At 59.3% G+C, this 56,025-nt stretch carries 55 protein-coding genes (2 of these 55 only partly in view); 30 read left to right on the top strand and 25 right to left on the bottom strand.

Features of this window, described 5'->3' with window-relative positions; translation table 11 throughout:
* Both BSF40_RS13460 and BSF40_RS13455 read right to left on the bottom strand, forming a co-directional pair.
* Positions 1-1,112: the 5' portion of a transporter associated domain-containing protein gene (locus tag BSF40_RS13460; RefSeq protein WP_095965482.1), read on the bottom strand. The gene continues 121 nt to the left of window position 1, outside the view; only the first 1,112 of its 1,233 coding nucleotides appear in the window; the start codon lies at positions 1,110-1,112; its stop codon lies off the left edge, out of view.
* A 12-nt stretch (positions 1,113-1,124) separates the two neighbouring features.
* Positions 1,125-1,937 carry an inner membrane protein YpjD gene (locus BSF40_RS13455; RefSeq protein ID WP_007972717.1) on the bottom strand — a complete coding sequence of 271 codons (813 nt, stop codon included), beginning with the start codon at positions 1,935-1,937 and terminating at the stop codon, positions 1,125-1,127.
* Positions 1,938-2,147: 210 nt separating this feature from the next.
* Here BSF40_RS13455 and ffh point away from each other — a divergent pair, with 210 nt between their 5' ends.
* From ffh to BSF40_RS13400, 11 genes are all read left to right on the top strand, one after another.
* Complete coding sequence (ffh, locus tag BSF40_RS13450; RefSeq protein ID WP_015096705.1) at positions 2,148-3,524, top strand: signal recognition particle protein; 1,377 nt, start codon at positions 2,148-2,150, stop codon at positions 3,522-3,524.
* Between the two features lie 408 nt (positions 3,525-3,932).
* Positions 3,933-4,184 (top strand): 30S ribosomal protein S16, encoded by a 252-nt coding sequence (gene rpsP / locus BSF40_RS13445; protein WP_007972721.1) that lies wholly within the window; start codon positions 3,933-3,935, stop codon positions 4,182-4,184.
* A gap of 5 nt (positions 4,185-4,189) precedes the next feature.
* Complete coding sequence (rimM, locus tag BSF40_RS13440; RefSeq protein WP_008053499.1) at positions 4,190-4,726, top strand: ribosome maturation factor RimM; 537 nt, start codon at positions 4,190-4,192, stop codon at positions 4,724-4,726.
* A 2-nt stretch (positions 4,727-4,728) separates the two neighbouring features.
* Positions 4,729-5,481, top strand: coding sequence for a tRNA (guanosine(37)-N1)-methyltransferase TrmD (gene trmD, locus BSF40_RS13435; RefSeq protein WP_007897583.1), 753 nt, complete (start codon positions 4,729-4,731; stop codon positions 5,479-5,481).
* Between the two features lie 45 nt (positions 5,482-5,526).
* Complete coding sequence (gene rplS / locus BSF40_RS13430) at positions 5,527-5,877, top strand: 50S ribosomal protein L19 (protein WP_003175895.1); 351 nt, start codon at positions 5,527-5,529, stop codon at positions 5,875-5,877.
* 99 nt (positions 5,878-5,976) lie between these two features.
* Positions 5,977-6,873, top strand: a complete 897-nt coding sequence (gene xerD / locus BSF40_RS13425) for a site-specific tyrosine recombinase XerD (RefSeq protein ID WP_095965481.1) — start codon at positions 5,977-5,979, stop codon at positions 6,871-6,873.
* A 175-nt stretch (positions 6,874-7,048) separates the two neighbouring features.
* Positions 7,049-7,780, top strand: a complete 732-nt coding sequence (gene dsbC / locus BSF40_RS13420; protein WP_015096703.1) for a bifunctional protein-disulfide isomerase/oxidoreductase DsbC — start codon at positions 7,049-7,051, stop codon at positions 7,778-7,780.
* A gap of 133 nt (positions 7,781-7,913) precedes the next feature.
* Positions 7,914-9,218, top strand: coding sequence for a homoserine dehydrogenase (locus BSF40_RS13415; RefSeq protein ID WP_008053502.1), 1,305 nt, complete (start codon positions 7,914-7,916; stop codon positions 9,216-9,218).
* Positions 9,219-9,323: 105 nt separating this feature from the next.
* Positions 9,324-10,733 carry a threonine synthase gene (gene thrC, locus BSF40_RS13410; protein WP_095965480.1) on the top strand — a complete coding sequence of 470 codons (1,410 nt, stop codon included), beginning with the start codon at positions 9,324-9,326 and terminating at the stop codon, positions 10,731-10,733.
* A 119-nt stretch (positions 10,734-10,852) separates the two neighbouring features.
* Complete coding sequence (locus BSF40_RS13405; protein WP_095965479.1) at positions 10,853-12,208, top strand: transporter substrate-binding domain-containing protein; 1,356 nt, start codon at positions 10,853-10,855, stop codon at positions 12,206-12,208.
* A gap of 161 nt (positions 12,209-12,369) precedes the next feature.
* The gene (locus tag BSF40_RS13400) at positions 12,370-12,657 is read left to right on the top strand and encodes a DUF3509 domain-containing protein (RefSeq protein WP_095965478.1); all 288 of its coding nucleotides are present in this window, start codon (positions 12,370-12,372) and stop codon (positions 12,655-12,657) included.
* 170 nt (positions 12,658-12,827) lie between these two features.
* Here the strand turns inward: BSF40_RS13400 and BSF40_RS13395 are convergent, their stop codons facing one another.
* On the bottom strand, positions 12,828-13,796 hold the full coding sequence (locus tag BSF40_RS13395; protein WP_095965477.1) for a TIGR02285 family protein: 969 nt from the start codon (positions 13,794-13,796) through the stop codon (positions 12,828-12,830).
* Complete coding sequence (locus BSF40_RS13390; protein ID WP_095965476.1) at positions 13,750-14,949, bottom strand: CaiB/BaiF CoA-transferase family protein; 1,200 nt, start codon at positions 14,947-14,949, stop codon at positions 13,750-13,752. The genes BSF40_RS13395 and BSF40_RS13390 overlap by 47 nt, the downstream gene beginning before the upstream one ends.
* Positions 14,950-15,096: 147 nt before the next feature.
* Between BSF40_RS13390 and BSF40_RS13385 the strand changes: the two genes are divergently transcribed.
* From BSF40_RS13385 to BSF40_RS13375, 3 genes are all read left to right on the top strand, one after another.
* The gene (locus tag BSF40_RS13385) at positions 15,097-15,639 is read left to right on the top strand and encodes a YaeQ family protein (RefSeq protein ID WP_095965475.1); all 543 of its coding nucleotides are present in this window, start codon (positions 15,097-15,099) and stop codon (positions 15,637-15,639) included.
* A 66-nt stretch (positions 15,640-15,705) separates the two neighbouring features.
* A complete protein-coding gene (gene recJ, locus BSF40_RS13380; protein ID WP_095965474.1) occupies positions 15,706-17,415 on the top strand; it encodes a single-stranded-DNA-specific exonuclease RecJ in 1,710 nt (569 codons plus the stop codon).
* Between the two features lie 276 nt (positions 17,416-17,691).
* Positions 17,692-18,798: an NADH:flavin oxidoreductase/NADH oxidase gene (locus BSF40_RS13375; RefSeq protein WP_095965473.1), complete on the top strand. Its 1,107-nt coding sequence runs from the start codon at positions 17,692-17,694 to the stop codon at positions 18,796-18,798.
* 67 nt (positions 18,799-18,865) lie between these two features.
* On the opposite strand, the gene glpD is transcribed toward BSF40_RS13375, so the two are convergent.
* The 4 genes from glpD to BSF40_RS13355 all read right to left on the bottom strand — a co-directional run bounded on the left by glpD (position 18,866) and on the right by BSF40_RS13355 (position 23,979).
* Entirely contained in the window at positions 18,866-20,404 is a 1,539-nt protein-coding gene (gene glpD / locus BSF40_RS13370) for a glycerol-3-phosphate dehydrogenase (RefSeq protein ID WP_095965604.1), read from the bottom strand.
* 293 nt (positions 20,405-20,697) lie between these two features.
* Positions 20,698-21,453 (bottom strand): DeoR/GlpR family transcriptional regulator, encoded by a 756-nt coding sequence (locus BSF40_RS13365; RefSeq protein ID WP_007971301.1) that lies wholly within the window; start codon positions 21,451-21,453, stop codon positions 20,698-20,700.
* A 95-nt stretch (positions 21,454-21,548) separates the two neighbouring features.
* The gene (gene glpK, locus BSF40_RS13360; protein ID WP_095965472.1) at positions 21,549-23,054 is read right to left on the bottom strand and encodes a glycerol kinase GlpK; all 1,506 of its coding nucleotides are present in this window, start codon (positions 23,052-23,054) and stop codon (positions 21,549-21,551) included.
* 73 nt (positions 23,055-23,127) lie between these two features.
* Positions 23,128-23,979: an MIP/aquaporin family protein gene (locus BSF40_RS13355; protein WP_095965471.1), complete on the bottom strand. Its 852-nt coding sequence runs from the start codon at positions 23,977-23,979 to the stop codon at positions 23,128-23,130.
* Between the two features lie 348 nt (positions 23,980-24,327).
* Here BSF40_RS13355 and ybaK point away from each other — a divergent pair, with 348 nt between their 5' ends.
* Both ybaK and BSF40_RS13345 read left to right on the top strand, forming a co-directional pair.
* Positions 24,328-24,798, top strand: coding sequence for a Cys-tRNA(Pro) deacylase (gene ybaK, locus BSF40_RS13350; RefSeq protein ID WP_007971306.1), 471 nt, complete (start codon positions 24,328-24,330; stop codon positions 24,796-24,798).
* A gap of 94 nt (positions 24,799-24,892) precedes the next feature.
* Positions 24,893-25,675, top strand: a complete 783-nt coding sequence (locus BSF40_RS13345) for a PhzF family phenazine biosynthesis protein (RefSeq protein ID WP_095965470.1) — start codon at positions 24,893-24,895, stop codon at positions 25,673-25,675.
* Between the two features lie 116 nt (positions 25,676-25,791).
* On the opposite strand, the gene BSF40_RS13340 is transcribed toward BSF40_RS13345, so the two are convergent.
* Together BSF40_RS13340 and argF are read right to left on the bottom strand one after the other, a co-directional pair.
* The gene (locus BSF40_RS13340) at positions 25,792-26,901 is read right to left on the bottom strand and encodes an ABC transporter ATP-binding protein (RefSeq protein WP_095965469.1); all 1,110 of its coding nucleotides are present in this window, start codon (positions 26,899-26,901) and stop codon (positions 25,792-25,794) included.
* Positions 26,898-27,818, bottom strand: coding sequence for an ornithine carbamoyltransferase (gene argF, locus BSF40_RS13335; RefSeq protein ID WP_033047492.1), 921 nt, complete (start codon positions 27,816-27,818; stop codon positions 26,898-26,900). The genes BSF40_RS13340 and argF overlap by 4 nt, the downstream gene beginning before the upstream one ends.
* 564 nt (positions 27,819-28,382) lie before the next feature.
* Between argF and BSF40_RS13330 the strand changes: the two genes are divergently transcribed.
* Both BSF40_RS13330 and grxD read left to right on the top strand, forming a co-directional pair.
* Positions 28,383-30,491, top strand: coding sequence for a molybdopterin oxidoreductase family protein (locus BSF40_RS13330; RefSeq protein WP_095965468.1), 2,109 nt, complete (start codon positions 28,383-28,385; stop codon positions 30,489-30,491).
* 97 nt (positions 30,492-30,588) lie between these two features.
* Complete coding sequence (grxD, locus tag BSF40_RS13325) at positions 30,589-30,930, top strand: Grx4 family monothiol glutaredoxin (protein WP_007971318.1); 342 nt, start codon at positions 30,589-30,591, stop codon at positions 30,928-30,930.
* 188 nt (positions 30,931-31,118) lie between these two features.
* Here the strand turns inward: grxD and bfr are convergent, their stop codons facing one another.
* Positions 31,119-31,595 (bottom strand): bacterioferritin, encoded by a 477-nt coding sequence (bfr, locus tag BSF40_RS13320; protein ID WP_007985870.1) that lies wholly within the window; start codon positions 31,593-31,595, stop codon positions 31,119-31,121.
* Positions 31,596-31,793: 198 nt separating this feature from the next.
* Positions 31,794-32,012 (bottom strand): bacterioferritin-associated ferredoxin, encoded by a 219-nt coding sequence (locus tag BSF40_RS13315; protein ID WP_007985869.1) that lies wholly within the window; start codon positions 32,010-32,012, stop codon positions 31,794-31,796.
* A gap of 312 nt (positions 32,013-32,324) precedes the next feature.
* Between BSF40_RS13315 and BSF40_RS13310 the strand changes: the two genes are divergently transcribed.
* Positions 32,325-32,927, top strand: a complete 603-nt coding sequence (locus tag BSF40_RS13310) for a peroxiredoxin (RefSeq protein WP_007971324.1) — start codon at positions 32,325-32,327, stop codon at positions 32,925-32,927.
* A 188-nt stretch (positions 32,928-33,115) separates the two neighbouring features.
* Here BSF40_RS13310 and rnt read toward each other — a convergent pair whose 3' ends face one another.
* Together rnt and pyrC are read right to left on the bottom strand one after the other, a co-directional pair.
* Positions 33,116-33,793 carry a ribonuclease T gene (gene rnt / locus BSF40_RS13300; RefSeq protein WP_007972317.1) on the bottom strand — a complete coding sequence of 226 codons (678 nt, stop codon included), beginning with the start codon at positions 33,791-33,793 and terminating at the stop codon, positions 33,116-33,118.
* A complete protein-coding gene (pyrC, locus tag BSF40_RS13295; RefSeq protein WP_015096688.1) occupies positions 33,790-34,836 on the bottom strand; it encodes a dihydroorotase in 1,047 nt (348 codons plus the stop codon). The genes rnt and pyrC overlap by 4 nt, the downstream gene beginning before the upstream one ends.
* A gap of 159 nt (positions 34,837-34,995) precedes the next feature.
* On the opposite strand from pyrC, the gene BSF40_RS13290 reads away from it, so the two are divergent.
* Together BSF40_RS13290 and BSF40_RS13285 are read left to right on the top strand one after the other, a co-directional pair.
* Entirely contained in the window at positions 34,996-35,901 is a 906-nt protein-coding gene (locus BSF40_RS13290) for an OmpA family protein (protein WP_095965466.1), read from the top strand.
* A gap of 129 nt (positions 35,902-36,030) precedes the next feature.
* A complete protein-coding gene (locus BSF40_RS13285) occupies positions 36,031-37,248 on the top strand; it encodes an argininosuccinate synthase (protein WP_007972320.1) in 1,218 nt (405 codons plus the stop codon).
* Positions 37,249-37,397: 149 nt separating this feature from the next.
* On the opposite strand, the gene BSF40_RS13280 is transcribed toward BSF40_RS13285, so the two are convergent.
* Positions 37,398-38,108, bottom strand: coding sequence for a hypothetical protein (locus BSF40_RS13280; RefSeq protein ID WP_095965465.1), 711 nt, complete (start codon positions 38,106-38,108; stop codon positions 37,398-37,400).
* A 473-nt stretch (positions 38,109-38,581) separates the two neighbouring features.
* Between BSF40_RS13280 and BSF40_RS13275 the strand changes: the two genes are divergently transcribed.
* Positions 38,582-39,208: a response regulator transcription factor gene (locus BSF40_RS13275; RefSeq protein WP_007972324.1), complete on the top strand. Its 627-nt coding sequence runs from the start codon at positions 38,582-38,584 to the stop codon at positions 39,206-39,208.
* An 81-nt stretch (positions 39,209-39,289) separates the two neighbouring features.
* Here BSF40_RS13275 and BSF40_RS13270 read toward each other — a convergent pair whose 3' ends face one another.
* The 8 genes from BSF40_RS13270 to metG all read right to left on the bottom strand — a co-directional run bounded on the left by BSF40_RS13270 (position 39,290) and on the right by metG (position 46,258).
* On the bottom strand, positions 39,290-39,469 hold the full coding sequence (locus BSF40_RS13270) for a PA3496 family putative envelope integrity protein (protein WP_007972325.1): 180 nt from the start codon (positions 39,467-39,469) through the stop codon (positions 39,290-39,292).
* A gap of 106 nt (positions 39,470-39,575) precedes the next feature.
* The gene (gene nth / locus BSF40_RS13265) at positions 39,576-40,214 is read right to left on the bottom strand and encodes an endonuclease III (RefSeq protein WP_007972326.1); all 639 of its coding nucleotides are present in this window, start codon (positions 40,212-40,214) and stop codon (positions 39,576-39,578) included.
* 25 nt (positions 40,215-40,239) lie between these two features.
* Entirely contained in the window at positions 40,240-40,824 is a 585-nt protein-coding gene (locus BSF40_RS13260) for an Rnf-Nqr domain containing protein (protein ID WP_095965464.1), read from the bottom strand.
* On the bottom strand, positions 40,817-41,428 hold the full coding sequence (locus BSF40_RS13255; protein WP_095965463.1) for an RnfABCDGE type electron transport complex subunit G: 612 nt from the start codon (positions 41,426-41,428) through the stop codon (positions 40,817-40,819). The genes BSF40_RS13260 and BSF40_RS13255 overlap by 8 nt, the downstream gene beginning before the upstream one ends.
* Complete coding sequence (locus tag BSF40_RS13250) at positions 41,425-42,411, bottom strand: RnfABCDGE type electron transport complex subunit D (RefSeq protein ID WP_095965462.1); 987 nt, start codon at positions 42,409-42,411, stop codon at positions 41,425-41,427. The genes BSF40_RS13255 and BSF40_RS13250 overlap by 4 nt, the downstream gene beginning before the upstream one ends.
* The gene (gene rsxB, locus BSF40_RS13245) at positions 42,398-43,411 is read right to left on the bottom strand and encodes an electron transport complex subunit RsxB (protein WP_095965461.1); all 1,014 of its coding nucleotides are present in this window, start codon (positions 43,409-43,411) and stop codon (positions 42,398-42,400) included. Before rsxB ends, BSF40_RS13250 begins: the two co-directional genes overlap by 14 nt.
* On the bottom strand, positions 43,408-43,977 hold the full coding sequence (locus tag BSF40_RS13240) for an electron transport complex protein RnfA (RefSeq protein WP_095965460.1): 570 nt from the start codon (positions 43,975-43,977) through the stop codon (positions 43,408-43,410). The genes rsxB and BSF40_RS13240 overlap by 4 nt, the downstream gene beginning before the upstream one ends.
* A gap of 229 nt (positions 43,978-44,206) precedes the next feature.
* Complete coding sequence (gene metG / locus BSF40_RS13235; RefSeq protein WP_095965459.1) at positions 44,207-46,258, bottom strand: methionine--tRNA ligase; 2,052 nt, start codon at positions 46,256-46,258, stop codon at positions 44,207-44,209.
* A 222-nt stretch (positions 46,259-46,480) separates the two neighbouring features.
* On the opposite strand from metG, the gene apbC reads away from it, so the two are divergent.
* Positions 46,481-47,575: an iron-sulfur cluster carrier protein ApbC gene (gene apbC, locus BSF40_RS13230; protein ID WP_015096679.1), complete on the top strand. Its 1,095-nt coding sequence runs from the start codon at positions 46,481-46,483 to the stop codon at positions 47,573-47,575.
* 125 nt (positions 47,576-47,700) lie between these two features.
* Here the strand turns inward: apbC and BSF40_RS13225 are convergent, their stop codons facing one another.
* Complete coding sequence (locus BSF40_RS13225) at positions 47,701-48,459, bottom strand: SDR family oxidoreductase (RefSeq protein ID WP_095965458.1); 759 nt, start codon at positions 48,457-48,459, stop codon at positions 47,701-47,703.
* Positions 48,460-48,625: 166 nt separating this feature from the next.
* Here BSF40_RS13225 and BSF40_RS13220 point away from each other — a divergent pair, with 166 nt between their 5' ends.
* The 4 genes from BSF40_RS13220 to groL all read left to right on the top strand — a co-directional run bounded on the left by BSF40_RS13220 (position 48,626) and on the right by groL (position 52,138).
* Positions 48,626-49,357 (top strand): HugZ family protein, encoded by a 732-nt coding sequence (locus BSF40_RS13220; RefSeq protein ID WP_095965457.1) that lies wholly within the window; start codon positions 48,626-48,628, stop codon positions 49,355-49,357.
* A 66-nt stretch (positions 49,358-49,423) separates the two neighbouring features.
* On the top strand, positions 49,424-49,900 hold the full coding sequence (locus BSF40_RS13215; RefSeq protein ID WP_015096676.1) for an FxsA family protein: 477 nt from the start codon (positions 49,424-49,426) through the stop codon (positions 49,898-49,900).
* Positions 49,901-50,148: 248 nt separating this feature from the next.
* On the top strand, positions 50,149-50,442 hold the full coding sequence (locus BSF40_RS13210) for a co-chaperone GroES (protein ID WP_007978564.1): 294 nt from the start codon (positions 50,149-50,151) through the stop codon (positions 50,440-50,442).
* Between the two features lie 49 nt (positions 50,443-50,491).
* A complete protein-coding gene (gene groL / locus BSF40_RS13205) occupies positions 50,492-52,138 on the top strand; it encodes a chaperonin GroEL (RefSeq protein WP_015096675.1) in 1,647 nt (548 codons plus the stop codon).
* A 193-nt stretch (positions 52,139-52,331) separates the two neighbouring features.
* On the opposite strand, the gene BSF40_RS13200 is transcribed toward groL, so the two are convergent.
* A complete protein-coding gene (locus tag BSF40_RS13200; protein WP_095965456.1) occupies positions 52,332-53,075 on the bottom strand; it encodes a phosphatase PAP2 family protein in 744 nt (247 codons plus the stop codon).
* Positions 53,076-53,292: 217 nt separating this feature from the next.
* Between BSF40_RS13200 and colR the strand changes: the two genes are divergently transcribed.
* The 3 genes from colR to BSF40_RS13185 all read left to right on the top strand — a co-directional run.
* Entirely contained in the window at positions 53,293-53,976 is a 684-nt protein-coding gene (gene colR, locus BSF40_RS13195; protein ID WP_007985839.1) for a two-component system response regulator ColR, read from the top strand.
* Entirely contained in the window at positions 53,966-55,240 is a 1,275-nt protein-coding gene (locus BSF40_RS13190; protein ID WP_015096673.1) for a HAMP domain-containing sensor histidine kinase, read from the top strand. The genes colR and BSF40_RS13190 overlap by 11 nt, the downstream gene beginning before the upstream one ends.
* A 153-nt stretch (positions 55,241-55,393) precedes the next feature.
* On the top strand, positions 55,394-56,025 hold the 5' portion of the coding sequence (locus tag BSF40_RS13185; RefSeq protein WP_095965455.1) for a class I SAM-dependent methyltransferase. Its footprint extends 37 nt past the window's final position; 632 of the gene's 669 nt are visible here — the first part of the coding sequence; the start codon lies at positions 55,394-55,396; its stop codon lies beyond the right edge, outside the window.

The raw sequence follows: 56,025 nt of genomic DNA, 5'->3' as shown, positions 1-56,025 counted from the left end.
ATAGTCTCCAGGGCCTCGGTCACCAGGCCGTTCAGGGTTTTCGGGCCATCGCTGGGCAGGTGCCAGCCGAGGCTCTTGTTCAGCTCGCGAATGGACGCGGCTCCGTCGATCACCAGGCGTCCGTCGGCTTGCGGATGAATGTGCGGGTTGTCCAGGCTGTGTTGGCTTTCGAACTCGCCGACGATCTCTTCGAGAATGTCTTCCAGGGTGACGATGCCCAGCACTTCGCCGTATTCATCGACCACCATGCCCAGGCGTCGCTGCTGTTTGTGGAAGTTGAGCAGTTGCAGTTGCAGCGGGGTGCTTTCCGGCACGAAGTACGGCTCGTGACTGGCTGCCAGCAAGGCTTCCCTGGTCAGGCTCGCATCGGGCAGCAAGTGCAGGATGTGCCGGGTGTTGAGGACGGCTTCGACCTGGTTGATATCACTGTGGAACACCGGCAGGCGCGTGCGCTTGTTGTGGCGCAATTGTTCGATGATTTCCTCGATGGAGTCATCGAGATTGATGCCGTCCACGTCGCTGCGCGGTACCAGGATGTCATTGACGGTGATGTTGTCCAGCGCGTGGATGCCAGGCAGCGGGTGAGGGCGGCTTACGGTTTCGGAGGGTGCATGCCGCTCCGTCAGCGTTTCGTCCTCACTTTGTTGCACCACTTTGGCTTTACGGACGAATGGGCGCGTCAGCAAGCGGCTGATGCTGGTGAGCAGCCATGCCGCGGGATAGATGATTTTCAACGGTAGCCGCAGCAGGTTGTTGCCTTGGGCCAGGATCGCATCCGGATAGCGAGCGGCGAGGGTGCGTGGCAAGTAGTCGGAAAACACCAGCAACATGGCGCCCGCCCCGAGGCAGGCGACCCACGGGCCGTTCTCGGCCCAGGTGAAAATGGCCAGCAAGGTGCTGATGACCACCACGAGTGCACGGCACAGTGTGTTGCAAAAAATCAGGCTGGCCAGGGGGAAGCTGAGTTTCGCCACCGGTTTGTCGCTGGAACGCGTTGCGGTGCGCTGGGCCAGCAAGTGCTGGTGCGCCGCTTCGATGGCGGTAAACAGCCCCGACCATAAAACCAGCAGGGTCACTACCGCGAGCATCGGCCCTATGGGCAAGTCGTCCATTAATGCCGCCCGTCAGATATGCAGGATGTATTCACGAACCAGCTTGCTGCCGAAATACGCCAGCATCAGCAGGCAAAAACCGGCCAGGGTCCAGCGAATGGCTTTGTGCCCGCGCCAGCCGAGGCGATTGCGCCCCCACAGCAGCACGCTGAAAACGACCCAGGCCAGGCAGGCCAGCAGGGTCTTGTGCACCAGATGCTGGGCGAACAGGTTCTCGACGAACAGCCAGCCGGAAATCAGCGACAGCGACAACAGCGTCCAGCCGGCCCAGAGAAAACCGAACAGCAGGCTTTCCATGGTTTGCAGCGGCGGGAAGTTCTTGATCAGCCCGGAGGGGTGCTTGTGCTTGAGCTGGTGGTCCTGGACCAGCAGCAGCAAGGACTGGAACACCGCGATGGTGAACATGCCATAGGCCAGAATCGAAAGCAGGATGTGGGCGAGGATGCCCGGCTCCTCATCGATGACCTGTACCGTGCCGGCGGGGGCAAAGTGCGCCAGCATCACGGTCAGGGCCCCAAGCGGGAACAGCAGGACCAGCAGGTTCTCTACCGGAATCCGCGAGCAGGCCAGCAGGGTCAGTGCGATGACTGCTACGGCAATCAGGCTGGCGGCACTGAAGAAGTCCAGGGCCAGGCCGGTCGGGGTCAGCAGGTGGGTGAGCAGGCTGACGCTGTGGGCCAGGACGGCGAGCACGCCGAGCATGACCAGCAGGCGTTTGTTGACCTTGGCGCCGGACGCCAGGCGAGTGCCCTGGTAAATGGTCGCAGCGGCATACAAGCAGGCGGCGGCGAGGGTCGTTAGCAAGCTGGGTGACAAGGGGAGCATAAATCCTGTTAGGCAAGCCCGAAAGTCGCTGAGTTTGGCATAGAACCCCTGCCACACGAAAGACCGCGCAACCCGACGGCGAGGTGTCCGCCGGCCACAGTCTTCGCTATAATCCGCGACCTGCCCACGCCGCAGGCTCGCCGAGCACACGTTTAGTCCGGTCCGGGCCGCCATTATCCCGGTCTACACAGGGCCTGAAAGGATCGCGCAATGTTTGAAAACTTAACCGACCGTCTCTCGCAGACGCTGCGCCATGTCACCGGCAAGGCCAAGCTGACTGAAGACAACATCAAAGACACCCTGCGTGAAGTGCGCATGGCGTTGCTCGAAGCCGACGTCGCCCTGCCGGTGGTCAAGGACTTCGTCAATTCGGTCAAGGAACGCGCCGTAGGCACCGAGGTGTCGCGCAGCCTGACGCCGGGCCAGGCCTTCGTGAAGATCGTCCAGGCCGAACTCGAAAGCCTGATGGGCGCGGCCAACGAAGACCTGAACCTGAGCGCAGTGCCGCCAGCGGTCATCCTCATGGCCGGTTTGCAGGGCGCCGGTAAGACCACCACCGCCGGCAAGCTCGCGCGCTTCCTTAAAGAGCGCAAGAAGAAGTCGGTCATGGTCGTGTCCGCCGACGTTTACCGTCCGGCGGCGATCAAGCAGCTGGAAACCCTGGCCAACGACATCGGCGTGACCTTCTTCCCGTCGGACCTGAGCCAGAAGCCGGTCGACATCGCCAATGCGGCTATTAAGGAAGCAAAACTCAAATTCATCGACGTGGTCATCGTCGATACCGCCGGTCGTCTGCACATCGATGAAGAGATGATGGGCGAGATCAAGGCGCTGCATGCCGCGATCAACCCGATCGAAACCCTGTTCGTGGTCGATGCCATGACCGGCCAGGACGCCGCCAACACGGCCAAGGCCTTCGGCGATGCATTGCCGCTGACCGGCGTGATCCTGACCAAGGTCGACGGCGACGCCCGTGGCGGTGCCGCGCTGTCGGTGCGCGCCATCACCGGCAAGCCGATCAAGTTCATCGGTATGGGCGAGAAGAGCGAGGCGCTCGATCCGTTCCACCCTGAGCGTATCGCCTCGCGCATCCTCGGCATGGGCGACGTGCTCAGCCTGATCGAGCAGGCGGAAGCGACCCTCGACAAGGACAAGGCCGACAAGCTTGCTAAAAAGCTGAAGAAGGGCAAGGGCTTCGACCTCGAAGACTTCCGCGATCAGCTGCAACAGATGAAGAACATGGGCGGCCTCGGCGGGCTCATGGACAAGCTGCCGAACATGGGCGGCGTGAATCTGGCGCAAATGGGCAACGCCCAGGGTGCGGCAGAGAAGCAATTCAAGCAGATGGAAGCCATCATCAACTCCATGACCCCGGCCGAGCGCCGCGATCCCGAGATGATCAGCGGTTCGCGCAAGCGCCGGATCGCCATGGGTTCCGGCACCCAGGTTCAGGACATCGGGCGCTTGATCAAGCAGCACAAGCAGATGCAGAAGATGATGAAGAAGTTCTCCGCGAAAGGCGGAATGGCCAAGATGATGCGCGGCATGGGCGGTATGTTGCCCGGCGGCGGCATGCCAAAAATATAGTGTCCTTTCACGCCAATACTGCTCACTTTTGGCGGCGTCTGGTGCCCTCATGCGGCGTTGCCGCTCCTCGCCATAGCGGGCTATGACTCGTCGCGGCGCCTTGCCTGAGGGCACCAGTCACTCGCCAAAATGTGAGCGTATTGGCGAGAAAGGACACACGAATTCGCGCCGGTCGTCGCACCGGCGCTAACCCACACGGACGTGGGATACACAGCAAACCCGCACTTGGCGGGAGCTGACCGGCCGTTTTCAACGACGGCTCTATAGCAAATCTGCATGGCGGCCGATAGACCGCCGGAAAAAGTCATTTGCAAAAGTCCGGATATTCCTTAGAATATGCGGCCTTTCGGGCACCCATGCCCGCTGTGCCTTTAGATTTGCAGCACCGACTACAGGAACGATGTTCACATGCTAACAATCCGTCTTGCCCTTGGCGGCTCCAAAAAGCGCCCGTTTTACCACTTGACCGTAACCGACAGCCGCAACCCGCGCGACGGTTCGCACAAGGAACAGGTTGGCTACTTCAACCCTGTTGCCCGTGGTCAGGAAGTTCGTCTGTCCGTGAACCAAGAGCGCGTAGCCTACTGGCTGAGCGTTGGTGCACAACCTTCTGAGCGCGTTGCTCAGTTGTTGAAGGAATCTGCTAAGGCTGCGGCCTGAGCAATATGAACGCGACGCCAGCCATTGCTGATGATTTGATCGTTATCGGCAAGATTTATTCTGTTCACGGCGTTCGCGGCGAAGTGAAGGTGTACTCCTTTACTGATCCGATTAAGAACCTGCTGGATTACAAAACCTGGACGCTCAAGCGTGACGGCAATGTAAAGCAAGTAGAGCTGGTCAGCGGACGCGGGAATGACAAGTTCCTGGTCGCAAAGCTCAAGGGTCTCGATGATCGCGAAGAAGCTCGTCTTCTGGCCGGTTATGAGATCTGCGTGCCGCGCAACCTGTTCCCTGAACTCACCGACGGCGAGTACTACTGGTACCAGCTGGAAGGTCTCAAGGTCATCGACACCCTCGGACAATTGTTCGGGAAGATCGATCACCTGCTGGAGACCGGCTCGAACGATGTCATGGTGGTCAAGCCTTGCGCTGGCAGCCTGGATGATCGCGAACGCCTGTTGCCCTATACCGAGCAATGCGTGTTGGCCGTCGACCTGGCCGCAGGCGAGATGAAGGTGGATTGGGACGCGGATTTCTAAGCGTGGCTAACTTGCGCGTAGAAGTGATCAGTCTGTTTCCCGAGATGTTCTCTGCCATCAGCGAGTACGGCATCACCAGTCGTGCGGTGAAACAGGGGCTCTTGCAGCTCACCTGTTGGAATCCGCGAGACTACACGACGGATCGACATCACACTGTGGACGATCGCCCGTTTGGCGGTGGTCCGGGCATGGTGATGAAGATCAAGCCCCTGGAAGATGCTCTGGTTCAGGCCAAGGCAGCAGCCGGGGAGGCGGCGAAGGTAATTTACCTGTCGCCCCAAGGCCGCCAGCTGACTCAGTCGGCGGTACGCGAGTTGGCGAATCTGGATGCATTGATCCTGATTGCCGGCCGCTATGAAGGCATTGACGAGCGTTTTATTGATGCTCATGTCGATGAAGAGTGGTCGATTGGCGACTATGTACTGTCTGGCGGCGAGCTGCCGGCGATGGTCCTGATCGATGCGGTTACACGACTGCTGCCTGGAGCTTTAGGGCATGCGGACTCCGCCGAGGAAGATTCCTTTACGGATGGTTTGCTGGATTGCCCGCACTACACCCGACCGGAGGTGTATGCGGATCAGCGTGTTCCCGACGTATTGCTAAGTGGCAATCACGCGCACATCCGGCGTTGGCGTTTACAGCAGTCCCTTGGTCGGACCTTTGAACGACGCGCCGATCTTCTGGAAAGCCGCTCGCTTTCTGGAGAAGAGAAGAAGCTGCTCGAGGAATACATCCGCGAGCGGGACGATAGTTAACAACGTATCGATGGTAGATCCGACGATTTACCTTAGGAGCACAGCATGACTAACAAAATCATCCTTGCACTCGAAGCAGAGCAGATGACCAAAGAGATCCCTACCTTTGCCCCGGGCGACACCATTGTCGTTCAGGTGAAAGTGAAGGAAGGCGACCGTTCGCGTCTGCAAGCGTTCGAAGGTGTTGTTATCGCCAAGCGTAACCGCGGCGTAAACAGTGCATTCACCGTTCGTAAAATCTCCAACGGTGTTGGCGTAGAGCGTACTTTCCAGACCTACTCCCCGCAAATCGACAGCATGGCTGTCAAGCGTCGCGGTGACGTACGTAAAGCCAAGCTGTACTACCTGCGCGACCTGTCGGGTAAAGCAGCTCGCATCAAGGAAAAACTGGCTTAAGTCCAGCTTCCGATGCAAAAAAAAGCAGCCTGCGGGCTGCTTTTTTGTTGCCTGCGATTTATCTTCGTTGACCGTGTTGCCGGTCTTGCCTGAGCCTTTATGCCCGCCATTGATCATCCCCTGATAGACCAGTTCCTCGACGCCCTCTGGCTGGAGAAAGGCCTTTCCGACAACACCCGCGATGCCTATCGCAGTGACCTGGCTCTGTTCAATGGCTGGCTGCAGGAAAAAGGCCTGGAGCCGATCAACGCCGGACGCGAATTGATCCTCGATCACCTGGCCTGGCGCCTGGAGCAAAACTATAAGCCCCGTTCAACGGCAAGGTTTCTCTCTGGCGTGCGTGGCTTCTATCGCTATCTGCTGCGGGAAAAGCTGATTGCCGTCGATCCGACCCTGCGCATCGATATGCCGCAACTGGGTAGGCCATTGCCCAAATCCTTGTCGGAAGCCGACGTAGACGCGCTGTTGGCTGCACCGGACCTCAGCGAAGCCATCGGTCAGCGTGACCGGGCGATGCTCGAAGTGCTTTATGCCTGTGGTCTGCGGGTGACAGAGCTGATCAGTCTGACCCTGGAGCAGGTCAACCTGCGCCAGGGGGTGCTGCGCGTGATGGGCAAGGGCAGCAAGGAGCGGTTGGTGCCGATGGGCGAGGAGGCGATTGTCTGGGTCGAGCGTTACATGCGTGATGCCCGCAGCGAACTGCTTGGCGGACGTCCCAGCGATGTGTTGTTTCCCAGCCAGCGTGGCGAGCAGATGACGCGCCAGACCTTCTGGCACCGGATCAAGCATCAGGCCAAGGTCGCCGGGATTGGCAAGTCGCTGTCGCCGCACACCTTGCGCCATGCCTTCGCCACACATCTGCTCAACCATGGCGCCGATTTACGGGTGGTGCAGATGCTCCTTGGCCACAGCGATCTGTCGACCACCCAGATTTACACACACGTTGCCCGCGCCCGCTTGCAAGACCTTCACGCCAAGCATCATCCCCGAGGCTGAACACAGTCCTGTGCAGGAGCTTCATGCGTCGTGGTCAAAATGTCTTGCGTCAGGCGCATTCGGTCATGCGAACCTTATGTGATAGGCTTGACCGGTTTGCACGATGGGCGGTTATGACCCGGTGTTTCGGCACGGGCGTTCTGATCGTCCCATATGTTCGCCTTCAGGAGTTCTCATGCGTCTGACCCAGATTTTCGCCGCCGCAGCCATTGCGTTGGTCAGCACCTTTGCCGTCGCCGATGACGCGGCCGACAAAGCCATTCGTAAAAGCCTGGAAAACCTCCAGCTCGAAGTGCCGGTAGAGACTATCACCGCCAGCCCGATGCCCGGCCTGTACGAAGTCAAGCTCAAGGGCAGCCGTGTGCTGTACGCCAGCGCCGACGGCCAGTACGTGGTGCAGGGCTACCTGTTCGATCTCAAGGACGGCAAGCCGGTCAACCTGACCGAGAAGACCGAGCGCCTGGGCATCTCCAAGCTGATCAACGATATTCCGGTTGCAGAAACCGTGGTGTACCCGGCCATTGGCGAAACCAAGTCGCACATCACCGTATTCACCGATACCACCTGCCCGTACTGCCACAAACTCCACGCCGAAGTGCCGGAGCTGAACAAGCGCGGCATCGAAGTGCGTTATGTCGCATTCCCTCGCCAGGGCCTGGGCTCGCCGGGTGATGAGCAACTGCAAGCCGTGTGGTGCTCGAAAGACAAGAAAGCGGCCATGGACAAAATGGTCGACGGCAAGGAAATCAAGGCCGCCAAGTGCGATAACCCGGTTTCCAAACAGTACGCACTCGGCCAGTCGATCGGCGTGAACGGCACACCGGCCATCGTTTTGGCCGACGGGCAGGTCATTCCGGGCTACCAGCCTGCGCCACAAGTCGCCAAACTGGCGCTGGGCGCGAAGTAAATTCGCATCGTCACGGGCAGCCATTGACGATCATGGTCCGGCAGCGACATCGCCGGGCCATTAATAGAGAGCCGCGAGCATGCGGCTGTTTTCACGGCCGGCCTTGAGTCGGCCGTTTTATGGGGAGTTCACAGTGAAACCGGTCAAAGTAGGCATCTGTGGGTTAGGGACCGTCGGTGGCGGTACCTTCAACGTACTTCAGCGCAACGCCGAGGAAATTGCTCGTCGTGCCGGGCGTGGGATCGAAGTGGCACAAATTGCCATTCGCACGCCAAAGCCTCAGTTCCAAACGACCGGTATTGCGATTACCAACGATGTCTTCGAAGTGGCCACGAACCCTGAGATCGACATCGTTATAGAGCTGATGGGCGGCTACACCGTTGCCCGCGAGCTGGTACTCAAGGCCATCGAGAATGGCAAGCATGTGGTCACCGCGAACAAGGCGCTTATTGCTGTTCACGGTAATGAAATTTTCGCCAAGGCACGCGAGAAAGGCGTGATCGTTGCGTTCGAAGCGGCGGTGGCTGGTGGCATCCCGGTGATCAAGGCAATCCGCGAAGGTTTGTCCGCCAACCGTATCAACTGGGTGGCCGGCATCATCAACGGCACCGGCAACTTCATCCTGACGGAAATGCGCGAGAAGGGTCGTACCTTCGAGGACGTATTGGCCGAAGCCCAGGCTCTGGGTTACGCCGAAGCCGATCCGACCTTCGACGTTGAAGGGATCGACGCTGCTCACAAGCTGACGATCCTCGCCTCCATCGCGTTCGGCATCCCGCTGCAATTCGACAAGGCTTACACCGAAGGGATCACCAAGCTGACCACCGCTGACGTGAACTACGCCGAAGCGCTGGGTTACCGCATCAAGCACCTGGGCGTGGCGCGCAGCACTGCGGCCGGTATCGAACTGCGCGTGCACCCGACGCTGATCCCGGCCGATCGCCTGATCGCCAACGTCAACGGCGTGATGAACGCGGTGATGGTCAATGGCGATGCTGCCGGTTCGACCCTGTTCTACGGCGCTGGCGCCGGTATGGAGCCGACCGCGTCGTCGGTGATCGCCGACCTGGTGGACGTGGTTCGCGCCATGACGTCCGATCCGGAAAACCGTGTACCGCACCTGGCGTTCCAGCCGGATTCGCTGTCGGCTCACCCGATCCTGCCGATCGAAGCCTGTGAAAGCGCCTATTACCTGCGCATTCAGGCCAAGGATCATCCGGGCGTATTGGCTCAGGTCGCGAGCATTCTGTCGGAGCGCGGCATCAACATCGAGTCGATCATGCAGAAGGAAGCCGAGGAGCACGACGGCCTGGTGCCGATGATCCTGCTGACCCACCGCGTGCTGGAACAGCACATCAACGACGCCATCGCTGCTTTGGAAGCCTTGGCGGGTGTGGTCGGTCCGGTTGTTCGGATCCGTGTCGAACATTTGAATTAACACAGCGGCAAGCGTCAGGCTGCAAGCGGCAAGTCAAAAGCATTCCGGCTTTTACTTGTAGCTTGTAGCTTGTAGCTTGCAGCTCCAAACCGAAGGTTTGCCCCTATGCGCTACATCAGTACCCGCGGCCAGGCACCGGCCCTGAATTTCGAAGACGTCCTGCTGGCAGGCCTTGCCACCGACGGCGGTCTGTACGTCCCGGAAAACCTGCCACGTTTCACCCAGGAGGAAATCGCTTCCTGGGCCGGTCTGCCATATCACGAGCTGGCCTTCCGCGTCATGCGCCCGTTTGTCACCGGCAGCATTCCGGACGCCGATTTCAAAAAGATCCTTGAAGAAACCTACGGCGTATTCGCCCACAGCGCCGTCGCGCCACTGCGTCAGCTGAACGGTAACGAATGGGTGCTGGAACTGTTCCACGGCCCGACCCTGGCGTTCAAGGACTTCGCCCTGCAACTGCTGGGTCGTTTGCTTGACTACGTGCTGGAAAAGCGCGGCGAGCGCGTGGTGATCGTCGGCGCTACCTCCGGTGACACCGGTTCGGCCGCCATCGAAGGCTGCAAGCACTGCGAAAACGTCGACATCTTCATCCTGCACCCGCACAACCGCGTGTCCGAGGTGCAACGTCGGCAGATGACCACCATCTTCGGTGAGAACATCCACAACATTGCCATCGAAGGCAACTTCGATGACTGCCAGGAAATGGTCAAGGCCAGCTTTGCCGACCAGGGCTTCCTCAAGGGCACTCGCCTGGTCGCCGTGAACTCGATCAACTGGGCGCGGATCATGGCCCAGATCGTTTACTACTTCCACGCAGCCCTGCAGTTGGGCGGCCCGGCGCGTTCGGTGGCGTTCTCGGTGCCGACCGGCAACTTCGGCGACATCTTCGCCGGTTACCTGGCACGCAACATGGGCCTGCCGATCAACCAGTTGATCGTCGCCACCAACCGCAACGACATCCTGCACCGCTTCATGAGCGGCAACCAGTACGTCAAGGAAACCCTGCACGCCACGCTGTCGCCGTCCATGGACATCATGGTGTCGTCGAACTTCGAACGCCTGCTGTTCGATCTGCATGGCCGCAACGGTGCGGCCATCGCCGGACTGATGGATACATTCAAACAGGGCGGTGGTTTCAGCGTCGAGCAAGAGCGCTGGACCGAAGCCCGCAAGTTGTTCGACTCGTTGGCCGTGGATGACGCGCAAACCTGCGAAACGATCGCCGAAGTCTACGAGCAGACCGGTGAAGTGCTCGACCCGCACACTGCCATCGGGGTGAAAGCTGCACGCGAATGTCGTCGTAGCCTGGACATTCCAATGGTGATCCTGGGTACCGCCCACCCGGTCAAATTCCCGGACGCCGTGGAAAAAGCCGGTGTAGGAAAAGCTCTCGAACTGCCTGTACATCTTTCTGATTTGTTTGAGCGAGACGAACGTTGCACCGTATTGCCAAATGACCTGAAGGCCGTGCAGGCCTTTGTCAGCCAGCATGGCAACCGTGGCAAGCCGCTGTAACCGGTCAGTGCTGTAACATTTTGAAGCCCGTCTCCTGACGGGCTTTTTCATTTCTGCATGCACACTTGTCGTGTTCTCGCCGCGAAGGGACAGGCGAGTGGATCACCAAGGACATGGGAATGCGGTTTACAAGTGTGTTCAAGTCAGTCGCGCGCTGGCTGGTTTTATTCGGCATCGTGGGCGTCGCCGAATGGGGAGGGGCAAGCCCTGCATCGATTCAGGAGCGTGGGAAGACGGTTGCACGTTCAGCGGTCGTGCTGGATGACCAGGAGCTGCAGTGGATAGCCAGCCATCCACGGGTCGTGGTCACGGCACTGGAATACCCGTTGTACCTCTTCAAGGATGAGCAGGGTCAATGGACGGGCATGAACAGTGACATGCTCAAGCGCATCAGTGACATGACGGGGTTGCAGTTTGTTTACGAAGAGTCTTTTTCCGTTGATCAGATGCTGGCTCGTCTGGAAAGCGGCGCGGCGGATTTGAGCACCATGCTGTCAATGAATGACGAACGCCGGACGTTTCTCGATTTCAGCCATGCTTACGGTGGTGCAGGATGGGTCTTTGTCGGATTGGCCGGGGCACCGCCGGTGCAGTCGCTGGAGGATCTGGCGAAGCGGGTGCTGGTGCTGCCGACCCGGCATGCACTGGAAGCGATGATCCGTCGCGATTTTCCGTCCATCGAATTGCGTTCGGTCAAGACCTACGCCGAAGCCCGTGCCTGGGTTGAAAGCGGAGAAGCCTATGCCACCATCGAGAGCGAAATCGGCGCCCAGCTTTTTCCGTCGGGCCGACTGCAGATCGGATCTGTGGTGCCGTACAAATGGGATGCGGATTATCTGGCCGTGCGCAAGGGGCAGCCGCAGTTGCTGAGCATCCTCAACAAGGCGCTTGAGGCCTTTCCTGCTCAGGAGCTGCACGATCTTCGCCGCAAGTGGTTCGGTGGCGCTACCACGGCACAGGCGCCTGGCCTCTGGCAGCGGCTTGACCAGTGGGTCTGCTGGGGCATGTTTGTGCTCAGCCTGTTCGGCCTGTTGTCCCTGCTCTGGAACCGGCGGTTGGCGGTGGTCGTCAGGCAGCGGGTCGAGGCCCAAAGGAACCTGCACGATCAGCTCACATTCCAGCATGCCCTGATGGATGCCATGCCTGACCCGATGTTTGTCCGTGACCTGCAAGGGCGTTTGATCATGTGCAACAAAAGTTATGAGGACGCCTTGTCGACACGTTTTGACCGGATGCAGGGACGGCAGTTGATCGAGGTCGATGTCATGCCCAGACAAACCGCGGAACTGCTGCATGCCGAGTTCATGGCGCAGTTGAGTACGCGCAGGGCACGTTTCTTCGAGCGTCAATTGCTGTTCAAGGAGGGGGTCAGGGACATCTACCAGTGGACAGTGCCGTTTTACACGGCGGATGGCCAGATGAAAGGCTTGTTGGGAGGCTGGGCCGACATCGCCCGGCGCACCCGACAAACGTGATGGCCGGGTTTTTTCTCTGTCATGTTCGCCGTGCATGCTCTCTTGACTGCACGGCAGGTTCGCCTGCGGTCAGTCTCCAGAACTTTCTTCTCGGGCAAGTGGTCATCTGTTGCAGGCATGCCCCAGGCACGTTGTTTTCGGACTATTGAGTGGTGATCGGGATGGAAAGTATCAGTCTGTTGCTCGGTGAAGCGTTGAGCCCGTATCAGGTCACATTGACCCCGTCAGGCATTCGTGGCGAATGTCGGGTGACCCTGAAAAATGCTATCGGCGCGACCGTGGTCGAGCGCGAGTTCAATCAGGCCCAGTTGAATGACAAGCGCCTGCTGACGGATGTGGTCGACGGTTTGCATCGCGACGTACTGATCGCTGAAGGACGCCTTGAGCCTTGTGTCATCGCGGCATTGCGTAATGCTGCCCGGGACAGGCTTCTGGCCAGCCGCAATTGAACGGATTTTTGTGGGAACCTTCCCGCGCCCAGGTCAGTCAGACTTCGTAACAGCAGGATCAAGCATTGTGCTCCGGTGCTTGTCGCTTGCTGCTACTGGTCTCCAAGCAGGCCACGTTTAACCCCGAGTCGTTTCCCCACTTCTCGGGGTTTCTTTTTGCCCGGGATTGATCATGGTTGCGTCAGATTGTCGAAAAACGCCTTGCTGTCCTTCAGGTACTCGCTGCGACTTTGCGGATCCAGCCAGGCGGCATAAGCCTCGTCCAGGCGCTCGCGGGGCATGGTGCGCAGCACCTGATTGATTTCGGCAATGGCCTGTCGGCCCTTTGGCGTGTCGGTGCAACCGATGTAGCCGGACAGGTATTTGCCCGTGCCACGGATTGGATAGAACTGTAATTCATCCTCGGCGATGCCTTGCAGCGAAGCCTGGTAGCGGATCTCCGGGCGATACCCCAACAGCAGGCGCAAACGCCCAAGGCGCTGCATTTGCAGGAGGCTGCCCAAGGCGTCGTTACCGTAATGAGGTGCCAGCATGTCGGCGGGTGCTTGCTTGAGCAGCCCGTCGAGGTATTCGCCGTAATTGCGCTCGGCGATGATTCCCAGTTTTTCGTTGCCGCTGGCGAGCAACTTTGCGAGGTCCACTTCGCCATCCTCGATAAAGGGGGCCAGTACCTTCTGGTCAACGCGCCGCACGGCCAGGCCATTGCTCATGGCACGGAAGACCGGGATGGAAAAGGCGATCCACTGTTCCCGTTCCTTGCTCCAGTTCAGCGCCGCGTCGCAGACGAGGGAAGGTTCGTGAAGCATTTGCAGTCCGCGCGCGCGATTGACCCTCATCACGCGGTGCTGGTACTGCGGCATGCCGGCAATCAACAGGGGAAGCAGTTGATCGATGACGCCCTGGCCCTTTTTCGGTCCGTCGAAGATCGTCAGCGGCGGCAGGTCGCGTTTGAGCCAGATCAGGGTTTCCCTGGATTGCGCCAGGGCTGACGGGACCGGTTCAATGAGCAGGAGCAGGGACGCCAGCACGCAAAGCAAGCAGCCAGCGCGCGACGGGCAGAACCGAATGACCCATGCAGGCAGGTGCCTCAGTTCAGATGGCTCCGTCTTTGCGCAACTGTGCAATCTGCGTCGCGTCATAGCCAAGTTCCTGGAGTACCTGTGCGTTGTGCTCACCCAGTTGTGGCCCGACCCATTCACATTCACCGGGTGTCTCTGAGAGTTTCGGCACGATTCCCGGCATCTTGAAGTCTTTACCGTCCGGCAGTTTGGCCTGCAGGAACATTTCACGGGCCAGGTACTGAGGATCATTGAACATGTCTTCGGCGCTGAAGATCCGGCTGGCCGGCACGTCGGCCTGATTGAGCAGCGTCAGCACCCTGTCCAGCGGCAGTGAATTGACCCAGCGATCGATGACGCCATAGAGCTCGTCGCGCCGCGCATCGCGGCCATCGTTGCTGCCAAGCAGAGGGTCGTTGGCGAGGTCTTCCCGGCCAATGATCAGCATGAAGCGTTTGAAAATGGCGTCGCCATTGGCGCCGATCTGCACGTGCTTGCCGTCGGCGCTGGTGTGGATCGAGGACGGGGTGATGCCCGGCATGATATTGCCCGTGCGTTCGCGGATGAAGCCGAACACGTCGAATTCCGGGACCATGCTTTCCATCATGGCGAAAATGGCTTCATACAGCGCCACGTCCACCACTTGCCCCTGGCCGCCATTGACCTCGCGATGACGCAGGGCCATCAGCGCGCCGATCACGCCCCAGAGCGCGGCAATCGAGTCACCGATGGAAATGCCGGTGCGCACCGGTGGCCGGTCTTCGAAGCCGGTGATGTAGCGCAAACCGCCCATGGACTCACCGACCGCACCAAAGCCGGGCTGGTCTTTCATCGGGCCGGTCTGGCCGAAACCCGACAGCCGCACCATGACCAGTTTCGGGTTCAAGGCGTGCAGGACGTCCCAGCCCAGGCCGAGTTTTTCCAGGACGCCGGGACGAAAGTTCTCGATCAGAATGTCGGCTTCACCGAGCAACTGTTTCAGGATCGCCTGACCGTCGGGGTGCTTGAGATTGAGGGTCAGGGACTTTTTGTTGCGCGCCTGGACGAACCACCACAACGAAGTGCCTTCATACAACTTGCGCCATTTGCGCAATGGATCACCGCCGTCCGGGGATTCGATCTTGATCACATCGGCACCGAACTCAGCGCAAATGCGCGAAGCAAACGGGCCGGCGATCAAGGTACCCAATTCGATGACTTTCAGACCGGAAAGCGGTTTGGCGGTGAACGGCATGCGGGATCCTGCTGGGCAAGGGATGGGCGAGTACAGTGTTTTAACATAGCCGACTGTCAGGCGCTTCAGGTTGATCACCTTCGATTCGTGGATTGCCCGCCGCATCGGTTAGACTTGCCGCCTTTCCTCGTATCAAGAAGCCCGTTCATGGCCCAGCCGTCCACGACCTACAAGTTTGAACTGAACCTCACCGACCTCGACCGCAGCGTCTATGAGAGCGTGAAGCAGACCATCGCCCGTCACCCTTCGGAAACCGAGGAGCGCATGACCGTGCGCCTGCTGGCCTACGCCCTCTGGTACAACGAACAGCTGTCGTTCGGCCGTGGTCTGTCGGAAGTGGATGAACCGGCCTTGTGGGAAAAAAGCCTGGATGACCGCGTCCTGCACTGGATCGAAGTCGGCCAGCCGGATGCCGAGCGCCTGACCTGGTGCTCGCGCCGCACCGAGCGCACCAGCCTGCTGGCCTACGGCAGCCTGCGTGTGTGGGAAGGCAAAGTGGTGCCCGCGGTGAAAAACCTGAAAAACGTCAACATCGCTGCCGTGCCTCAGGAAGTCCTGGAGACCCTGGCCAAAGACATGCCACGCGTCATCAAGTGGGACGTGATGATCAGCGAAGGGACGATCTTCGTCACCGACGACCGTGGTCAGCACGAAGTTCAGTTGCAGTGGCTGACCGGTGAGCGCGGCTGATTTTTCGCCGCTTCAGCGCGTCACCCGGTTTTATCCTACGTATTGAAGAGAAGCATCTTTCACCCCATGCGCATCGAACCTCGCCTGCTGCCCGACACCCTGCCATTCCTCGGTGATATTCCGCCACTGCTGACCCGCCTGTATGCGGCGCGGGGCGTGCAATCGGAGGCGGAACTGGACAAGAGCCTGGCGCGGCTGATTCCGTTCCAGCAGCTCAAGGGCATTGATGCCGCCGTGGACTTGTTGGTGACGGCGCTCGAACAGCGCCAGCGCATTCTGATCGTCGGTGACTTCGATGCCGACGGCGCAACGGCCAGCACCGTGGGCACGCTGGGTCTGCGTTTGCTGGGGGCGGCGCATGTCGATTATCTGGTGCCGAACCGTTTCGACTACGGCTACGGCCTGACCCCGGAGATCGTCGCAGTCGCGCTGGAGCGCCAGCCGCATTTGCTGATTACCGTGGATAACGGCATCTCCAGCGTCGAAGGCGTGGCTGCAGCGAAAAAGGCCGGGCTCAAGGTGCTCGTCACCGACCACCACTTGCCCGGTGAGGAGCTGCCGTTGGCCGATGCCATCGTCAATCCGAACCAGCCAGCTTGCGAGTTTCCGAGCAAGGCCCTGGCCGGTGTCGGGGTGATTTTCTATGTGTTGATGGCCCTGCGTGCGCGTTTGCGCGAGCTCGGCTGGTACACCAGCAAGCCGCAGCCGAATATCGGCGAACTGCTCGATCTGGTGGCCTTGGGCAGCGTGGCCGACGTGGTGCCGCTGGATGCCAACAACCGGATTCTGGTGCATCAGGGCCTCGAGCGGATTCGCGCCGGTCGTGCCCGGCCCGGGATCAAGGCGATTCTCGAGGTGGCCAAGCGTGACCATGCGCGCATCACCTCCACCGACCTGGGTTTCATCGTTGGCCCACGCCTGAACGCCGCAGGGCGCCTGGATGACATGAGCCTGGGCATCGAATGCCTGTTGACTGAAGACGCAGCTCTGGCCCGTGAGATGGCGGCTCAGCTGGACGGCATGAACCAGGATCGCAAATCCATCGAGCAGGGCATGCAGCGTGAAGCGCTGGCCCAGCTCAAGGATCTGCCGGTGGAGTCGATGCCGTTCGGCTTGTGCCTGTTCGATCCCGAATGGCATCAGGGCGTCATCGGTATCCTCGCATCACGGATGAAAGAGCGTTATTTCCGCCCGACCATCGCCTTTGCCGATGCCGGTGACGGCCTGCTCAAGGGGTCTGGGCGTTCGGTCCAGGGCTTTCACATCCGCGACGCCTTGAGCGTGGTGGCGGCGCAGCATCCGAATCTGATCACCAAGTATGGTGGCCACGCAATGGCGGCCGGCCTGACGCTGCCGGAAGCAAATTTCCCCTTGTTCGCCGAGGCCTTTGACGCTGAAGTGCGCCGGCAACTGCGCGAAGAAGACCTGACTGGCCGCTTGTTGTCGGACGGTACCCTGGCAGTGGAGGAGTTTCACCTGGAACTGGCCCGCGCCCTGCGGCATGCTGGCCCTTGGGGGCAGCACTTCCCGGAACCGTTGTTTCATGGGGTGTTCCAGTTGGTCGAGCAGCGCGTGGTGGGCGAACGGCACCTCAAAGTGGTGCTGAGAAGTGAATGTGGTTCGGTGAAGCTCGACGGCATTGCCTTCGGGATCGACCGCGACATCTGGCCGAATCCGACCATCAAGTGGGTGGAACTGGCCTACAAGCTCGACCTCAACGAGTTTCGTGGCAACGAGACGGTTCAATTGATGATTGCCCATATCGAACCGCGTTGACCCCCTGTAGGAGCGTGCTTGCTCGCGATGGACGTGAACGATGACGCTGGGAACCTGATAACCCGCGGTGTCCTGTCGTCCATCGCGAGCGAGCTCGCTCCTACAAGGGGGCGACATCCGTCGATGTCGACTAGGCTCTAATCACTGCTTGATTTTGGTCTTGTGACGTTTTGTCGAATTTTTTGCCCGCGGGGGCGGGTGTTGTACCTCTTTCCTGTCACTCGTCGACTATTCAAACAGAACCTGGAGCCTGCCCACTGATTCGAGAGGTGCCCCATGAGTCTGCTGCTTGAACCCTTTACCCTTCGCCAATTGACCCTACCCAATCGCATCGCGGTATCGCCGATGTGCCAGTATTCCAGCGCCGACGGCCTGGCCAATGACTGGCACCTGGTCCACCTCGGCAGCCGCGCTGTCGGCGGGGCAGGGCTGGTGTTTACCGAAGCCACGGCGGTCACCGCCGACGGGCGTATCACCGCTCAAGACCTCGGTCTGTGGAATGACGAGCAGATCGAACCCCTGCAACGCATCACCCGCTTCATCAGCGCCCAGGGCGCCGTTGCCGGCATTCAGCTGGCCCATGCCGGGCGCAAGGCCAGTACCTACCGGCCATGGCTTGGCAAACACGGCAGCGTCAAACCCGACGATGGCGGCTGGGTGCCGGTCGGACCTTCGCCCATTGCGTTCGACCCACAGCACACGCAACCCAGACAACTGGATGACGGCGAGATCGCCAAGGTGATCCAGGCGTTTGTCGATGCGGCAAAGCGCTCTCTGATTGCCGGTTTCAAGGTGGTCGAAGTCCACGCGGCCCATGGTTACCTGCTGCACCAGTTCCTGTCGCCGTTGAGCAACCAGCGTCGCGATCAATATGGCGGTTCGTTCGAAAATCGCATTCGGCTGGTGCTGCAGGTCACCGAAGCGGTGCGCGCGGTGTGGCCTGAAGAGTTGCCGGTGTTTGTCCGGGTCTCGGCCACCGACTGGGTGGAAGACGGCTGGAACCCTGATGAAACCGTGGAGTTGGCGCGCCGCCTGAAAGACCTGGGCGTGGACCTGATCGATGTCTCGTCGGGCGGGACCGCGGCGAATGCGGAGATTCCCACAGGGCCGGGTTATCAGACCCGCTTCGCCGAGCGTGTGCGCAAGGAGTCGGGCATGGCCACCGGCACGGTTGGCATGATCACCGAGCCGGCCCAGGCCGAGCACATCCTGCGCACCTGTCAGGCCGATATCATCTTCCTGGCCCGTGAGTTGTTGCGCGATCCGTACTGGGCGCTGCATGCAGATGACGATCTGGGCGGGCACAAGGCCGTGTGGCCGGCGCAGTATCAGCGGGCGACCCATCGTGAGCAGCCCATTCACGAATCGGATTTGCGCGACTGAAATCCATCGATACGAAAAAGCCCCTGAGTCGTGAGATTCAGGGGCTTTTGTTTGTTACGTGTCTCGATCAGGCCGCTTCGATCTTGCTGCGGTTCTGTTCGACCTTGTTCAGGTAGTCCTTGAGCTTTTCCTGTTCGGCCACCGTCGTGAACAAACCGAGCTTGCTACGACGCCAGAGGATATCGTGGGCGCTGGTTGCCCATTCTTCGCTGCACAAATAGTCGACTTCACGGGTGTAGAGACCGCCGCCGATGTGTTCACCCAGATCGCTGAGGTCCTGCACGCCTTCGAGCATGCGCCAGGTACGGCTGCCGTAGGTGGTGGCCCAGCGGCGAGCGATCTCGCTCGGTACCCAGTCGAATCTGTCGCGGATACGCGAGGTCAAGGCTTGCGGGGTGGTCATGTCTTCACCGCCCGGCAGCGTGGCGCTGGCGGTCCAGCTTGGCTTGATGTGCTTGAAGTACGGTGCCAGTTGCGCCAGCGCCGACTCGGCCAGTTTGCGATAAGTGGTGAGTTTGCCGCCGAATACGGACAGCAACGGAGCTTCTTCACCAGAGCCCGACAGCGCCAGGGTGTAATCGCGGGTCACGGCCGACGGGTTGTCGGATTCGTCGTTGCACAGCGGGCGCACGCCGGAATAGCTGTGCAGGATGTCATCGCGGCTGATTTGCTTTTTGAAGTGGGCGTTGACCACGTTCAACAGGTAATCGGTTTCGCCGTCGGTAATTGCAACGGCAGCCGGATCGCCGGTGTACTCGCGGTCGGTGGTGCCGATCAGGGTGAAGCGGTTCAGGTACGGAATGGTGAACACGATGCGCTGATCTTCGTTTTGCAGGATGTGCGCGTGTTCGCCTTCGTACAGTTTCGGCACGATCAGGTGGCTGCCCTGGATCAGGCGGATGCCATATGGCGATTCCATCTTCAAGTCATCACGAATGAACTTGGCGACCCATGGCCCGGCCGCGTTGACCAATGCCTTGGCGCGGATCGAAAACAGGCTGCCATCGGCACGTTCCAGATGCAGGTGCCACAGGCCTTTGTTACGACGGGCGCTGACGCAGCGGGTCTGGGTGTGAACGTGGGCGCCTTTTTCCCGGGCGGCCATGGCGTTCAATACCACCAGGCGCGCGTCGTCGACCCAGCAATCGGAGTATTCGAAACCCTTGGTGATCTCGCTTTTGAGCGCGCTGTCGGGGCCGAACTTCAGGCTCTTCGAACCTTGCAGTTGCTCGCGCTTGCCCAGGTTGTCATAGAGGAACAATCCTGCGCGGATCATCCACGCCGGGCGCAGGTGCGGGCGGTGTGGCAGCACGAAGCGCATTTGCTTGACGATGTGCGGTGCTTTGGCCAGCAGCACTTCACGTTCGGCCAAGGCTTCACGCACCAGGCGAAATTCGTAATGTTCGAGGTAGCGCAGGCCGCCGTGGATCAGCTTGCTGCTGGCCGACGAAGTATGGCTGGCCAGGTCATCTTTTTCACAAAGGAACACCGATAGGCCGCGACCGGCAGCATCCGCTGCGATCCCCACGCCATTGATCCCGCCACCGATGACGGCGATATCGTAAACCTCGGCGAGGGGGGGCGTAGACAAGGTGGAAGTGGGCATCGGCTCGGCCTCGGAATTCTTTGATGTTCTGTATTTGAAATCGAACATTAATGTTCATTTGCGAAAATACTAGCCCATAAAGAGGCCCACAGCCAGTCAGCTTCGATTGAAAATACTCATCGAAGGGCCATTAAAGGAAAATTTACGAACATTTTGATGCGCGTTATGGCGCAAGAGGGATGCTGTATGTGCGATCGTCTTCGCGGGCAAGCCCGCTCCCACAAGGATCACACGGGCCTGTGGGAGCGGGCTTGCCCGCGATAGCGCCAGTGTAGGCACTGGAGATGGTGGGGTTAAACGACTTCCAACCGAACCTTGTGCTGGTTCAGCAGCTGCGCCAGCGCTGGCGAAGGCTGCTGATCGGTGACCAGGCAATCGACCAGGCTGATCGGCCCCAGGCGAATCATGGCGTTGCGCCCAAACTTGCTGGAGTCGGCTGCGAGGATCACTTGCCGGGCATTGGCGATGATCGCCTGGGATACCCGCACTTCCTGATAGTCGAAATCCAGCAGGCTACCGTCCTCATCGATACCACTGATGCCCACCAGGGCGAAATCGACCTTGAACTGGTTGATGAAGTCGACACTGGCCTGACCCACCACACCGCCGTCGCGCCGTACGTTGCCACCGGTCAGCAGCACGTCGAAGTCGTCCTTGGCGCTGAGCATCGACGCCACATGCAGATTGTTGGTGATGATCTTCAGGTGACTGTGGTTGAGCAGTGCCCGGGCAATGGATTCGGTGGTGGTGCCGATGTTGATGAACAGCGAGGCATGGTCGGGAATCTGCGCGGCAATGGCTTCGCCGATACGCTGTTTCTCGTCGCGCATCTGATCGGCGCGCATGGCGTAGGCGGTGTTTTCGACACTGGAATCATAGGCGGCGCCACCGTGGTAGCGACGCAATAAATTGGCTTCCGCGAGCTGATTGATATCGCGGCGGATGGTCTGCGGTGTAACAACGAACAACGTGGCCATTTCCTCGATGCTGACATAGCCGCGTTCGCGGACCAGTTCGAGGATTTGCTGCTGACGGGGAGGCAGATTCATGGGGCGTCCTTTGGGCTGCCGTGCAAAATTTGCCCATGATGCCGCAGGAATCCGCTCCCTACCAGTTACAACCAGATACGAGTCTGGGACCTGGCTTACTCAGCCGCGTCTTCAGCCTCCCAATTACGGGTACGGCTGACGGCTTTTTTCCAGCCGGCGTAGAGTTTTTCCTTCGCAGCTTCATCCAGGGTCGGCTCGAACTGGCGCTCGATCACGGCCTTGCCACGCAGCTCTTCCAGGCTGCCCCAGAAGCCACAGGCCAGGCCTGCCAGGTAAGCGGCGCCGAGTGCGGTGGTTTCGCGCATTTGCGGGCGCTCGACCTGGGTGCCGAGGATGTCGGCCTGAAACTGCATGAGGAAGTTGTTGGCCACCGCGCCGCCATCCACGCGCAGGGCCTTGAGGCGTTCGCCGGAGTCCTGCTGCATGGCGTCCAGCACATCGCGGGTCTGGTAGGCAATCGACTCGAGCGCGGCACGAATGATGTGATCCACGCGTACACCGCGGGTCAGGCCAAACAGTGCGCCACGGGCGTACGGGTCCCAGTAGGGAGCGCCAAGACCGGTGAAGGCCGGCACCAGGTACACACCGTTGCTGTCCTTGACCTTGTTGGCGAAGTATTCGGTGTCGTGGGCGTCGTTGATGATTTTCAGTTCGTCACGCAGCCACTGCACGGTAGAACCGCCGTTGAACACCGCGCCTTCCAGCGCGTAGGCCACTTCGCCACGGGGGCCGCAAGCGATGGTGGTCAGCATGCCGTGTTGGGATTTCACCGCCTTGTCACCGGTGTTCATCAGCAGGAAGCAGCCAGTGCCGTAGGTGTTTTTCGCCTGGCCTGGCTCGACGCACATCTGTCCGAACAGGGCAGCTTGCTGGTCACCGGCAATGCCGCCGATGGCGATGCCGCTTTTGGTATGGCCATAAATTTCCGAGGACGATTTAACTTCCGGCAGCATTTCGCGCGGAATATCCAGCATCTCCAGCATCTTCGCGTCCCACTCCAGGGTGTGGATGTTGAAGAGCATGGTGCGCGAAGCGTTGGTGTAGTCGGTGACATGCACCTTGCCGCCGGTAAATTTCCAGATCAGCCAGCTGTCGACGGTGCCGAACAGCAGTTCGCCGTTGCGCGCACGTTCGCGGCTGCCTTCGACGTTATCGAGAATCCACTTGAGCTTGGTACCGGAGAAGTAGGGGTCGGTGACCAGGCCGGTGGTGTCGCTGATGTATTGCTCGTGACCATCGCGCTTGAGCTGCTGGCAGATCTCGGTGCTGCGTCGGCACTGCCAGACGATGGCGTTGTAGATCGGGCGGCCGGTGTTCTTGTCCCACACCACGGTGGTTTCGCGCTGGTTGGTGATGCCGATGGCGGCTACCTGGTCGTGGTGCAGGCCGGCTTGTGCCAGGGCCTCGACCATCACGGCGCTTTGGGTGGCGAAGATCTCCATCGGGTCATGCTCGACCCAGCCGGCTTGCGGGTAATGCTGTGCGAACTCCCGTTGGGCGGTGCAGACCACGTTCGCGTCGCGGTCGAAAATGATCGCGCGGGAGCTGGTCGTACCCTGATCGAGGGCAATGATGTAGTTCTTATTCTGTGTGTCGGTCATGTCGATTGCCTTGGACGAAAAAAGGGAGTGAGGTCTGGCGCGCGATCAAGGGGCAGGGCACGCGCCAACGGTATCAGGACGTTCTGGGCTTGCCGTCAATGGCAGGTAGCTCATCCTTTGTAGCAGCTACGGAGCCTGGCAGATGGCGGGCAATCAGCCCGCGATAGGCGGCGGCGCCGAGGCAGGCACCAACAATCGGTGCAAAAACAGGAATCAGGAAGTACGGAATATCGCGTCCGCCAGTGAGGGAAATTTCACCCCAGCCAGCGAAGAAAGTCATCAGTTTAGGGCCGAAGTCCCGCGCAGGGTTCATGGCAAAACCGGTCAGCGGTCCCATCGAGCTACCGATCACCGCAATCAGCAGGCCGATCAGCAGCGGTGCCAACGGGCCTTTGGGCAGGCCATTGTTGTCGTCGGTCAGGGACATGATCACGCCCATCAGGATGGCCGTAATGATCACCTCGACCAGAAATGCCTGGGCGGTGGTGAGTGCAGGATTCGGGAAGGTGGAGAACACGGAGGCCAATTCAAGGCTGGCTTGCGTGCCACGAACCATGTGCTGCGTTTGTTCGAATTCGAAGAATAGATTGCTGTAGAGCGTGTAAACCAACAACGCGCCACAGAAGGCACCCGCCACTTGGGCGAGTACGTAGAAAGGCAATTTGCGCTTTTCGAAGTCCGCGAAAATGCTCAGGGCAATACTGACGGCAGGGTTCAGATGAGCCCCGGAAACCCCGGCGGTGAGGTAGATCGCCATGCTGACGCCGACGCCCCAGATAATGCTGATTTCCCACAAGCCAAAACTGGCACCCGCGACCTTGAGCGCGGCAACACAACCGGTACCAAAAAAGATCAGCAGCGCCGTACCCAGAAACTCGGCCATGCATTGGCTCGAGAGCGACGGTTGTTGTAAAGCAGTAGTCATTGAAACCTCATTTTTTTTGTTGTCTGGCGCGTTCTTGCCTACATGGTCAACGCGCGTTTTTCGCCGTGGCAGGATCCCCGTCCTGGTCGCGGTTTACTGCCGGGTACAGCGGTAGGACGTTTCGTACAGTTTCAGAAACGAAAAAATATAGACAAGAAACGCTGCTGTCAAAGGTCGAAAGTGAACTATCGGTCACAAAAAAACTATTCGTTGCATGAATGAATGATCCATTGCGCAATGGGATGGCCAGGCAATGGCGTCATGAATGCGCCGCCGTAGAGCCTTTTAACGATCAATGTCCTAGAATCCGGCGCAGTATTTTCTTCTGCCGCCCAGTCTGGAGCTGCCATGACCCCCGCATTGGATTTATTGAAAAAGGTTCGGGCCGAACATCGCGTACACAGTTACGAACATGACCCGAAGGCCGCTTCCTATGGTCTGGAAGCCGCGGAAAAGCTCGGGCTCGACCCGGCGCAAGTGTTCAAGACCTTGCTCGCGGCCAGCGAGAAAGGAGAGTTACTGGTGGCTGTGGTGCCGGTTGTCGGCAGCCTGGACTTGAAAGGGCTGGCCCATGCCGCCGGCGTGAAAAAGGTCGAAATGGCCGATCCGGCGGCTGCGCAGCGCTCTACGGGTTATCTGTTGGGCGGGATCAGCCCGCTGGGGCAGAAAAAGCGTTTGCGTACCTTCATTGATAACTCGGCCCAGCCCTTTGCCAGCATTTTTGTCAGTGCCGGCCGGCGTGGACTGGAAGTCGAACTGGCGCCGGCCGTGCTGGCCGAACACACCCAGGCGAAGTTTGCCGATATCGGCCGTGCGTGAGCGCAGCGCTGTATGGTGAAAATCAACCGGTTCTGTCACTGGTGCCGGTTCGGTCGGCGCTGCATGCTCGGCGATCTGACAAAGGGAGAAGGGTATGCAGCTTGAGTTTCATCAGGTCGACGCGTTCAGCAATCAGCCATTCAGCGGCAACCCGGCGATGGTCTATCGGCTCGATACCTGGCTCGCCGATGAATTGATGCAGAAGATTGCCGCCGAGCACAATCTCGCCGAAACCGCGTTTATCGTGCGCGAAGGGCAGGGCTGGCACATCCGCTGGTTTACGCCGACCACCGAGGTGCCACTGTGCGGTCACGCGACACTGGCCAGTGCCCATGTGTTGTTTGAGGTCTATAAAGAGCCGGTCGAGCGACTGGACTTCACCTGCAAATCCGGTCCGTTGAGCGTGACCCGTGAAGGTGGACGACTGTGGCTGGATTTCCCGTCGATCACTGCGTCGCCGGTGAACGTGATCTCGGACATCGAGCGTGCACTGGGTGTGAAGGCTGTCGAGGTACTGGCTTCGAATGAGCTGTTCGTGGTGCTGGAGTCGGAGCAAGCCGTACTCGATTGCAAGCCGGACATGGTCGCCCTGGCGAAGTTGCCATGGTTGGGCGCCATCGTGACGGCGCGGGGCGCGCAGCACGATTTCGTTTCCCGTTACTTCGCCCCGGCAATCGGCATCAATGAAGACCCGGTGACCGGATCGACCCATTGTCTTCTGATTCCGTACTGGTCAAAGCGTTTGGGCAAGTCGAACCTGACGGCTTGTCAGCGCTCGACGCGGGGCGGGGAGTTGTTCTGCCGGCTGGAAGGCGAGCGGGTGAAGATCGGCGGGGATGCGACGCTCGTAGCAAGCGGAACGCTTTTGCTGGGTTGACTCAATTCCATTGTGGGAGCGGGCTTGCTCGCGAAGGCGGTGAATCAGTCGACATCAGCTTTGACTGGCACACCGCCTTCGCGAGCAAGCCCGCTCCCACAATTGTTTCGTGTGTATCAGCTGGCTGTGCTGTAGCGCCGGACACCCGATTCAACAGCAGGAATCTGCGCCGCCGTGCTGCCGGACGCCTGGAACAGCACCAGGTGTTCAGCCGCGACACGAATGCCCACATCCGCCCCGACCTGGCGATCGACATGGCTCGGGAAGATCGACTCCAACTGCGCGCCTGTCGGCAGCTGCAAGCGATACAGGGTCGAAGCCCCCAGGAACGTCTTGCCGGCGATTCGTGCCTTCAGTGCGCTGTCCGGTGCGTAGACGATATCGTCCGGACGCAGCAGCACGTCCACGGCACCGCCTACCGGCCAGGTGTAGGCCCGGTTGCCGCGCAGCTCACCCAGCTCGGTTTGCACCGACTCCGGGCTGCTCAACTGACCGCGAATGAAATAGCCCTGGCCGATGAAGCTGGCTACAAAGGGCGTCAGTGGTTCGTGATACAGGTTGTAGGGCGTATCCCACTGTTCCAGTCGACCTTCCTTGAACACGCCAACGTGGTCGCTGACCGCGAAGGCTTCTTCCTGGTCGTGTGTCACCAGAATCGCGCTGGTGCCACGGGCCTTGAGGATGTCGCGTACTTCATGGCTGAGCTTGCGGCGCAATTCGCCATCGAGGTTGGAGAACGGCTCGTCGAGCAACAGCAGTTGCGGTTCCGGCGCCAGTGCGCGGGCCAGGGCGACACGTTGCTGCTGCCCACCGGAAAGCTCGTGGGGGAAACGCTTGCCGAGGTTCTTCAGGTTGACCAGTTCCAGCAGTTCTTCGGTGACGCGATCCTTTTGCGGATGCTTGCGAATGCCGAAGGCGATGTTGTCGGCCACGCTCAAGTGCGGGAACAGCGCGTAGTCCTGGAATACCATGCCGATGCGGCGTTTCTCCGGGGCGAGGGTGAAGCCGGCGCTGGAGATGGTCTCGCCGGCCAGCTGGATTTCGCCTTCGTGTACCGGTTCGAAACCGGCAATAGCCCGCAGAGTGGTGGTCTTGCCGCAGCCGGAAGAGCCCAGCAGGCAACCGATGTCACCGGCGTTCAAATGCAGGTTCAGGTTCTGCACCACGCGTTGGTCTTGATAGCCGCAGGCGAGGTTGCGCAGGTTAAGCAGTAATGGCTGGCTCATGCGTGGTGATACGCCGGTTCGACGAGGAACTCGAGCAGGGCTTTTTGCGCATGCAGGCGGTTTTCCGCTTGATCCCAGGCCACCGAGCGTTTGTCGTCGAGCAGGTCGACGCTGATTTCCTCGCCACGGTGCGCCGGCAGGCAGTGCATGAACAGCACGTCGTCAGCGGCCAGGTCGAGCAGGGCGCGGTTGACCTGGAACGGTGCGAACAGTTGCAGGCGCTTGGCGGTTTCCTCTTCCTGGCCCATGGAGGTCCAGACGTCGGTGCTCACCAGGTGTGCACCGCGCACGGCGTCTTTCGGGTCGCGAACGATGGAGACCCGATCGCCGGCCTTGGCCAGGAACACCGGGTTGGGCTCGTAGCCTTCCGGGCAGGCAACGCGCAACTGGAAGTCGAACTGGATCGCCGCTTCTATATAGCTGTTGCACATGTTGTTGCCATCACCGATCCAGGCCACGGTCTTGCCCTGGATGGAGCCACGGTGTTCGAGGAAGGTCTGCATGTCGGCCAGCAACTGGCACGGGTGCAGGTCATCGGACAGGCCATTGATCACCGGTACGCGGGAGTTGGCGGCGAATTCGGTCAGGTTGCTGTGGGCAAAGGTACGGATCATCACGGCGTCGAGCATGCTCGACATGACGATGGCACAGTCGCCGATCGGCTCGCCACGGCCCAGTTGGGTGTCGCGTGGCGACAGGAAGATCGCCTGGCCGCCGAGCTGGATCATGCCGGCCTCAAAGGAGATTCGGGTGCGGGTCGAGGATTTCTCGAAAATCATCCCCAGGACGCGGTTTTTCAGAGGCTCGAACAGTACGCCGCGGTTACGCAGGTCCTTGAGCTCAACGCCTCGACGGATCACGCTGACCAGCTCTTCGGGCGTGCAATCCATCAGGGAGAGAAAGTGCCTTGCGCTCATCATTGACTACCTTTTTGCTACAAACCGCAGATGCTCAAAGCCTTGTTTGACGGAACAACGGGCGAGACCTGCGGCGTAAGCCGCACGGGGCGACGAAATAGGGGAAGGCGCGATCTTATAATTAAATGTCGCGTCTTACCAATAGGGCTACGGTTTTTAGGGAGTTTCAGAGGTGCTACGGGTTCACCGAGGTAGCGCTTTTGAAGCCTGTTTCCTGAAAACAGCAGTTCATTTGTACACCGGCCTCTCGGGGCTTGGCAATCAGGCGGGGCAGCAATGGTGCGCTGACAGTCGGTTTCTGACCTGTCATTCATCCCTGCCAGGCTCGAAGGGCACGGGCGCCTGATCAGTGTGCATGGCCCCCCAAGAACCGATTGAATTCCTTCAGCAAATCCACATGCAGGCGCCGCCCAGGCTGCCTTCGAACTGGACTCTGGCGGCTATCGGCTGGCCTGATGACCCTCGATTCACAAGACGAACGTCGCTGGCGCGGTGACGGGGCAGGCGCCATAGTTTTGCTTCCGTGGCCAACGTTGCCCGCCCATAACAAGACAGAGACTGGCCATGACCAAGACTCTCCATCATCGTGCATGCCATTTGTGCGAAGCCATCTGCGGCCTGACCATCGAAACCACCGGGGTCGAAGGCGGTAACGTCCAGATCACATCGATCAAGGGTGACCCCCAGGATACGTTCAGCCGTGGGCACATCTGCCCCAAAGCCGTGGCCCTGCAAGACATCCAGAACGATCCGGATCGCCTGCATCAGCCGATGCAGCGGGTGGGCAATGAATGGCAGCCCATCGAGTGGGACGCGGCATTCAACCTGGTGGCCGAGCGTCTGGCGGCGATTCAGGAGCGTCATGGGCAAAACGCCGTGGCGGTCTATCAAGGCAACCCGAGCGTGCACAATTACGGGCTGATGACCCACAGCAATTACTTCCTCGGCCTGCTGAAAACCCGCAACCGGTTTTCCGCGACGTCGGTCGATCAATTGCCCCATCACCTGACCAGCCATTTGATGTACGGCCACGGTTTGTTGCTCCCGATCCCGGACATCGATCACACCGATTTCATGCTGATCCTGGGTGGCAACCCGCTGGCTTCGAACGGCAGCATCATGACCGTGCCGGATGTGGAAAAACGCTTGAAGGCGATACAGGCCCGGGGTGGCAAAGTGGTGGTGGTCGACCCTCGCCGCAGTGAAACGGCGGCGATTGCCGATCAGCACCTGTTTGTGCGCCCGGGCGGTGATGCCGCGTTGTTGTTCGGGTTGCTCAACACCTTGTTCGCTGAGGGTCTGACCCGCGACAGCCATCTGCCGGTAGACGGTCTGGAGGACGTGCGGGAGGCCGTCGCGCCGTTCACCGCCGAGGCCATGAGTCCGTTGTGCGCCGTACCCGCCGAACAGATCCGCCAATTGGCGCGAGACTTCGCCGCGGCGCCCTCGGCTGTCTGCTATGGCCGCATGGGCGTCTCGACCCAAGCCTTCGGAACACTTTGTCACTGGGCGGTGCAGTTGATCAATCTGGTCACCGGCAACCTCGACCGCGTAGGGGGGGCCTTGTGCACCGAGCCGGCGGTGGACCTGGTGGCGACGACTTCGGGCGGGCATTTCAATCTGTGGCAGAGCCGGGTTTCCGGGCGCCCGGAATACGCCGGAGAGCTGCCAGTCTCTGCACTGGCCGAAGAAATGCTCACCGAAGGAGACGGGCAAGTCCGGGCGCTGATCACCGTGGCGGGCAATCCGGTGCTGTCCACGCCCAATGGCCGAAAACTCGAGCAGGCACTGGACGGGCTGGATTTCATGGTCAGCATCGACCTGTACATCAATGAAACCACGCGCTACGCCGACCTGATCCTGCCGTCCACATCGGCGCTGGAAAACGATCATTACGACACCACATTCAACCTGTTCGCGGTGCGTAACGTCAGCCGTTTCAACCGCGCAATCCTCGCCAAACCCAAAGGTGCACTGCACGACTGGGAGATCTTCGTCGGGCTGGCCAAGGCGTTTGCCGCCAGGACCGGCAAAGCGTTGAAGCCGACCATCGCCCCGGCGCAAATGATCGATCGCGGCCTGCGCATGGGGATGTACGGCGACACTTCAGAGTTCAAGCTGTCATTGGCGACTTTGTTCGATCATCCCCATGGTGTCGATCTGGGGGCGCTCAAGCCCAACCTGGCACCACGCCTGAAAACTGCCAATCAACGTATCCAGGCCGCGCCGGCGGCGATTCTCGCTGACCTGGCGCGCTTCGCAGCCTTGAAGGCGCCGGCCGCCGACGAGCTGTTGATGATTGGCCGCCGGCATGTACGCAGCAACAACTCATGGATGCATAACTATCATCGGTTGGTGAAGGGCAAGCCTCGACACCAGTTGCTGATGCATCCGGACGATCTGGCCAGTCGCGGGCTCAGTGACGGGCAACGTGTTCGGGTCAGTTCGCGGGTGGGTGTGATTGAGGTCGAAGTGCTGGGCAGTCTTGATATGATGAAAGGCGTGGTCAGCCTGCCGCACGGCTGGGGCCACGCGCGGCCGGGCGTGCAAATGTCGATTGCCAGCAGCCAGCCGGGCTCCAGCGCCAATGACCTGACCGACGAATGCCGGATTGACGAACTGTCGGGAAATGCCGCGCTCAATGGCGTGCCAGTGACCGTGGCGGCGGCTTGAATCAGTCTGACGGAGAGACCGAGCAGGGCGCTCGGCTTTCCGTTACAATGCGCCACCGTGCCGACCCATGAGTCGGAAAGTTCAGCCGAGGTGCTCCATGGATATCATCGAAACGATTAAAGAGCAGATTGCCAACAACACCATTCTGCTTTACATGAAAGGCTCGCCAAATGCCCCGCAGTGCGGCTTCTCCGCGAAAGCTGCACAGGCCGTGATGGCGTGTGGTGAAAAGTTTGCGTACGTGGACATCCTGCAGAACCCGGAAATCCGCGCCAACCTGCCAAAATACGCCAACTGGCCAACCTTCCCGCAACTGTGGGTTGCCGGTGAGCTGGTCGGCGGTAGCGACATCATGACTGAAATGGCCGCTGACGGTTCGCTGCAGAGCCTGATCAAGGACGCCGCCGCCAAGGCCGCTGCTCCAAAGACCGAGGCCTGATTCGCTTCCTGTAGGAGCGAGCTTGCTCGCGATGGACTAAAGAACGCCGCGGGGAACCAGATTTTCCGCGTTATCGTTGACCACCATCGCGAGCAAGCTCGCTCCTACAACAACGGCAGGCACAAAAAAGCCCCGCCACTCGAAAGAGGGCGGGGCTTTTTATTGCATCGAAATTAATGGCCTGGAACTTACTCGTCTTCACCCATCTGCGATTGCAGATAGTTTTCGATACCGATCTTGTCGATCAGGCCCAACTGGGTTTCCAGCCAGTCGATATGTTCTTCTTCGGACTCGAGGATATCTTCAAGCAGCTCACGGCTGCCGAAGTCGCCAACTGTTTCGCAATGCGCGATGGCTACCTTGAGGTCGGCATGGCCGGTTTTCTCGATACGCAGGTCGCACTCGAGCATTTCCTTGGTGTGTTCGCCGATGTGCAGCTTGCCCAGGTCCTGGACGTTCGGCAGGCCTTCAAGGAACAGGATGCGCTTGATCAGCTTGTCCGCGTGCTTCATCTCGTCGATGGACTCGTGGTACTCGTGTTTGCCGAGCTTGTTCAGGCCCCAATCTTCGTACATGCGCGCATGCAGGAAGTATTGATTGATCGCGACCAGCTCATTGGCAAGGATCTTGTTGAGATGCTGGATGACTGTAACGTCGCCTTTCATGATGGGGTCCTGTCCTGTATTAGCTGTCAATAGAACAGAGTTTGAGCCGCGTATTTAATAGTGTCAAACCTAAGTTATTGAAACTTAAATGAAAATTAATCGGAATAAGAATGTTTGTGTTCCGCGTCTAGAGCATAACTAGTTGATTTTGAGACATAAAAAAACCGGACATATGTCCGGTTCTTTGAAAATCGATACTTAAGCGGCTGTAAATTCTGCTGGATAGGGAATTGCAGCCTGGGCCGTTTGCAGTTTGGTCAGGGTCTCACGGACCACTTCCTTGGCGAGGCAGGCACATTTGCCGCATTGACTGGCAACGCCGGTCGCTACGCGGACTTCCTTGTAGCTGCAGCATCCTTCATAGATCGCATCGCGGATTTGACCGTCGGTGACGCCAGTGCAGAGGCAGACATACATAAGGAAGGACCGTCGCTGATTGTGACTCAATTGCGATGGATCTTAATGTTAACGAGAATGATTGTCAAAGTGGTTTCAGAGTACTTTTCGTCATAAGCGGGGAGTGGCTGACGAACGGTCAATATGGCAAACCGGCGATACAAAACCGTCGGGGATTTCATCGTACCGGGAAAAAACAGCTAAGCCAGCTCAAACACGCGGTGTATGATGGCCGGTCTTTTGCGACCGGGGTTCGTGTCACAGGGCTGTCGCCTCAGGGTGGCAGGCTGATGCGAACCCTGTTTCTCACGCTATTACACCAGGAGATATCCAATGAGCGTACTCGTAGGCAAACAAGCCCCTGACTTCACCGTACCGGCCGTACTCGGCAATGGCGAGATCGTTGACAGCTTCACCCTGTCTTCGGCGATCAAAGGCAAATACGGCCTGGTGTTCTTCTACCCGCTGGACTTCACCTTCGTTTGCCCGTCCGAGCTGATCGCTCTGGACAACCGCATGTCCGAGTTCAAGGCGCGCAACGTTGAAGTGGTCGCCGTATCGATCGACTCGCACTTCACCCACAACGCCTGGCGCAACACCCCGGTCAACAATGGCGGTATCGGCGAAGTTCGCTACACCATGGCTGCCGACATCAAGCAGGAAATCATGAAGGCCTACGACGTCCAGTCCGCTGATGGCGTAGCGTTCCGTGGCGCGTTCCTGATCGACGACAAAGGCGTTGTCCGTTCGCAGATCATCAACGACCTGCCGCTGGGCCGTAACATGGAAGAGCTGCTGCGTCTGGTCGACGCTCTGCAATTCCACGAAGAGCACGGCGAAGTCTGCCCTGCCAACTGGAAGAAAGGCGACAAAGGCATGAACGCTTCGCCAGAAGGCGTTGCGGCTTACCTGACCGAGCACGCTGCCGCTCTGTAAGGCGCACGCTGCAGGTAAAAAAAACCGGCCATCGAGGCCGGTTTTTTTATGCGCGGAAATAAATCTGCGACTGAAATCCCTGTAGGAGCGAGCTTGCTCGCGATGGACTCAAGAACTCCGCGGGGTGTCAGGTTCCCCGCGTCTTCGTTCACGACCATCGCGAGCAGGCTCGCTCCTACAGAAATCCATCAATCGTTGAAGTCTTCCCAGCCACCCATCTGTTTCCAGCGATTGACGATGCCGCAGAACAGCTCTGCCGTCTTTTCGGTGTCGTAGCGGGCCGAGTGGGCCTCGCGACCGTCGAAGTCGATGTCCGCTGCCTGGCACGCCTTGGCCAGCACGGTCTGGCCGTATGCCAGGCCCGCGAGTGTCGCGGTATCGAAACTGGAGAACGGATGGAACGGATTGCGCTTCATGTCCAGGCGCGCAACCGCCGCATTCAGGAAGCCCAGGTCGAAGCTGCTGTTATGCCCGACCAGGATCGCCCGTTTGCAACCGTTGGCCTTGAGTGCCTTGCGCACTCCGCGGAAGATATCGTTGAGAGCAGACTCTTCACTCACGGCCATGCGCAGCGGGTGATCGAGCTTGATCCCGGTGAATTCCAGGGCGGCCGCTTCGATGTTCGCGCCTTCGAATGGCTCGACCCGGAAGAAGTAGGTGTGATCCGGGTAGACAAAACCCTTTTCATCCATGGCGATGGTGGTCGCGGCGATTTCCAGCAGGGCGTCGGTGGCGGAGTTGAAGCCACCGGTTTCTACGTCGACGACAACCGGCAGGTAACCACGAAACCGTGCGGCCATTGGATGACGGGAACCGCCACCGCCGCCATTGCCTTCCAGTTCGTCGTCGAAATGGTCTTCACTCACGCGTGTTCCTCCAGCAGGCGCCAGCGCAGTTTTTCACCGGCGCGCAGCGGGATAACGGTCAGCTCGCCAAACGGCAGGCTGGCAGGGGCGGTCCATTCTTCGCGGACCAGGGTGATGCGATCGGTGTTGGCCGGCAGGCCATAGAAACGCGGGCCGTTGAGGCTGGCGAAGGCTTCGAGCTTGTCCAGCGCATTGCGCTGTTCGAACGCTTCGGCGTACATCTCGATCGCCGCATAAGCGGTATAGCAGCCGGCGCAACCACAAGCGGCTTCCTTGGCGTGCTGGGCGTGGGGGGCCGAGTCGGTGCCGAGGAAGAATTTTTCGCTGCCGCTGGTGGCGGCGTCGAGCAGGGCTTCCTGGTGCGTATTGCGCTTGAGGATCGGCAGGCAGTAGAAATGCGGCCGAATCCCGCCCACCAGCATGTGGTTGCGGTTGTACAGCAGGTGATGCGCGGTGATGGTCGCGCCAACGTTGGCCGAAGCCGAGTTGACGAACTGCACGGCATCAGCGGTGGTGATGTGTTCGAACACCACCTTGAGGGTCGGGAAACGCTCGACCACACGACGCATGTGCTCGTCGATGAAGATTTTTTCGCGGTCGAACACGTCGACATCGCCACGGGTGACTTCGCCGTGGATCAGCAACGGCATCCCGACTTCGGCCATGGCCTCGAGTGCAGGGAAAATCTTGTCGATGCTGGTAACACCAGAGTCCGAGTTGGTGGTTGCGCCGGCCGGGTACAGCTTGGCGGCGTGCACGAATCCGCTGGCCTTGGCCTCACGGATCTCTTCAGGCTGGGTGCGGTCGGTCAGGTACAGGACCATCAGCGGTTCGAACGGGCTGCCGGCCGGGCGGGCAGCGAGAATCCGCTGGCGATAGCCGTCGGCTTCGGCCGCGTTGCGCACCGGTGGAACCAGGTTGGGCATGATGATGGCGCGGCCAAAGGTGCGCGCGACATCCGCGACGGTATTGGTCAACACGGCACCATCGCGAAGATGAATGTGCCAGTCGTCGGGACGCAGCAGGGTCAGGCGGTCGGACATGAGGGGATTCCAGGCGGGTCAAACTCAAGGGAATGCTACCGGAAAAGACTCTTGCAGGCACTCGCTATCAAGTTTTGCCGCAAGCTTCCGATATCCAACAGGTATGCCGTAAACATGTGTGTGTCGGTCTTTTTGTTGTAGAAGCCAGTGGAGCCTCCCGTGCGCCAGCGTTATTTAGCCTTGCTCAGTGTGTTTGCCAGCCTTCCCGCGATGGCGCTCACTTTTCAGACCCGCCTGGAGAGCATTGAGTGGACGGTCGAAGGCGACAAGTTCGAATGCCGCCTGACGCAGCCGATTACCGACTTCGGTTCGGGGGAGTTCGTGCGCAAGGCCGGTGAGCAGGCAACGTTCCGTCTGAAAGCCTATAACCCGATGATGGGCGGAGGTTCGGCGACCTTGCTGGCCGCTGCCGCACCGTGGCAACCGGGGCGTGACGATATCAATCTGGGCACGGTGAGAATCGGCAGCGGCAACGTGATGTTCAACAGTTCACAGGTGCAGGCCGGACGCCTGATCAGCGGTCTGATGGACGGTCGCAGCCCGGTGGTTCGCCATTCCTCGGGAGATGGCCGGGTGTCGGAAGTGCGCTTGCTGCCGGTCAGGTTCACCAGGGCGTTTGCCGATTATCAAAGCTGCGTGGCCAAACTGTTGCCGCAGAACTTCGAGCAGGTGAAACAATCCCAAATCGGCTTCCCTGGCGGCGGGATCGAGCTCGACAGTGCCGCGAAAGCCAAGCTGCAGGTCATGCTGGAGTACATGAAGGCTGATCCGACGGTCAATCACATCGAGCTCGACGGTCACTCCGACAACAGCGGCAACCGCCTGACCAATCGCGACCTGTCGCGGCGCCGGGTCCTGGCAGTGATGGAGTTCTTCAAGGCCAACGGCATCCAGGAGTCGCAAATCACCCTGCGTTTCCATGGCGAACGTTATCCGCTGGCGCCCAATACCAACAACGCCAACCGTGCGAAGAACCGTCGGGTAGCGGTACGCCTTGAGCGGGCAGCGCCCGCGGAACAAGTTGCCCCGCAAGCGACGAAAGCGGCCACTTCGGCAACTTCCTGACCCTTTAGTCATCGTCGCGCTCTCGACAGATTCTGTCGCTTGGTCGTCATAAGCTGTCGCGCCTCTGTAAATTATCCTGCATGAGCGGTAGACTTCACGGCTTTCCGTAGAACCCCGTGGAGTGATGGCATGGCGGACGTAAACAAGGTCGTTCTGGCGTATTCCGGCGGCCTGGACACTTCGGTGATCCTCAAGTGGCTGCAGGATACTTATAACTGTGAAGTGGTGACCTTCACCGCTGACCTGGGTCAGGGCGAAGAGGTCGAACCTGCACGCGCCAAGGCTCAGGCCATGGGCGTCAAAGAGATCTACATCGACGACTTGCGCGAAGAGTTCGTGCGCGATTTCGTTTTCCCGATGTTCCGCGCCAACACCGTTTACGAAGGCGAGTACCTGCTGGGTACTTCCATCGCTCGTCCGCTGATCGCCAAGCGCCTGATCGAAATCGCCAACGAAACCGGCGCTGACGCCATTTCCCATGGCGCCACCGGCAAGGGCAACGACCAGGTTCGTTTCGAATTGGGCGCGTACGCCTTGAAACCTGGCGTGAAAGTGATTGCTCCCTGGCGCGAATGGGACCTGCTGTCCCGTGAAAAGCTGATGGACTACGCCGCGAAGCACGCGATCCCGATCGAGCGTCACGGCAAGAAGAAATCCCCGTACTCCATGGATGCCAACCTGCTGCACATCTCCTATGAAGGCGGCGTGCTGGAAGACACCTGGACCGAGCACGAAGAAGACATGTGGCGCTGGACCGTTTCCCCGGAAAACGCTCCAGACAAGCCGCAGTACCTGGAGCTGACCTACCGCAACGGCGACATCGTCGCGCTGGACGGCGTCGAAATGACCCCGGCCACCGTGCTGGCGACCCTGAACCGTATCGGTGGCGAGCACGGTATCGGCCGTCTCGATATCGTCGAGAACCGCTATGTGGGCATGAAGTCCCGTGGCTGCTATGAAACCCCTGGCGGCACCATCATGCTGCGTGCCCACCGTGCGATCGAATCGATCACCCTGGACCGCGAAGTGGCTCACCTCAAAGACGAGTTGATGCCCAAGTACGCCAGCCTGATCTACACCGGCTACTGGTGGAGCCCTGAGCGTCTGATGCTGCAACAGATGATCGATGCGTCCCAGGTCAATGTGAACGGCGTTGTGCGCCTGAAACTGTACAAGGGCAATGTGATCGTCACTGGCCGCAAGTCCGATGACTCGCTGTTCGATGCCAACATCGCTACTTTCGAAGAAGATGGCGGCGCGTACAACCAGGCGGATGCTGCGGGCTTCATCAAGCTCAACGCCCTGCGCATGCGCATTGCGGCGAACAAAGGCCGGAAGCTGTTCTGAGACCTTTGAACTCGTGATGGATACCTGACCTCGTCCTCGACGAGGTCAGGTACCTGAATATGGGGGGGGATGCCAGGTACTGCGTTGTCGGGTGTATTCGTAGCCACTGACGGTTTCCTGTCTTTCTCCTTCCGATGGTCTGTCCTGCTCTACGCATTGTTGTTTGCCGGTTGTCCGGCTTGATCAATGACCGTCAACCTTTGCGAGACGGGATCGTAGGCAATGTAAAAGGCAGAGCAGTGTTTCCTGGTCTGTCTGGAATGTTTGAGCGCACTGGCCTTCAGTAAAGTCTCTGAAATGGCACTGGTGACAAACACAATCACGTACGCCATCTTTCCCCGTGGCTTCTGGATTTTTTCCAGCAGCGTTTCAAATTCGACCTCCTTGTTCATGCCGCGTGTATCAACGATGCACAGGTCTTTTACAAATTCCGGTAACTGAAGTTGATGCTGAGCGAAGACGGTGCTGTGCAGACCAATTTCCGTTGGCGGGTCCTGTGCACCGCAAGGCGACCGAGCTGGCTGCTGGCCATTGGTTGGCGTTTCCATAGCGGGATTCGCGGACGACTTCCCGGACGCTTTTTTTTCCGACCGCCCGGCATCTTCCATCGCCTTCATGAAATGTTTTCCCTTTTCAAAGTCGGAAGGCGCATACAGTGACCGGTAGTTGAAGTTGAGTGTCGCAAAAAAAAGCAAAAGTAAATAAAACGGAAAGCTGATCAGAAACCAGACATAGAGTTCTCTTTCCTCTTCGTCAAGGAAGGGGAGAGATACGGCGGCCGAAGTTTCAGAGAGAGTTGCGAATATCGCAATGATTGTCATTGGGTTGGTGATTATCTTTCTGCCATGTTCTGTACTCATGTTGAATTCCCATTTTTTGAGTGTTTTTTTGAAGTCTGTTTGATGTGGCTGTTTTGGATTTTTTGATGGTTGCTGGTGGTGCTTTAATGATTACTCAAAAAATATAATTCGCTGTAAGAGTAATTGGATGTCTGGTGTGTGATATTTCTGGTGTGAGTGTTGAGTACGAAAATATAAGTTGCGTTCTGGCGCAGAAGTAAATATTTGTGTTTGTCAGGGCCAGGTTGTTCACGCTGGCTTCTGGAAAATTCTGGTTGTAAATCGATAGGGCCGATTGCTGAAAACTGCGCCACCATGACGCTGATACAGTTTTCAATTCATTCCGCTCGAGGGATTTTTGTAGGAGAAATCCGTGTTGTTTGTAGGGTATGTCTCTTGGTGTGGGTGGTTGGAAGGGGCGACATGCCATGGGTGAAACGACTAGGCTATTGTGCGGGCTCTAAAAATTCGAACAGCGAAAATTGGACTTGCCCATGAATAAAGTGCTGATCGTGGATGATCACCCCGTCATTCGTCTTGCGGTACGTATGCTAATGGAACGTCATGGCTACGAAGTTATTGCAGAAACCGATAATGGTGTGGATGCACTGCAACTAGCTCGTGAACTTACGCCGGATATTGTCATTCTGGATATCGGGATTCCGAAGCTGGACGGATTGGAAGTCATCGCGCGTTTGTCTTCGACCTCAATGCCGATGAAAGTGCTGATCCTGACTTCCCAGGCGCCGGGGCATTTTTCCATGCGTTGCATGCAATCCGGTGCGGCCGGTTATGTCTGCAAACAACAAGATCTGACGGAGTTGCTCAGTGCAATAAAGGCCGTATTGTCAGGCTACAGTTACTTTCCCAATCAAGCCTTGCATACCGTGCGTTGCAGTTTGGGGAACGCCAGTGAGGCCGACATGGTTGATCGGTTGTCGGGGCGGGAAATGATGGTCCTGCAGCAGTTGGCCAGAGGGAAGACCAATAAGGAAATTGCCGATGGGATGTTTCTCAGTAATAAAACAGTCAGTACCTACAAGACCCGCCTGTTGCTCAAGCTCAATGCAAGGTCCTTGGTCGATTTGATCGAGCTGGCACAACGCAACGGTCTGGTGTGATGGCGTATCTTTGCGACAAGGGGCGTTTGTTGAAGTATGGCACTCAAAAAAAAAGCCTCCGTTTCGGGAGGCTTTCAGGTGTCATAAGTCAAAATCGTAGTCGGCCAATTGCTTTTGCAGTCGGCGCTCCTCCAGCAGATTGTCGATGGTGCGGCGTTTGCTCAGATTAGTTTTCGCTACTTCAACCACCGGCTCGGCGTCATCGGTTTCGGCGGTGGTGAAGTCGTCTTCTACGTCCAATTGCTCTTTGCCAGTACTCATTTAATTGCTCCAGGCTAAGAAGGCCTTTGGCGCTCCTTATATCGACAATCTCCCGGCGGGTAAAAAAGATTTTTTCAATCGATAATTCAATAATCCCAATAGCGCCTCAATCGTCGGAGGTTTTGTGCTTGTATTCGCACAAGTCCTCGATCCGGCAGCTTCCGCATCGGGGCTTGCGGGCGAGGCAGACATAGCGGCCGTGAAGGATCAGCCAGTGATGGGAGTCGAGCAGGTACTCCCTGGGCACGAATTTCATCAGTTTTTTCTCGACTTCCACCACATTCTTGCCGGGCGCGATGCCGGTGCGGTTACTGACCCTGAATATATGCGTGTCGACAGCCATGGTCAGCTGACGGAATGCCGTATTGAGTACCACATTGGCGGTTTTGCGGCCGACGCCGGGCAGGGCTTCCAGCTCTTCGCGGGTTTGCGGCACTTCGCCGGCATGGCGCTCGACCAGCAAGCGGCAGGTTTCGATCACGTTTTTCGCTTTGCTGTTGTACAGGCCGATGGTCTTGATGTACTCCGACAGTCCCTCGACACCCAGGGCATGGATCGCTGCCGGGGTATTGGCGACCGGGAACAGTTTGGCGGTGGCCTTGTTGACGCCGACGTCGGTCGACTGCGCCGAGAGAATCACGGCAATCAGCAATTCGAACGGTGAGGAATAGGCCAGTTCGGTCTTGGGTTCCGGGTTGTCTTCGTGCAGTCTGCGGAAAATTTCCAGACGTTTTGCGGCATTCATGGGCAGTGCGTTTCCTCGTAGGCAATCAATGTGTGGGGTTGGGGCGCCAGGCCTGCCAGGCGGCGATCAGCAGTCCGAGCAGAATGAACCCGCCAGGGACCAATGTGGCCAGGCGCAGACCACCATCGGCCACCAGCACCCAGCCTTGCCAGTCAGTTTGCGTTGCACCGGACAGCCACGATAGTCGGTTTCCAAGGGTTGCTCTGCCGATGAGTTCGCGCAACAGGCCCATAGCGATCATCAACGTGACAAACAAGCCACTGAGTCGCAGGCGCTGGCGCCAGCTGTTCTGAAAGAACCCGGTGTGTTCCAGTACGACGCACTGCAAGGCGATCATGGCGCCATAAAACCCCAGATGCTGCTGCCATTGCAGCGACCAGACTTGTGCCGTGAGCTCCGCGCAACTGGTGAGCGTGGCGGCCAACAGAACGCTGGCCGGCAAGCGGGCAGCCGGGACCAGTCGGGATCGCAGGGCGCCCATGGCCGGGCTGAACAACCAGGTCACCACCATGAACATCAGGCACAGGCCAAGTGCGGCCATCAGCGAGTGGGTGGCACCGGTCAGCGGCGTCAGCATCAGGGCGTTGCGCAGAGCCGATGAGTTATCCATGGGCAGGGTTCCCGAGCAGTTGTTGCCGGTGTTCATCAAAGTAGCGCAAGGCATCGTGCACGGCATTGATCACTGCTCTTGAGGTGATGGTCGCGCCTGCGATCTGATCGAACTGCCCCTGATCCTTTTTCAGCGCCCAACCGCTGTCACCGGGCTCTGTTCGGGATTTTCCGGAAAAAATCTGCAGCCAGCCATTGGGCCAGTCGGCGATCCGTGCCCCCAGCCCAGGTGTTTCCGACTGTTTGAGGGTTTTGACACCCAGCAACCTGCCATTGGCATCGACAGCGATCAGTAGCTCAATGGCACCGGTGTAGCCGAGGGTTTGACTGCGCAGCAACACGGCGACGGGTTGGTCGCCCCGGGTCGCCAGATAGCCACCCAGCAAGGTGCTGTTTGCCAGGGTGGTTGTTTCGATCCTGATGGGGTGGTCGAGTGGTTGATTGTCGTAGCTGTCTGACGGTAGCAGGTCCAGCAGATTCCGGCTGTCGAGCAGACGCTGTTCGGCTGCAATGCGCGGCGCGCTGCCGAGTTGCACGAAGTACGTCACGCCCATGCCCAGTGCGGCCAAAAACACCAGAAGCGTGATGCTTGATGCCCGGCTCATGACACCTCCGGCTGTTGTCTGGCCGCCACGAACCGCTCCAGCGCCGGCACACACAGGTTCATCATCAACACTGCAAAGGCGATGCCGTCCGGATAGCCGCCCCAGGTACGAATCAGATAGGTCAGGAGCCCGACGCCGACACCGAACAGCAGTTTTGCTCCAGGGCTTCTGGCGCCGGATACCGGTTCGGTGATGATAAAGAACGCCCCGAGCATGGTTGCACCGGTCAGCAGGTGGAACAGCGGCGAGCCATGGGAGTCGGAACCCGACCCGTTCCAGCACAACAGGCTGATGACGAACAGGCTGGCCAGCATGCCGACCGGTGCATGCCAGCTGATCACCCTTCGTTGCAGGAGAAACATTCCGCCCGCCAGAAACGCCAGGTTGACCCACTCCACACCGCGTCCACCGTAGTGGCCGAATGCCGGATTGCCGGCAAACAGTTCATCCATGGTCAGGCTTTTGTTGACCCGCAGGCTGTCCAGTGCCGTGGCCTGCACCCACGCATCCGGTGCCTGGCGGACACCGAACACTTGCTGCAAGCCACTCAACAGGTCCATGCCATGGGGCGATGGCCAATGGGTCATGGGTTGGGGAAAGGCCACCAGCACCAAAGCAAACCCGAGCATCGCCGGGTTGAAGGGATTTGAGCCGACGCCGCCATACAGGTGCTTGCCAAAGATCATCGCAAAGGCTGTAGCACTAAGGGGCAGCCACCATGGGCAGTAAGGCGGCAGCGCCAGAGCCAGCAAGGTGGCACTGACCAGCGCGCTACCGTCACTCAGGGTTGGCCTCAGCGGTTGCTTGCGCCATTGCACGACGGCAGCTTCAACGGCCAGCGCAGCAGCGGCCGCCAGAACCAGGTTGATCAACACGCCCCAGCCGTATAGCCAGAACGCGGCGAGCACTCCCGGCAGCACGGCCAGCAGCACCAGCTTCATGGCCTGCTGCAGGCGCTCATCAACGGTTTCAAGGGCTGGCATGGGCGTTCACCTGGCGTTCGGCTTCGCCGAGTGCGCGCTCCAGGGCTTCGATTTGCTCCGCCGGTGCTTCGTTGGCCTGAGCCTTCTTGAGTTCGGCACGGCGCATGGCCAACTGGATCTTGGCCCGTTTCAGATCGGCATCATTTGACGACACCGTTGCGACTGTCGGCTCAGGGGCTGGTGGCGCGGCGCTTTCCAGTTGCACCAGGTTTTGTTCGGCGTCTTCGAACTGCTGCTGCAGGACGATCAACTGCGATTGCTGTTCGAAGGTCGGTGGGTGTCCGAAGGCTTTCAACGATTTATGCAGCTGTGCCCGACTCATCGCCACATCGATCTTCGCCTTTTTCAGCGCGGCATCGGCAGTGGCGGCTTTCTGTGCGCGGACTCGCTCGAGGGCAGCCTGTACCGGGTCGACTGCCGCTTCGCTAGGTTGCGTGGCACGTTGCCGGGCCTGGCGTTCGGCGATTTTCTGCTGCTCTTCGCGCTGCAAGCGCGCATTGCGCTGTTCAAAGCGGCGCCGCGCGTGATCGCGCTTGAGGGCTCGGGCCTGCTGCGCTTGCGGTGTGAGGGCCAGCCCCCCGACAACCGGCAATACCGTGTCCAGCGGCAGCGGACGCATTTCGATGCAGTCCACCGGGCACGGTGCTACGCAGAGGTCGCAACCGGTGCATTCATCAATGATCACCGTGTGCATCAGTTTGGCCGCCCCAACGATGGCATCGACCGGGCAGGCCTGAATGCACTTGGTGCAACCGATACACTCGGCTTCGCGGATATAGGCAATCTGCGCAGGTGCCGAACCGCGAGTGATGTCCAGTTCCAGCACCGGTACCTTCAGTAACTCGGCCAGGGCCGCGATGGTTTCGTTGCCGCCGGGTGGGCACTTGTTGATCGGCTCGCCACTGGCAATGCCTTCGGCGTACGGTTTGCACCCGGGGTGGCCGCATTTACCGCATTGGGTTTGCGGCAAGAGTGCGTCGATGCTTTGAATCAGACTCATGTTTTGATCAATCCGCTGAATCCGAGAAAAACCACTGCGATCAGGCCGGCACCGATCAGGTCGATCGGCAGGCCACGAAAGGGCAGGGGCACATCGTTGTCGGCCGTGCGTTCACGCAAATCAGTGAACAGGCTCAACACCAGCCAGAAACCCAACCCGGCACCCAGGCTCAAGGCTGTGGCGTGAAACAAGCCTTTGTCCTCCTGAACATTGAGCAAGGCCACGCCGAGTACGCCGGCATTGCCCAACAGCAACGGCCAGAGGCCTTCGAACGACAGTGTCGAAAACACCCGCGCCAGCAGCTTCAGCAACGGGCCGATCAGCAATACGCTCAATGGCAGAAACACAAACAGACGCAGCGCCGTCAATTGCAGCGGCATCAGCAGCCAGTGATAGAGCGCGTAGCCGAGCATGCCCACGATCAGCATCAGGCACGTCGTCGCAATGCCCAAGGCATGGACCTGACGGCGCTGGCCGGCCAACAGCGGATCGACGCCCAGCGGCCAGTGCAACACGAGGTTGTTGATCAGGGCTGCACTGATAAGCGTAAGCAGAATTTCGGTCATTGTTCGTGCCGGCAGTTTTGTAGGAGCGAGCTTGCTCGCGATGGACTCAAGAGCGCTGCGTTCAATCTATGGACACGCGTAATCGTTAACGACCATCGCGAGCGAGCTCGCTCCTACAGGAGACGCTCTAAAAAGCGTAGGCATTATCCGGCAAGGCGGGAGGGTGGGCCAGACATGAAAATCCCACAGTCGCGCCAGGCACGACTGTGGGATCGATTTGCCGCGGATCTTACTTGATGCGCTGACCCGGCTTGGCGCCGCTGTCAGGGCTGAGCAGGTAGATCTCTTCACCGCCAGGACCGGCTGCCATCACCATGCCTTCGGAGATGCCGAACTTCATTTTCCGTGGCTTGAGGTTGGCGATCATCATGGTCAGGCGGCCATCGAGTTTGGACGGATCCGGGTAGGCACTCTTGATCCCGGAGAACACGTTACGTTGCTCGTCACCGATATCGAGGGTCAGGCGCAACAGCTTGTCGGCGCCTTCCACGTGTTCGGCCTTGACGATCAGCGCGACGCGCAAATCGACTGCCGCGAAGGTGTCGAACTCGATTTCCGGCGACAGAGGATCCTTGGCCAGTTCGCCATTGCCGGCAGGTGCGGCTTCGCCGGTGTCGGTCTGGCTGGCGGTCAGGTCTTCTTTCGAGGCGTCGGTCATGGCTTGTACCTTGACCGGGTCGATGCGGGTCATCAGCGGCTTGAACTCGTTCAACTGATGGTTGGCGAGCAAGGTCGCGTGATCGTTCCAGGTCAGCGGTGCGACGTTGAGGAACGCCTCGGCGTCGGCGGCCAGCAGCGGTAGCACAGGCTTGAGGAAGATCACCAACTGGCGGAACAGGTTGACGCCGGTGGCGCAGATCGCCTGGACTTCATCCTGCTTGCCTTCCTGCTTGTTCAGCGACCACGGAGCCTTGTCGGCGATCCAGGCGTTGGCGCGGTCGGCCAGGCCCATGATCTCGCGCATGGCGCGGGCGAAGTCGCGGGCTTCGTAGGCATCGGCAATGCCTGGCGCGGCGGCCAGGAATGCTTCGGTCAGCTCAGGCGCGGCGTTGGTGTCGACCATCACGCCGGCATTGCCTTTGTGAATGAATCCGGCACAACGGCTGGCGATGTTGACGACCTTGCCCACCAGGTCGGAGTTGACCTTCTGCACGAAGTCCTCGAGGTTCAGGTCGAGGTCGTCGACGCCACGGCCGAGCTTGGACGCGTAGTAATAGCGCAGGTATTCCGGCGACAGGTGGTCCAGGTAGGTGCGGGCCTTGATGAAGGTGCCACGGGACTTGGACATCTTCTGGCCGTTGACGGTCAGGTAGCCGTGCACGTTGATCCCGGTCGGCTTGCGGTAGCCGGCGCCTTCGAGCATGGCTGGCCAGAACAGGGCGTGGAAGTTGACGATGTCCTTGCCGATGAAGTGGTACAGCTCGGCGGTGGAGTCCTTGCCCCAGAACGCGTCGAAGTCCAGTTCCGGCGTGCGGTTGCACAGGTTCTTGAAGCTGGCCATGTAGCCGATCGGCGCATCCAGCCATACGTAGAAGTACTTGCCCGGCTCGTCGGGGATCTCGAAACCGAAGTACGGCGCATCGCGGGAGATGTCCCACTGTTGCAGGCCGGCATCCAGCCATTCGGCGATCTTGTTGGCCACGGCATCCTGCAGGGTGCCGCTGCGGGTCCAGGTTTGCAGCATGGCCTGGAAGTCCGGCAGCTTGAAGAAGAAGTGCTGGGAGTCCTTGAGCACCGGGGTGGCGCCGGAGATCGCCGACTTCGGATCCTTCAGGTCGGTTGGCGCGTAGGTCGCGCCGCATTTTTCGCAGTTGTCGCCGTACTGGTCTTCGGTGCCGCATTTCGGGCAGGTGCCCTTGATGAAGCGGTCGGCCAGGAACATTTTCTTTTCCGGGTCGAAATACTGGGTGATCGAGCGCGTGGCGATGTGCCCGGCGTCACGCAGTTTCAGGTAGATCTGGCTCGACAGCTCACGGTTTTCTTCGGCGTGAGTGGAGTGGAAATTGTCGAAGTCGACCAGGAACTCGGCAAAGTCGGCGCTGTGTTCAGCCTGGACGTTGGCGATCAGTTGTTCCGGGGTGATGCCTTCCTTTTCCGCGCGCAGCATGATCGCCGAACCGTGGGCGTCGTCGGCGCAGACATAGATGCATTGATTGCCGCGGTGCTTCTGGAAGCGCACCCACATATCGGTCTGGATGTATTCCAGCATGTGGCCAAGATGGATCGAACCATTGGCATAGGGCAGGGCGCTGGTGACGAGGATCTTGCGTGGCTCGGACATGGGGCTCGGCTACTTGATGAAACGGAGGTCGGCCACTATAAAGCGCCGGCGCATATTTTTCACCCTGTGAGCCTGTTTCATTGGATGAGTAACAGGGGAAAGATCAAAAGATCGCAGCCTTCGGCAGCGCCTGCAGGGGGCTCTTGTAGGAGCTGCCGAAGGCTGCGATCTTTTGAGGTACGATACCCATCATCTTTTCCAGTCCCGTTTTCGGAGTTGCCCATGAGCGCCGTCAATCGCGCAGCGGTGGAAGCCGTCCTTCGCCAATACACCGACCCTTACCTGAACCAGGACCCGGTCAGCGCCGGGTGCGTGCGCAACATCGACATCCAGGGTGACCGCGTCAGCGTCCAGCTCGAATTGGGTTACGCCGCCGGTCTGTTCAAGAGCGGCTGGGCGCAGATGCTGGAAATGGCCATTCAAGGTCTGGATGGCGTGTCGAGTGCCAAAGTCGATATCACCAGCGTGATTGCCGCGCACAAGGCCCAGGCGCAGATCCCGGGGCTGGCCAACGTCAAGAACGTGGTGGCCGTGGCGTCCGGCAAGGGTGGCGTGGGCAAATCCACCACCGCGGCCAACCTGGCCCTGGCCCTGGCCCGCGAAGGCGCCAAGGTCGGGATTCTCGATGCGGACATCTACGGTCCGAGCCAGGGCATCATGTTTGGTATCCCGGAGCGCACCCGTCCTGAGGTCAAGGATCAGAAATGGTTCGTTCCGCTCAAGTCCCATGGCGTCGAAGTGATGTCCATGGCCTTCCTCACTGATGACAACACACCGATGGTCTGGCGCGGTCCGATGGTCTCCGGCGCCTTGCTGCAACTGGTGACCCAAACTGCGTGGGGCGACCTGGATTACCTGGTCATCGACATGCCGCCGGGTACCGGTGACATCCAGCTGACCCTGGCGCAGAAAGTGCCGGTGGCCGGTGCAGTCATCGTGACCACTCCGCAGGACCTGGCCTTGCTGGACGCGCGCAAGGGCGTGGAGATGTTCCGCAAGGTCAACATTCCGGTGCTGGGCGTGGTGGAAAACATGGCCGTGCACATCTGCTCCAACTGTGGACATGCCGAGCATCTGTTCGGTGAGGGCGGTGGCGTGAAGCTGGCCAACCAGTATGGCGTCGAGTTGCTGGCCTCGTTGCCGCTGTCGATGGTCATCCGCGAACAGGCCGATGGCGGCAAGCCGACGGTGATCGCCGAGCCTGACAGCCAGATCGCCATGGTTTACCAGGAGCTGGCGCGTCATGTCGGCGCGCGGATCGTATTGCAGGAAGCTTTGACGCCGGCGATGCCGAATATCAGCATCAGCGACGATTGATGATCTGAAATGCTTTCCCGAGTGGGAGCGGACTTGCTCGCGAATGCGGTGTGTCTTCAACAAATGGTTGACTGATCTAACGCCTTCGCGAGCAAGCCCGCTCCCACATTTGTTTTGTGGTGCCTTTAGATCCGCAACCCGCCATCCATCTCCAGAATCCGACCGGTGTAATAGTCGTTCTCGAAGATGTAAGCCGCCGAATGGGCGATTTCCTCAGGTTTGCCCATGCGCTTGAGCGGAATGCCGGCGGTCATTTTTTCCAGCGCTTCAGGCTTCATGCCCAGGGTCATCTCGGTTTCGATGAAGCCCGGTGCAATGCCGGCCACGCGAATGCCGTAGCGCGCCAGTTCCTTGGCCCAGGTCACGGTCGCCGCAGCGACACCGGCCTTGGCCGCCGAGTAGTTGGTCTGGCCGATATTGCCGGCACGGGAAATCGACGAGATATTGATGATCGCGCCGCTGTTGTTCAGCTCGACCATTTTCGCCGCGACTTCACGGGTGCACAGGAACACGCCGGTCAGGTTTACGTCGATGACCGCCTGCCACTGGGCCAGGCTCATCTTGGTCATTTCGCCATCCTTGACCTTGAGCAACAGGCCGTCACGCAGGATCCCGGCATTGTTGATCAGGCCGTGGATCGCGCCGAAATCTTCGGCGACCTGGGCGACCATGTGGGTCACTTGCTCTTCGTTGGCGACGTTGCACAGGTAAGCTCGGGCTTCGACATCCTTGGCCTTGCAGGCCGCGACGGCAGCGTCGAGTTTTTCCTGGTTGAGGTCGACCAGGGCGAGTTTCGCGCCCTTGCCGGCGAAATACTCGGCCATGGAACGACCTAAACCCTGGCAACCGCCAGTGATAATGATTACTTTGTCAGTGAGTTGCATTCGCATGTCCCCCGGTAGCAGGTCTGAGTGGTTTCCTTGTAGAGAGCCTCTCGATCTGCGCCTGACGTGGCCCGGCTACACATGAGAACTGCCCCCGATGGCATGCTGGGACTTTCACCAGCAGCTTGTCCGTTTTTATGACGGATTCTATATAAGGAGTCATAAATTGAGCGTTGAAGCGGCTAAGCATGCACGAGAATTGCTCCTCAAGGAATACCGTGGAGTGCTCTCGACGCACTCCAAGTCAATGCCCGGTTTTCCGTTCGGCTCCGTGGTTCCGTACTGCCTGGACGAGCAGGGCCGGCCGCTGATCCTGATCAGCCGCATCGCCCAGCACACCCATAATCTGCAGAAAGATCCGAAATGCTCGCTGTTCGTGGGTGAGCGTGGGGCTGAAGATGTCCAGGCCGTTGGTCGCCTGACCTATCTGGCGCAAGCGCAGCAACTCGAAGACGAAGCCGCCATCGAAGCCGCTTCCGAGCGTTACTACCGCTACTTCCCGGAGTCGCAGGGTTATCACAAGGCCCACGATTTCGATTTCTGGGTGCTCAAGCCGGTGCGCCACCGTTACATCGGCGGTTTTGGCGCGATTCATTGGGTCAACGACCTGACCCTGGCCAACCCGTTCGCCGGCAAGGCCGAAGTGAGCATGGTCGAGCACATGAACGCGGATCACGCCAAGGCCATCGCCCATTACGTCGAGCTTGCCGGGCTGCCGAACAACGTGCCGGCGCAAATGGCCGGTATCGATACCGAAGGCATGCACCTGCGTATCGGCCAGAGCCTGTACTGGTTGCCGTTTCAAGCGCCTTGTAATACGCCGACACAAGTCCGCGAAGCCTTGGTTTCTCTGGCTCACGCTGAACATTGGCCGAAAAATGAAGTGGCCGACGCTTGAATTCACGAAACGGCGACGTCATCTAAGGTGAACTGGCAAGGCATTCTTGCGTTGAGGAACCATTTGATGCGCCCTTTTTTGTTGCTCTTTCTGCTGTTCCCGGTGTTGGAGCTGTTCGTATTCGTCAAGGTGGCAGGGTCCATCGGGTTTTTCCCGGCCCTGCTGCTGATCATTCTCGGCTCGATGTTCGGTGTGTTCGTGTTGCGCATCGCCGGCCTGGCCACGGCCCTGCGTGCCCGTGAAAGCCTGAACCGCGGCGAGTTGCCGGCCCAGACCATGCTCGAAGGCCTGATGCTGGCGTTGGCCGGTGGCCTGCTGATTCTTCCGGGTTTCATCAGCGATGTGATCGGCCTGTTCCTGCTGCTGCCGTTCAGTCGCCGCCTGCTGGCGGGCAAGATGCGCCAGCGCGCCGAAGAGCAGGCCATGCGCCAGCGAGCGTTCGCCGACGACCTGCAGGCACGCGGCGGCCCAGCCCCCCGCGAGCCTTTGGGGCGTGAACCGAATGTGATCGAAGGCGAGTTCGAACACCGCGATACCAAGTAATACGCACATCGACACGGCACCTTCGGGTGCCGTGTTCGTTTGCGGGGCATCGACCTGAAAAATTTTCGCTACCCGCCCTTGTAATAAGCTTATGCGCCCTTATGTAACGGTCACCGCAAGGTTTCTGGCGAACACGCCAGACAGACTTCCGCGGTTCGCTAGACGAACCGCAACCGGCACCGCCGGCCTTTGTTAAACCCGCCGGGACTACACCGGCCGATGAAAACCACAATTAGGAGAGATCGACAATGAAGCTTCGTCCTCTGCATGACCGCGTCGTCATCCGTCGCAGCGAAGAAGAAAAGAAAACCGCTGGCGGTATCGTCCTGCCAGGTTCGGCTGCTGAAAAAGCCAACAGCGGCGAAATCCTCGCTGTAGGCACCGGCCGCGTACTGGAAAGCGGTGAAGTGCGTGCACTGTCCGTGAAAGTGGGCGACAAGGTTGTGTTCGGTCCTTACTCCGGCAGCAACACTGTGAAAGTCGACGGCGAAGACCTGCTGGTAATGAGCGAGAACGAAATCCTCGCTGTTATCGAAGGCTGATTACCCGCTCATTTTCCCGCTACTTCAAAGTATTTAAGGAATATCGATCATGGCTGCTAAAGAAGTTAAATTCGGCGATTCCGCCCGCAAGAAAATGCTCACCGGTGTCAACGTCCTGGCTGACGCAGTAAAAGCGACCCTGGGCCCGAAAGGCCGTAACGTGATCATCGAGAAGAGCTTCGGCGCTCCGACCATCACCAAGGACGGCGTTTCCGTAGCCAAAGAAATCGAACTGGAAGACCGTTTCGAAAACATGGGCGCGCAGCTGGTCAAAGACGTTGCCTCCCGTGCCAACGATGACGCAGGCGACGGCACCACCACCGCTACCGTTCTGGCTCAGTCGATCGTCAACGAAGGCCTGAAAGCCGTCGCTGCCGGCATGAACCCGATGGATCTGAAGCGCGGTATCGACAAAGCGACCATCGCGATCGTCAAAGAGCTCAAAGCCCTGTCCAAGCCATGCGCTGACACCAAGGCTATCGCTCAGGTAGGCACCATCTCCGCCAACTCCGACAACTCCATCGGCGACATCATTGCCGAAGCCATGGAAAAAGTCGGTAAAGAAGGCGTGATCACCGTTGAAGAAGGCTCGGGCCTGGAAAACGAACTGTCGGTTGTTGAAGGCATGCAGTTCGACCGTGGCTACCTGTCCCCGTACTTCGTCAACAAGCCAGAGACCATGGTCGCTGAGCTGGACGGCCCGCTGATCCTGCTGGTCGACAAGAAAATCTCGAACATCCGCGAAATGCTGCCAGTGCTGGAAGCCGTTGCCAAAGCCGGCCGTCCACTGCTGATCGTGGCCGAAGACGTTGAAGGCGAAGCCCTGGCGACTCTGGTTGTGAACAACATGCGTGGCATCGTCAAAGTCGCAGCCGTCAAGGCTCCAGGCTTCGGTGACCGTCGCAAGGCCATGCTGCAGGACATCGCCGTTCTGACCGGCGGTACCGTGATCTCCGAAGAGATCGGCCTGAGCCTGGAAAGCGCAACCCTGGAAAACCTGGGCAGCGCCAAGCGCGTGACCCTGTCCAAGGAAAACACCATCATCGTTGACGGTGCTGGCGTACACGGCGACATCGAAGCACGCATCACTCAGATCCGTGCCCAGGTTGCCGAGACTTCCTCGGACTACGACCGTGAAAAGCTGCAAGAGCGTCTGGCCAAGCTGTCCGGCGGCGTTGCAGTGATCAAGGTTGGCGCTGGTTCCGAAGTTGAAATGAAAGAGAAGAAAGCCCGCGTTGAAGACGCCCTGCACGCTACCCGTGCAGCCGTTGAAGAAGGCGTGGTACCTGGCGGTGGCGTGGCCCTGATCCGTGCCCTGGAAGCTATCCTGAACCTGAAAGGCGACAACGCTGACCAGGACGTAGGTATCGCTGTACTGCGTCGTGCCATTGAAGCACCGCTGCGTCAGATCGCTGCCAACAGCGGTGACGAGCCAAGCGTTGTGGTCAACGAAGTCAAGAACGGCAAAGGTAACTTCGGTTACAACGCTGCGACTGGCGAATACGGCGACATGATCGAAATGGGTATCCTGGACCCAACCAAGGTAACCCGTTCCGCTCTGCAAGCTGCATCGTCGATCGGCGGTCTGATCCTGACCACCGAAGCCGCTGTTGCTGAAGCACCGAAGAAAGACGGCGGTGCTGGCGGCGGTATGCCAGACATGGGCGGTATGGGCGGCATGGGCGGCATGATGTAAGCCAGCCTTACCCCTGTACGAAAAACCCCGCCTGCGAAAGCAGGCGGGGTTTTTTATTGCCGGGAATTTGAAAGGCGCCTCGGTCTAGTGTGGGAGCGGGCTTGCTCGCGAAAGCGATGTGTCAGACAACATGTTTGTTGAATGTTGAACCGCTTTCGCGAGCAAGCCCGCTCCCACATTTTTGATCTGTGTTTCAGGCACTCACCGGTTGTACTTTGGCAACAGCGTCGGCTCGGGAAGCAGGCCGATAAAGAATCCAGTAATACGACCCCAGGCAAATCAGCCAGCAGAACACCGCCGTCCACAGGTTGTGCGAGAAGAAGTGCGCCCCCTGCATCATCCGGCCGATGGAAAACACCGAACCCAGGGCAAATGCGAAGACAAATGCCGCACGGGCCATGCGCGGGCGGCGGTCACGCAGCACGAAGAACAACGCAAACAGGGTGAAACCGGTCGCAGCATGGCCACCGGGCCAGCAACGTCCAGGCTTATCGGTATGCGGGCGAGGGCTCAACAGTTCGCTGTACGTCTCATGGCCGCCGAACTGCTCCAGGCTCCATGGGCATTGCACCGCCGTCACTGCTTTCATTGGCGTAACAAACGACGTCGCCAGCCCCAGCGAGAGCACCAGGCAACCCAGCTCGCGCTTGAGCGGTTTGAGCCTGGCCATGAAGAACGAGGCGATGAAGCCGAGGATGGCAAACACCGAGAAGGCGATGACTATTTGCTTGGCGCGATCGTGCAGGATGTCCTCGAGGAAGTAACTGTGGCGTCCGATGAATTCCCCGGCGACCGGGTCGTAAAACAGCCTGGCCAGGTCCATGTCCAGACTGGTCAATTCGAGCAACACCAGAATGATCGCGGCAACGGCAGGGACTCCAAGGCACACCCAGAAATTGAGCGGACGAGGAGCGGGGCGGGCTAGGGTCGAAACCATGCGAGTTCCTTGGTCGGTAAAGTGTTCTGAAAGGCGCAGCCGCGCAGAGTTTGAACTCGATTATGTCGTCAACGTGTGAGTCGATAGTGAAAAAGTCGTCAATGCCGCAAACGTTTGATTTCAACGGTTACAGCAGCATGCAGTCCTAGCCCTGAGCCACACTTGGCCTTAAGCTGCGCGGGCCATGACGGTCGTTACTGTGGACGGAGAGATGCCCATGCGAATTCTATTGGTTGAAGACAACCGCGATATCCTGGCCAACCTGGCCGATTACCTGGGACTCAAAGGCTATACCGTGGATTGCGCGCAGGATGGTCTGTCTGGCCTGCATCTGGCGGCCACCGAGCATTACGACTTGATCGTGCTCGATATCATGTTGCCCGGCATCGATGGCTATACCTTGTGCAAGCGCCTGCGCGAAGATGCCCGGCGCGAAACGCCGGTGATCATGCTCACGGCCCGCGATCAACTGGACGACCGTTTGCAAGGCTTCAAGTCTGGCGCCGATGATTACCTGATCAAGCCGTTTGCCCTGTCTGAACTGGCGGCGCGTATCGAAGCGGTCATGCGCCGGACCCAGGGCGGCGGGCGGCGGACTCTGCAGGTCGGCGACCTGAGCTATGACCTCGACACCCTGGAAGTCACCCGTGAAGGCCGATTGCTGAAACTCAACCCGGTCGGCCTGAAATTGCTGGCCGTGTTGATGCAGAAAAGCCCGCATGTGTTGCGTCGTGAAATTCTTGAAGAGGCGCTGTGGGGGGACGACTGTCCGGACAGCGACAGCCTGCGCAGTCATGTCCACCAACTGCGCCAGGTGATCGACAAACCGTTCGCCAAGCCGTTGCTGCAAACCGTTCACGGCGTGGGGTATCGCCTGGCCGAGGGGCGTGATGGAGTTTAAGCAGAGCCTTTCCCAACGAATCATCATTGCCTTTGCGCTGATGAGCGCACTGGTGGCGGGTGCCTTTGCCATGGGCATCGTCGCGACGGTGCACCTGGTGGAGGAAAAACTGATTTCGGCAGGCCTGGGCGGTGATTTGCAGCGCCTGTTGCTGATGGACAATGTCACGGACTGGAGGCATCGCCCCGAGCCGGACCAATTGTTCTACTTCAGCAACGGGCCAGGCGATTTCAGGTTGCCCAAGGATTTGCGCCATCTGGAGCCGGGTTTTCACGAAGTCTTCCGTGAAAACCTGTCGTACCACGCCATGGTCGAAATCGTCGACGGCCGACGTTACGTGCTGTTGCAGGACCAGAGCGACTTCGAAGAGCGCGAGCGGGTGCTGTTTGCCGTGGTGCTGGTGGGTTTCGTGCTGAGCCTGGCGCTGGCGGTGTTTCTCGGCTGGGTCCTGGCACGCAAGGTCATGGCACCGGTGGTGCGGCTGGCCCGGCAGGTACGCCATCGCGATCAACTGCTCGGCCTGGCCCCACCTTTGGCCCCGGACTATGCCGCCGACGAAGTGGGCGAATTGGCCGTGGCCTTCGACGCTACCCTCGGGCGCTTGCGTCAGGCCCTGACCCGTGAGCGCTTGTTTACCAGCGACGTCAGCCACGAATTGCGTACGCCCCTGATGATATTGGCCAGTTCCTGCGAGTTGTTGCTGGAAAACCCCGGTCTCGATCAGCGTGGCCGCGCCCAGGTCGAGCGCATCGCCCGGGCCTGTGAAGAAATGCGTGAGCTGGTGCAAACCTTCCTGATGCTGGCCCGTGCCCAGCGCGAAGACGCCGGCATGTCGCCGCAACAGCCACTGGGCCAGGTGGCCGAGGGCCTGGTCGGTCTGTGGCGCGGACCCATTGAAAGCAAAGGGTTGAAGCTGATCTTCGAACCGGGCAGCCCTGAGGCCAGGAGTTACAACGCGACGCTCCTGCACGCGGTGATGGGTAACTTGCTGCGCAACGCCTTGCATTACACCGAACGGGGCTTCATTCGCCTGAGCCTGACGGGCACGGGATTTCTGGTCGAAGACAGCGGAGTGGGCATTCCCGAGGAAAAGCGCGAGGCGATGTTCGAACCCTTCGTTCGGGGCACTGAAAAACGCGGGGAAGGCTTGGGCCTGGGGCTTTCACTGGTGCAGCGGATCTGTGAAAACCAGGGCTGGAGCGTCAGCCTGACTACGATGGAGCCCAGTGGCTGCCGTTTTCAGGTGGAGCTCTCCCGAACTTGATCTGTTGAGTCCGTCGTCCAGAAAACCCTATCAGTTCAGTAAAGCCTTGTAATAATTCCGGGTTTCCCATAACGATATTTTCACAAATGGATGACCAGTCACCGACACCACAAAATCTAAGGTAGTTGCATCAGAAGTTCAGGAGCCCTGATGATGGACGGCCCGATCAAGCTCGATTTTTCAGAAAAGTACGACGATCAACACGCGCAACGCTATTTGCGCAAACACCAGGAAGGTCTCGGCCGTCGATTGTCTCACTGGCGTGACGAACAACTGGCGCGCAAGGCGCTGGCCTTGGTTGGCGAGCCTGGTCTGGTCCTCGATTTACCTTGTGGTGCAGGGCGTTTCTGGCCCTTGTTGGCGGAAAAATCCAACCGTGTGATCATCGGTGCCGATAACTCGAAGTCCATGCTGAAGGTCGCAACCCAGGCGCAACCGGCCGATGTGGTGAAGCGGGTACAACCCTTGCACACGTCTGCATTCGACATCGCCTTGCCGGACAACGCCGTCGACAGCATTTTTTGCATGCGCTTGCTCCACCACATCGGTGAAGCCGGGCATCGCATGGCTATTTTGCGTGAATTCGAGCGGGTTTCCCGCGACAGCGTGATCCTTTCGCTGTGGGTCGATGGCAACTTCAAGGCCTGGAAACGCAAGCGTTCGGAGAAAACCCGTGGGCAGGAAGGTTACCAAAACCGGTTTGTGTTACCGGCCGCTACTGTAGAGACGGAGTTTGAGCAGGCGGGTTTCCGAATCCAGGAACAACTGGACTTTTTGCCGCTCTA

The organism is Pseudomonas sp. ACN5, from assembly GCF_002303975.1.
In the GTDB taxonomy this organism is placed as follows: domain Bacteria; phylum Pseudomonadota; class Gammaproteobacteria; order Pseudomonadales; family Pseudomonadaceae; genus Aquipseudomonas; species Aquipseudomonas laurylsulfatiphila.
This window is presented reverse-complemented; position numbering and strand designations above follow the sequence as displayed.

What these genes read in the sequence shown, in the direction of transcription:
- apbC (WP_015096679.1), top strand. Translation starts at nt 46,481, where the DNA reads ATGAGCGCCGTCAATCGCGCAGCGGTGGAAGCCGTCCTTCGCCAATAC.
- BSF40_RS13310 (WP_007971324.1), top strand. Translation starts at nt 32,325, where the DNA reads ATGAGCGTACTCGTAGGCAAACAAGCCCCTGACTTCACCGTACCGGCC.
- BSF40_RS13400 (WP_095965478.1), top strand. Translation starts at nt 12,370, where the DNA reads ATGGAAAGTATCAGTCTGTTGCTCGGTGAAGCGTTGAGCCCGTATCAG.
- BSF40_RS13285 (WP_007972320.1), top strand. Translation starts at nt 36,031, where the DNA reads ATGGCGGACGTAAACAAGGTCGTTCTGGCGTATTCCGGCGGCCTGGAC.
- BSF40_RS13280 (WP_095965465.1), bottom strand. Translation starts at nt 38,108, where the DNA reads ATGAGTACAGAACATGGCAGAAAGATAATCACCAACCCAATGACAATC.
- BSF40_RS13225 (WP_095965458.1), bottom strand. Translation starts at nt 48,459, where the DNA reads ATGCAACTCACTGACAAAGTAATCATTATCACTGGCGGTTGCCAGGGT.
- rsxB (WP_095965461.1), bottom strand. Translation starts at nt 43,411, where the DNA reads ATGAGTCTGATTCAAAGCATCGACGCACTCTTGCCGCAAACCCAATGC.
- rimM (WP_008053499.1), top strand. Translation starts at nt 4,190, where the DNA reads ATGAACGCGACGCCAGCCATTGCTGATGATTTGATCGTTATCGGCAAG.
- pyrC (WP_015096688.1), bottom strand. Translation starts at nt 34,836, where the DNA reads ATGTCCGACCGCCTGACCCTGCTGCGTCCCGACGACTGGCACATTCAT.
- BSF40_RS13190 (WP_015096673.1), top strand. Translation starts at nt 53,966, where the DNA reads ATGGAGTTTAAGCAGAGCCTTTCCCAACGAATCATCATTGCCTTTGCG.
- BSF40_RS13275 (WP_007972324.1), top strand. Translation starts at nt 38,582, where the DNA reads ATGAATAAAGTGCTGATCGTGGATGATCACCCCGTCATTCGTCTTGCG.
- BSF40_RS13240 (WP_095965460.1), bottom strand. Translation starts at nt 43,977, where the DNA reads ATGACCGAAATTCTGCTTACGCTTATCAGTGCAGCCCTGATCAACAAC.
- BSF40_RS13395 (WP_095965477.1), bottom strand. Translation starts at nt 13,796, where the DNA reads ATGACGCGACGCAGATTGCACAGTTGCGCAAAGACGGAGCCATCTGAA.
- rplS (WP_003175895.1), top strand. Translation starts at nt 5,527, where the DNA reads ATGACTAACAAAATCATCCTTGCACTCGAAGCAGAGCAGATGACCAAA.
- thrC (WP_095965480.1), top strand. Translation starts at nt 9,324, where the DNA reads ATGCGCTACATCAGTACCCGCGGCCAGGCACCGGCCCTGAATTTCGAA.
- BSF40_RS13365 (WP_007971301.1), bottom strand. Translation starts at nt 21,453, where the DNA reads ATGAATCTGCCTCCCCGTCAGCAGCAAATCCTCGAACTGGTCCGCGAA.
- ffh (WP_015096705.1), top strand. Translation starts at nt 2,148, where the DNA reads ATGTTTGAAAACTTAACCGACCGTCTCTCGCAGACGCTGCGCCATGTC.
- metG (WP_095965459.1), bottom strand. Translation starts at nt 46,258, where the DNA reads ATGTCCGAGCCACGCAAGATCCTCGTCACCAGCGCCCTGCCCTATGCC.
- BSF40_RS13210 (WP_007978564.1), top strand. Translation starts at nt 50,149, where the DNA reads ATGAAGCTTCGTCCTCTGCATGACCGCGTCGTCATCCGTCGCAGCGAA.
- BSF40_RS13455 (WP_007972717.1), bottom strand. Translation starts at nt 1,937, where the DNA reads ATGCTCCCCTTGTCACCCAGCTTGCTAACGACCCTCGCCGCCGCCTGC.
- BSF40_RS13330 (WP_095965468.1), top strand. Translation starts at nt 28,383, where the DNA reads ATGACCAAGACTCTCCATCATCGTGCATGCCATTTGTGCGAAGCCATC.
- BSF40_RS13340 (WP_095965469.1), bottom strand. Translation starts at nt 26,901, where the DNA reads ATGAGCCAGCCATTACTGCTTAACCTGCGCAACCTCGCCTGCGGCTAT.
- BSF40_RS13255 (WP_095965463.1), bottom strand. Translation starts at nt 41,428, where the DNA reads ATGAGCCGGGCATCAAGCATCACGCTTCTGGTGTTTTTGGCCGCACTG.
- bfr (WP_007985870.1), bottom strand. Translation starts at nt 31,595, where the DNA reads ATGAAAGGCGACGTTACAGTCATCCAGCATCTCAACAAGATCCTTGCC.
- xerD (WP_095965481.1), top strand. Translation starts at nt 5,977, where the DNA reads ATGCCCGCCATTGATCATCCCCTGATAGACCAGTTCCTCGACGCCCTC.
- BSF40_RS13405 (WP_095965479.1), top strand. Translation starts at nt 10,853, where the DNA reads ATGCGGTTTACAAGTGTGTTCAAGTCAGTCGCGCGCTGGCTGGTTTTA.
- rpsP (WP_007972721.1), top strand. Translation starts at nt 3,933, where the DNA reads ATGCTAACAATCCGTCTTGCCCTTGGCGGCTCCAAAAAGCGCCCGTTT.
- BSF40_RS13215 (WP_015096676.1), top strand. Translation starts at nt 49,424, where the DNA reads ATGCGCCCTTTTTTGTTGCTCTTTCTGCTGTTCCCGGTGTTGGAGCTG.
- grxD (WP_007971318.1), top strand. Translation starts at nt 30,589, where the DNA reads ATGGATATCATCGAAACGATTAAAGAGCAGATTGCCAACAACACCATT.
- BSF40_RS13200 (WP_095965456.1), bottom strand. Translation starts at nt 53,075, where the DNA reads ATGGTTTCGACCCTAGCCCGCCCCGCTCCTCGTCCGCTCAATTTCTGG.
- groL (WP_015096675.1), top strand. Translation starts at nt 50,492, where the DNA reads ATGGCTGCTAAAGAAGTTAAATTCGGCGATTCCGCCCGCAAGAAAATG.
- BSF40_RS13385 (WP_095965475.1), top strand. Translation starts at nt 15,097, where the DNA reads ATGGCCCAGCCGTCCACGACCTACAAGTTTGAACTGAACCTCACCGAC.
- BSF40_RS13355 (WP_095965471.1), bottom strand. Translation starts at nt 23,979, where the DNA reads ATGACTACTGCTTTACAACAACCGTCGCTCTCGAGCCAATGCATGGCC.
- BSF40_RS13345 (WP_095965470.1), top strand. Translation starts at nt 24,893, where the DNA reads ATGCAGCTTGAGTTTCATCAGGTCGACGCGTTCAGCAATCAGCCATTC.
- recJ (WP_095965474.1), top strand. Translation starts at nt 15,706, where the DNA reads ATGCGCATCGAACCTCGCCTGCTGCCCGACACCCTGCCATTCCTCGGT.
- ybaK (WP_007971306.1), top strand. Translation starts at nt 24,328, where the DNA reads ATGACCCCCGCATTGGATTTATTGAAAAAGGTTCGGGCCGAACATCGC.
- BSF40_RS13270 (WP_007972325.1), bottom strand. Translation starts at nt 39,469, where the DNA reads ATGAGTACTGGCAAAGAGCAATTGGACGTAGAAGACGACTTCACCACC.
- nth (WP_007972326.1), bottom strand. Translation starts at nt 40,214, where the DNA reads ATGAATGCCGCAAAACGTCTGGAAATTTTCCGCAGACTGCACGAAGAC.
- argF (WP_033047492.1), bottom strand. Translation starts at nt 27,818, where the DNA reads ATGAGCGCAAGGCACTTTCTCTCCCTGATGGATTGCACGCCCGAAGAG.
- BSF40_RS13260 (WP_095965464.1), bottom strand. Translation starts at nt 40,824, where the DNA reads ATGGATAACTCATCGGCTCTGCGCAACGCCCTGATGCTGACGCCGCTG.
- dsbC (WP_015096703.1), top strand. Translation starts at nt 7,049, where the DNA reads ATGCGTCTGACCCAGATTTTCGCCGCCGCAGCCATTGCGTTGGTCAGC.
- colR (WP_007985839.1), top strand. Translation starts at nt 53,293, where the DNA reads ATGCGAATTCTATTGGTTGAAGACAACCGCGATATCCTGGCCAACCTG.
- BSF40_RS13390 (WP_095965476.1), bottom strand. Translation starts at nt 14,949, where the DNA reads ATGCCGTTCACCGCCAAACCGCTTTCCGGTCTGAAAGTCATCGAATTG.
- glpK (WP_095965472.1), bottom strand. Translation starts at nt 23,054, where the DNA reads ATGACCGACACACAGAATAAGAACTACATCATTGCCCTCGATCAGGGT.
- BSF40_RS13315 (WP_007985869.1), bottom strand. Translation starts at nt 32,012, where the DNA reads ATGTATGTCTGCCTCTGCACTGGCGTCACCGACGGTCAAATCCGCGAT.
- BSF40_RS13375 (WP_095965473.1), top strand. Translation starts at nt 17,692, where the DNA reads ATGAGTCTGCTGCTTGAACCCTTTACCCTTCGCCAATTGACCCTACCC.
- glpD (WP_095965604.1), bottom strand. Translation starts at nt 20,404, where the DNA reads ATGCCCACTTCCACCTTGTCTACGCCCCCCCTCGCCGAGGTTTACGAT.
- BSF40_RS13250 (WP_095965462.1), bottom strand. Translation starts at nt 42,411, where the DNA reads ATGCCAGCCCTTGAAACCGTTGATGAGCGCCTGCAGCAGGCCATGAAG.